Origin of the sequence: Streptomyces sp. WAC04114 (assembly GCF_019733245.1) — a bacterium.
Taxonomy (GTDB): domain Bacteria; phylum Actinomycetota; class Actinomycetes; order Streptomycetales; family Streptomycetaceae; genus Streptomyces; species Streptomyces massasporeus_A.
This window is the reverse complement of sequence record NZ_JAIGQA010000033.1, coordinates 1-54,819: the sequence shown is the minus strand read 5'-3', so window position 1 is coordinate 54,819 and position 54,819 is coordinate 1. Positions and strand designations below refer to the sequence as shown.

At 70.7% G+C, this 54,819-nt stretch carries 47 protein-coding genes, 1 tRNA gene and 1 pseudogene; 9 read left to right on the top strand and 40 right to left on the bottom strand.

All coding sequences use genetic code 11. The features are described 5' to 3' along the window. The 13 genes from K4G64_RS12270 to K4G64_RS12210 form a co-directional block, all read right to left on the bottom strand. On the bottom strand, positions 1-445 hold a 445-nt coding region (locus K4G64_RS12270), incomplete at its 3' end, for a chorismate synthase (RefSeq protein WP_221756055.1). Between the two features lie 141 nt (positions 446-586). Then, the gene (locus K4G64_RS12265) at positions 587-1,003 is read right to left on the bottom strand and encodes a hypothetical protein (protein WP_221756054.1); all 417 of its coding nucleotides are present in this window, start codon (positions 1,001-1,003) and stop codon (positions 587-589) included. Between the two features lie 51 nt (positions 1,004-1,054). Next, positions 1,055-1,882: a shikimate dehydrogenase gene (locus K4G64_RS12260; protein WP_221756053.1), complete on the bottom strand. Its 828-nt coding sequence runs from the start codon at positions 1,880-1,882 to the stop codon at positions 1,055-1,057. Positions 1,883-1,892: 10 nt separating this feature from the next. After that, on the bottom strand, positions 1,893-3,620 hold the full coding sequence (gene mltG / locus K4G64_RS12255; protein WP_221756052.1) for an endolytic transglycosylase MltG: 1,728 nt from the start codon (positions 3,618-3,620) through the stop codon (positions 1,893-1,895). Between the two features lie 121 nt (positions 3,621-3,741). Further along, entirely contained in the window at positions 3,742-4,206 is a 465-nt protein-coding gene (ruvX, locus tag K4G64_RS12250) for a Holliday junction resolvase RuvX (RefSeq protein ID WP_031104244.1), read from the bottom strand. 17 nt (positions 4,207-4,223) lie between these two features. Beyond that, positions 4,224-6,896, bottom strand: a complete 2,673-nt coding sequence (gene alaS / locus K4G64_RS12245; RefSeq protein ID WP_221756051.1) for an alanine--tRNA ligase — start codon at positions 6,894-6,896, stop codon at positions 4,224-4,226. Continuing rightward, entirely contained in the window at positions 6,896-7,249 is a 354-nt protein-coding gene (locus K4G64_RS12240) for a hypothetical protein (RefSeq protein ID WP_031104242.1), read from the bottom strand. The genes alaS and K4G64_RS12240 overlap by 1 nt, the downstream gene beginning before the upstream one ends. Before the next feature lie 9 nt (positions 7,250-7,258). After that, a complete protein-coding gene (locus K4G64_RS12235) occupies positions 7,259-7,690 on the bottom strand; it encodes a DUF948 domain-containing protein (protein ID WP_062925768.1) in 432 nt (143 codons plus the stop codon). A 184-nt stretch (positions 7,691-7,874) separates the two neighbouring features. Continuing rightward, on the bottom strand, positions 7,875-8,489 hold the full coding sequence (rpsD, locus tag K4G64_RS12230; protein WP_031104240.1) for a 30S ribosomal protein S4: 615 nt from the start codon (positions 8,487-8,489) through the stop codon (positions 7,875-7,877). Between the two features lie 302 nt (positions 8,490-8,791). Further along, a complete protein-coding gene (locus K4G64_RS12225) occupies positions 8,792-10,144 on the bottom strand; it encodes a replication-associated recombination protein A (RefSeq protein ID WP_221756050.1) in 1,353 nt (450 codons plus the stop codon). Between the two features lie 56 nt (positions 10,145-10,200). Continuing rightward, positions 10,201-10,857 (bottom strand): vitamin K epoxide reductase family protein, encoded by a 657-nt coding sequence (locus K4G64_RS12220; protein WP_221756049.1) that lies wholly within the window; start codon positions 10,855-10,857, stop codon positions 10,201-10,203. 411 nt (positions 10,858-11,268) lie between these two features. Beyond that, entirely contained in the window at positions 11,269-12,531 is a 1,263-nt protein-coding gene (hisS, locus tag K4G64_RS12215; protein WP_221756048.1) for a histidine--tRNA ligase, read from the bottom strand. A gap of 11 nt (positions 12,532-12,542) precedes the next feature. Further along, a complete protein-coding gene (locus K4G64_RS12210; RefSeq protein WP_221756047.1) occupies positions 12,543-13,250 on the bottom strand; it encodes an MBL fold metallo-hydrolase in 708 nt (235 codons plus the stop codon). A gap of 169 nt (positions 13,251-13,419) precedes the next feature. Here K4G64_RS12210 and K4G64_RS12205 point away from each other — a divergent pair, with 169 nt between their 5' ends. Then, complete coding sequence (locus K4G64_RS12205; protein WP_221756046.1) at positions 13,420-14,265, top strand: peptidylprolyl isomerase; 846 nt, start codon at positions 13,420-13,422, stop codon at positions 14,263-14,265. Positions 14,266-14,401: 136 nt separating this feature from the next. Next, the gene (locus K4G64_RS12200; RefSeq protein WP_221756045.1) at positions 14,402-15,631 is read left to right on the top strand and encodes a DUF349 domain-containing protein; all 1,230 of its coding nucleotides are present in this window, start codon (positions 14,402-14,404) and stop codon (positions 15,629-15,631) included. A 73-nt stretch (positions 15,632-15,704) separates the two neighbouring features. Here the strand turns inward: K4G64_RS12200 and relA are convergent, their stop codons facing one another. The 16 genes and pseudogenes from relA to pgsA form a co-directional block, all read right to left on the bottom strand. Then, on the bottom strand, positions 15,705-18,221 hold the full coding sequence (gene relA, locus K4G64_RS12195) for a GTP pyrophosphokinase (RefSeq protein WP_221756044.1): 2,517 nt from the start codon (positions 18,219-18,221) through the stop codon (positions 15,705-15,707). 192 nt (positions 18,222-18,413) lie between these two features. Continuing rightward, complete coding sequence (locus K4G64_RS12190) at positions 18,414-18,953, bottom strand: adenine phosphoribosyltransferase (RefSeq protein WP_221756043.1); 540 nt, start codon at positions 18,951-18,953, stop codon at positions 18,414-18,416. Further along, a complete protein-coding gene (gene secF / locus K4G64_RS12185; protein ID WP_221756042.1) occupies positions 18,950-20,065 on the bottom strand; it encodes a protein translocase subunit SecF in 1,116 nt (371 codons plus the stop codon). Before secF ends, K4G64_RS12190 begins: the two co-directional genes overlap by 4 nt. A 1-nt stretch (position 20,066) precedes the next feature. Beyond that, positions 20,067-21,833, bottom strand: coding sequence for a protein translocase subunit SecD (gene secD / locus K4G64_RS12180; protein ID WP_221756041.1), 1,767 nt, complete (start codon positions 21,831-21,833; stop codon positions 20,067-20,069). A 132-nt stretch (positions 21,834-21,965) separates the two neighbouring features. Next, entirely contained in the window at positions 21,966-22,457 is a 492-nt protein-coding gene (gene yajC / locus K4G64_RS12175) for a preprotein translocase subunit YajC (RefSeq protein WP_221756040.1), read from the bottom strand. A gap of 185 nt (positions 22,458-22,642) precedes the next feature. Next, positions 22,643-23,713, bottom strand: coding sequence for a Holliday junction branch migration DNA helicase RuvB (ruvB, locus tag K4G64_RS12170; protein ID WP_189589395.1), 1,071 nt, complete (start codon positions 23,711-23,713; stop codon positions 22,643-22,645). 43 nt (positions 23,714-23,756) lie between these two features. After that, positions 23,757-24,365, bottom strand: a complete 609-nt coding sequence (ruvA, locus tag K4G64_RS12165) for a Holliday junction branch migration protein RuvA (RefSeq protein ID WP_221756039.1) — start codon at positions 24,363-24,365, stop codon at positions 23,757-23,759. Next, a complete protein-coding gene (gene ruvC / locus K4G64_RS12160) occupies positions 24,362-24,901 on the bottom strand; it encodes a crossover junction endodeoxyribonuclease RuvC (RefSeq protein WP_175431467.1) in 540 nt (179 codons plus the stop codon). The genes ruvA and ruvC overlap by 4 nt, the downstream gene beginning before the upstream one ends. Positions 24,902-25,026: 125 nt before the next feature. Then, positions 25,027-25,779, bottom strand: a complete 753-nt coding sequence (locus K4G64_RS12155; RefSeq protein ID WP_097215555.1) for a YebC/PmpR family DNA-binding transcriptional regulator — start codon at positions 25,777-25,779, stop codon at positions 25,027-25,029. 48 nt (positions 25,780-25,827) lie between these two features. Next, complete coding sequence (pdxT, locus tag K4G64_RS12150; RefSeq protein WP_221756038.1) at positions 25,828-26,436, bottom strand: pyridoxal 5'-phosphate synthase glutaminase subunit PdxT; 609 nt, start codon at positions 26,434-26,436, stop codon at positions 25,828-25,830. Between the two features lie 13 nt (positions 26,437-26,449). Next, the gene (pdxS, locus tag K4G64_RS12145; RefSeq protein ID WP_221756037.1) at positions 26,450-27,355 is read right to left on the bottom strand and encodes a pyridoxal 5'-phosphate synthase lyase subunit PdxS; all 906 of its coding nucleotides are present in this window, start codon (positions 27,353-27,355) and stop codon (positions 26,450-26,452) included. 136 nt (positions 27,356-27,491) lie between these two features. Next, positions 27,492-28,034, bottom strand: coding sequence for a hypothetical protein (locus K4G64_RS12140; protein WP_190897405.1), 543 nt, complete (start codon positions 28,032-28,034; stop codon positions 27,492-27,494). 56 nt (positions 28,035-28,090) lie between these two features. Then, positions 28,091-28,378: pseudogene (locus K4G64_RS12135) on the bottom strand (lasso peptide biosynthesis B2 protein); the annotation flags it as partial. Positions 28,379-28,534: 156 nt separating this feature from the next. Next, positions 28,535-29,698: a glycosyltransferase family 4 protein gene (locus K4G64_RS12130; protein ID WP_221756036.1), complete on the bottom strand. Its 1,164-nt coding sequence runs from the start codon at positions 29,696-29,698 to the stop codon at positions 28,535-28,537. Continuing rightward, a complete protein-coding gene (locus tag K4G64_RS12125; RefSeq protein WP_221756035.1) occupies positions 29,695-30,603 on the bottom strand; it encodes a phosphatidylinositol mannoside acyltransferase in 909 nt (302 codons plus the stop codon). The genes K4G64_RS12130 and K4G64_RS12125 overlap by 4 nt, the downstream gene beginning before the upstream one ends. Then, positions 30,600-31,364 carry a phosphatidylinositol phosphate synthase gene (gene pgsA / locus K4G64_RS12120; RefSeq protein ID WP_260460364.1) on the bottom strand — a complete coding sequence of 255 codons (765 nt, stop codon included), beginning with the start codon at positions 31,362-31,364 and terminating at the stop codon, positions 30,600-30,602. The genes K4G64_RS12125 and pgsA overlap by 4 nt, the downstream gene beginning before the upstream one ends. Positions 31,365-31,582: 218 nt before the next feature. Between pgsA and K4G64_RS12115 the strand changes: the two genes are divergently transcribed. Further along, the gene (locus K4G64_RS12115; RefSeq protein ID WP_221756034.1) at positions 31,583-33,781 is read left to right on the top strand and encodes an elongation factor G-like protein EF-G2; all 2,199 of its coding nucleotides are present in this window, start codon (positions 31,583-31,585) and stop codon (positions 33,779-33,781) included. A 171-nt stretch (positions 33,782-33,952) separates the two neighbouring features. Beyond that, the gene (locus K4G64_RS12110) at positions 33,953-35,620 is read left to right on the top strand and encodes a hypothetical protein (RefSeq protein ID WP_221756033.1); all 1,668 of its coding nucleotides are present in this window, start codon (positions 33,953-33,955) and stop codon (positions 35,618-35,620) included. 108 nt (positions 35,621-35,728) lie between these two features. Here the strand turns inward: K4G64_RS12110 and K4G64_RS12105 are convergent, their stop codons facing one another. From K4G64_RS12105 to K4G64_RS12090, 4 genes are all read right to left on the bottom strand, one after another. Then, the gene (locus K4G64_RS12105; RefSeq protein ID WP_161364015.1) at positions 35,729-36,286 is read right to left on the bottom strand and encodes an HIT domain-containing protein; all 558 of its coding nucleotides are present in this window, start codon (positions 36,284-36,286) and stop codon (positions 35,729-35,731) included. A 65-nt stretch (positions 36,287-36,351) separates the two neighbouring features. Next, a complete protein-coding gene (gene thrS / locus K4G64_RS12100; RefSeq protein ID WP_221756032.1) occupies positions 36,352-38,328 on the bottom strand; it encodes a threonine--tRNA ligase in 1,977 nt (658 codons plus the stop codon). 168 nt (positions 38,329-38,496) lie between these two features. Then, complete coding sequence (locus K4G64_RS12095) at positions 38,497-39,714, bottom strand: hypothetical protein (RefSeq protein WP_221756031.1); 1,218 nt, start codon at positions 39,712-39,714, stop codon at positions 38,497-38,499. Further along, positions 39,711-40,277, bottom strand: coding sequence for a DUF4365 domain-containing protein (locus tag K4G64_RS12090; RefSeq protein WP_221756030.1), 567 nt, complete (start codon positions 40,275-40,277; stop codon positions 39,711-39,713). The genes K4G64_RS12095 and K4G64_RS12090 overlap by 4 nt, the downstream gene beginning before the upstream one ends. A 169-nt stretch (positions 40,278-40,446) precedes the next feature. Between K4G64_RS12090 and K4G64_RS12085 the strand changes: the two genes are divergently transcribed. After that, positions 40,447-41,178 carry a 3'-5' exonuclease gene (locus K4G64_RS12085; protein WP_221756056.1) on the top strand — a complete coding sequence of 244 codons (732 nt, stop codon included), beginning with the start codon at positions 40,447-40,449 and terminating at the stop codon, positions 41,176-41,178. Between the two features lie 68 nt (positions 41,179-41,246). Here K4G64_RS12085 and K4G64_RS12080 read toward each other — a convergent pair. Together K4G64_RS12080 and K4G64_RS12075 are read right to left on the bottom strand one after the other, a co-directional pair. Beyond that, a tRNA-Val gene (locus K4G64_RS12080) sits at positions 41,247-41,318 on the bottom strand. Positions 41,319-41,357: 39 nt separating this feature from the next. Next, on the bottom strand, positions 41,358-41,804 hold the full coding sequence (locus K4G64_RS12075) for an SRPBCC family protein (protein ID WP_221756029.1): 447 nt from the start codon (positions 41,802-41,804) through the stop codon (positions 41,358-41,360). Between the two features lie 97 nt (positions 41,805-41,901). On the opposite strand from K4G64_RS12075, the gene K4G64_RS12070 reads away from it, so the two are divergent. The 4 genes from K4G64_RS12070 to K4G64_RS12055 all read left to right on the top strand — a co-directional run bounded on the left by K4G64_RS12070 (position 41,902) and on the right by K4G64_RS12055 (position 47,841). After that, positions 41,902-44,286, top strand: a complete 2,385-nt coding sequence (locus tag K4G64_RS12070) for an SCO7613 C-terminal domain-containing membrane protein (protein ID WP_260460360.1) — start codon at positions 41,902-41,904, stop codon at positions 44,284-44,286. A gap of 106 nt (positions 44,287-44,392) precedes the next feature. Then, positions 44,393-46,054 (top strand): PucR family transcriptional regulator, encoded by a 1,662-nt coding sequence (locus tag K4G64_RS12065; RefSeq protein WP_221756027.1) that lies wholly within the window; start codon positions 44,393-44,395, stop codon positions 46,052-46,054. 249 nt (positions 46,055-46,303) lie between these two features. Continuing rightward, entirely contained in the window at positions 46,304-47,623 is a 1,320-nt protein-coding gene (locus tag K4G64_RS12060; RefSeq protein ID WP_221756026.1) for a diaminopimelate decarboxylase, read from the top strand. Between the two features lie 11 nt (positions 47,624-47,634). Beyond that, entirely contained in the window at positions 47,635-47,841 is a 207-nt protein-coding gene (locus K4G64_RS12055) for a hypothetical protein (RefSeq protein WP_053668272.1), read from the top strand. A gap of 49 nt (positions 47,842-47,890) precedes the next feature. Here the strand turns inward: K4G64_RS12055 and K4G64_RS12050 are convergent, their stop codons facing one another. The 5 genes from K4G64_RS12050 to K4G64_RS12030 all read right to left on the bottom strand — a co-directional run bounded on the left by K4G64_RS12050 (position 47,891) and on the right by K4G64_RS12030 (position 54,544). Further along, entirely contained in the window at positions 47,891-50,626 is a 2,736-nt protein-coding gene (locus tag K4G64_RS12050) for a Tat pathway signal sequence domain protein (protein WP_221756025.1), read from the bottom strand. Between the two features lie 115 nt (positions 50,627-50,741). Continuing rightward, positions 50,742-51,371 carry a hypothetical protein gene (locus tag K4G64_RS12045; RefSeq protein WP_221756024.1) on the bottom strand — a complete coding sequence of 210 codons (630 nt, stop codon included), beginning with the start codon at positions 51,369-51,371 and terminating at the stop codon, positions 50,742-50,744. 7 nt (positions 51,372-51,378) lie between these two features. Then, positions 51,379-52,257, bottom strand: coding sequence for a carbohydrate ABC transporter permease (locus K4G64_RS12040; protein WP_221756023.1), 879 nt, complete (start codon positions 52,255-52,257; stop codon positions 51,379-51,381). Then, positions 52,254-53,255, bottom strand: a complete 1,002-nt coding sequence (locus tag K4G64_RS12035) for a carbohydrate ABC transporter permease (protein ID WP_221756022.1) — start codon at positions 53,253-53,255, stop codon at positions 52,254-52,256. Before K4G64_RS12035 ends, K4G64_RS12040 begins: the two co-directional genes overlap by 4 nt. Further along, entirely contained in the window at positions 53,255-54,544 is a 1,290-nt protein-coding gene (locus tag K4G64_RS12030; protein ID WP_221756021.1) for an ABC transporter substrate-binding protein, read from the bottom strand. The genes K4G64_RS12035 and K4G64_RS12030 overlap by 1 nt, the downstream gene beginning before the upstream one ends. Positions 54,545-54,819: the final 275 nt, after the last annotated feature.

Sequence of the window (54,819 nt, the reverse complement as noted above, 5' to 3'; positions counted from 1 at the left end):
GGGCGACGCGCGCGGCCGTCTCACGCGCCGAGGCACGCTCCAGGATCGGCCGGGCCTCGTCGAAGCCGTACTTCTGCATGCCCGCCAGGTCGGCGTGGCCGGGCCGGGGCCGGGTCAGCGGGGCGTTACGGGCGAGTCCGTCGAGGATCTCCGGGTCGACCGGGTCGGCGGCCATGACCTGTTCCCACTTCGGCCACTCCGTGTTGCCCACCATGATCGCGACCGGGGAGCCGAGGGTCAGGCCGTGCCGGACCCCACCCAGGAAGGTGACCTCGTCCCGTTCGAACTTCATCCGGGCACCGCGCCCATAGCCCAGGCGCCGCCTCGCGAGATGGTCCGCCACCATGTCCGTGGTGATCGGCACACCGGCGGGAAGACCCTCCAGCGTCGCCACGAGTGCGGGACCGTGGGACTCCCCCGCGGTCAGCCAGCGCAACCTGCTCAACGGTGCTCCTCAGTGCTCGCGCTCTGGTACTGCCCTGCGTACGCGCCTCGTCGCGTACGGCGACGGCGTCCCCGGGTGCGCGGCCCGGTCCGCCATCTCCGATCCTCCCACGCCGGAGCCGCTTGCCCGGCGGCCGGTCCATCAAGCGGACGCGTTCGCGGACGGGCCGTCGCCCTGACGCTGCCGCGGCGCGTACGCCCCGAGGAAGTCGGCACCGCTCGGCTGCTGCGCGGGCTCGGCCTGCCGCTGCGGGGCGTACGCCCCCAGGTGGTCGGCCCCGCTGCCCTGCTGCCCGTCCGGCTGCGCCTGCTGCGGCGCGTACTGACCGAGGTGGTCCGCACCGCGGCCCTGCCCGTACTGGGCGGCGGCGTGGACCGGCTGCCCGGTGCGCACGGCACGCCGATAGGCGATCTTGCGCTTGATCTTGACGCCCCAGGACGCCACGACGGCGAGCACGATCAGGGCGAGCACCGTGATCTGCACCCAGTCGGGCAGGAATCCCAGCAGGGACTCGAATATCTGGGACTTGACGGACGCCTGAGGCAGGCCTGCGGACATGACGGACGTTCCCCTCCCCTGTTCCGCCCCCTGCGGAACCGAGAGCGGATCTTAGCGGGCCGCGAGAGCCCGCTCGCCCGCTTTTCGCATGGCGTCCAGGGGTGCCGGTGCCAGGCCCGTCATCTGCTCGACCTGGAGCACGGCTTGGTGCACCAGCAGGTCGAGACCGCTTACGACGGCACCGCCGTACGCCGACCAGCGGGCGGCGAGGTCGGTCGGCCAGGGGGCGTAGAGGACGTCGAAGAGCGCCGCAGGGCGCTCCGGCACGGACCGGGCGAGGGCGTCGGTGACACCGGCCGGCGTCGTGCTGATCACCAGAGGAGCGCGCAGGGCCTGCTCGGCGTCGGCCCAGTCGGCGATCCGGACGGCGACGTCGAGCCGCTCGGCCCACTGCCGCATCTCGGTGGCCCGGGCCTCGCTGCGCACGTACACGGCGATCTCGCCCGGGCAGATCCGGGACAGCGCGGCCAGCGCGGAGGAGGCGGTGGCACCCGCGCCGAGGACGGCGGCGGCGTCGACCTTGTCGATGCCGTGCTCACGCAGCGCGGCCACCATGCCGGGGATGTCGGTGTTGTCGCCGATCCGGCGGCCGTCCTCGGTGCGGACGACGGTGTTGACCGCGTCGACCGAGGCGGCGGTCTCGCTGACCTCGTCGAGCAGCGGGATCACGGCCCGCTTCAACGGCATGGTCAGCGAGAGCCCGGCCCACTCCGGGCCGAGCGTCTCGAAGAACGCGGGCAGCCCGGCCTCGTCGACCTCGAACCTGTCGTACGTCCAGCCGGTCAGGGCCAACTCCCGGTAGGCGGTGCGGTGCAGGACCGGGGAGAGCGAGTGGGCGATCGGGGAGCCGAGTACGGCGGCCCGGCGTGGTGCGGCCATCAGGGTGTCCTCAGTTGTTCCGCGAGGCGTTGAACTGGTCGACCAGCTTCTGGTGTTCGGCGTTCGTCTTCGTGAACTTGCTGGTCTTGCCGTCGAGCGAGATGAAGTAGTACCAGCCGTCGTCCGTCGGCTTGAGAGCGCCCTTGATCGCGTCCTCGCCCGGGTTGTCGATCGGACCGGGCGGCAGGCCCTTGTGGAAGTACGTGTTGTACGGGTTGTCGTAGTTGCGCAGTTCGCTCAGGCTCAGGTCGATCTTGCTCTGGTTCTTGATGTAGTTGTAGGTGGAGTCGAACTCCAGCATGCCGTTGGTCTGCGGGTTGCCGGGCTTCATCCGGTTGTAGACGACCTCGGCCATCTTGCGGAAGTCGCTGTGGCTGGTGCCCTCGGCCTGGACCAGGCTGGCGATGGTGACCAGTTGCCACGGGTCCTCGAGCCCGAGGCTCGCGGCCTTCTTCTCGACGCCGAGCTTCTCGTACGTCACGGTGGCCCGCTTGACCATCTGCTTCAGTACGTCCTCGGGCTTCTGCCCCTCGCTGACGCCGTAGCTGGAGGGGTAGAGGAAGCCTTCCAGCGGGTCCTTGACGTCGGCGTGGTTCTGCGCCCAGGAGGGCAGCCCGAGCTGCTTGTAGTCCTTCTTGGCCACGGCGGCAGTGGTGCCTTCCTTGACCTTGAGGCGCTTGTCGATGAGCCGGTAGATGTCGGCGTTGCGCCGGCCCTCGGCGATGATCAGGTTGTCGCGGCTCTTCGGACTGAGCATCAGTTCGACCGCACTCGCGGCCGACATTTGCTTCTGCAGCGTGTAGACGCCGTCCTGGATGCCCTTGCCGTTCGGGTTGTCCTCCTGGGCGGCGACGAACGCGTCGACGCTTTTGACGACCCCCGCGCTCTTCAGCACCTGGCCGATCTTGTAGCCGAGCGCACCCTCGGGGATCTCGACGGAGACCTGCTGCCCGTTGCCGTCGCCCGCGAAGTCCGGGGCGTCGCCGAAACGATCCTGGTAGAACTGGTAGCCGAAGTAGCTGACGCCTGCCAGGCCGCCGCCGAGGAGCACGACGACCAGCAGGCAGGCCATGCCGCTGCGGCGCTTCTTCGGTTTGCCGCCGCCGCGCCCGCGCTTGTCCTCGCGCCCGCGGCGCTCCCCCGGCTCGTCGTCGTCATCGTCGTCGCCCGCGAAGAAGGCGTGTTCGCCCTGATCGGGGCCGGGATCCCAGTCGGTCACCGGCTCCTGGTCGGGCTCCTGTGCGGGCGCGACCCCGCGCCGGCCGGGCGGCTCGGGGGGCGGATACGCTTCGGGCGTGCCGTAGTAGTCCTGCTGTCCCCCGCCGTACGCACCGGCCTGCTGCCCGTAGGGATCCGCCGGGTCACCGGGGTAGGAGACCTGCTGATGGGGGTCGTTGACCCAGCCGCCGGTGTCGTACTGCTGCTGGTGCTGGTACCCCTGGGCCTGCTGGTGACCGGGATCCTGCCGACCGGGGTACTGCTGGTGACCATGGGCCTGTGCCGCGTAGTGCTGGTCGTACGGGTACTGCTGCTGCGCCTGACCGTATCCGGCCTGGTCACCTGTGCCCCAGTCGCCGTACTGCGGCTCCTGCGGCTGCTGCGGATAGTGCTGCGGCTGGCCGCCGTAGGGGGGCTGCTGACCCTGATGGGCCTGCTGCCCGTCCCATCCGCCGTCCCCGTACAACGGGTCCTCCGGATGCCACGGTTCGGAGCCTTGGCCCCGGCCATACTCAGTCATCGATCCCCTAGAGCCGCGAGGCGGCGGTCGCGCGGCTTCCGGCCCGGCTCCCGCCCCGCCTCTTGCTGTGCGGTGGCTGTTCGAATGCCGCCGCATCGCGCGGAACGTTACCGTACCGCGATCAGATGACCACTTCGACGCCTTCGCCGGGTGCTTTACCTGACACCCGTTCGGATTCGAGGGCTTGTTGCAGGATGACCACGGCTGCCGCCTGGTCGATGACGGACCGGCCCTTCTTGGACTTCACGCCCGAGGCGCGCAGTCCCTGGCTGGCCGTCACCGTCGTCATGCGTTCGTCGACGAGTCTCACCGGAACCGGTGAGATCATGCGGGCCAGTTCCTGGGTGAAGCCCCGGACCTTGACCGCGGCCGGGCCCTCGCCCCCCTTGAGGGAGCGCGGGAGACCGACCACGACCTCCAGCGGCTCGTACTCCTCGACGAGTTGCTTCAACCGTCTCTGAGCTGCGGGAATGTCACGCCCCGGGACCGTTTCCACCGGGGTGGCGAGGATCCCGTCGGGGTCGCACGAGGCGACCCCGATGCGGGCGTCCCCGACGTCGATCGCGAGTCGACGTCCTCTGCGCATACTGTCCGACCCGTCTCTTACTTGGCCGTCTCGGTGACCAGACGCTCCACGGCGTCCACGGCGTCACCGATGGCGGCCGGGTTCTGGCCGCCGCCCTGGGCGACGTCCGGCTTGCCGCCACCGCCGCCGCCGAGGGTCTTGGCGGCCGTACGGACCAGTTCGCCGGCCTTCAGGCCGCGCTCGCGGGCGGCCTCGTTGGTGGCGATGACCGTGAGCGGCTTGCCGTTCGCCACCGTGAACAGGGCGACGACGGCGGCCCGCCCGCCCTGGATGCGTCCGCGCACGTCGAGGACCAGCTTGCGCAGGTCGTCGGCGGACGTACCGTCGGGGACCTGACCGGTCACGACAGCAACGCCACGGATGTCCTTGGCCGACTCGGCGAGACCGGCGGCGGCCTGGAGGACCTTCTCGGCGCGGAACTTCTCGATCTCCTTCTCGGCATCCTTCAGCTTGCCGAGCATGGCGGAGACCTTCTCCGGGAGCTCCTCCGGGCGGCCCTTGATCAGCTCCTGGAGCTGGGCGACGACCGTGTGCTCCCGGGCGAGGAAGTTGTAGGCGTCCACGCCGACGAGGGCCTCGATCCGGCGGACACCGGAACCGATGGACGATTCGCCGAGCAGCTTGACCAGGCCGAGCTGGGCGGTGTTGTGCACGTGGGTGCCGCCGCACAGCTCCTTGGAGAAGTCGCCGATGGTGACCACGCGGACGCGCTCGCCGTACTTCTCGCCGAACTCGGCGATGGCGCCCTGCTTCTTGGCCTCGTCGATGCCCATGACGTCCGCGCGGACGTCGAGATCGCGGGCGAGCACCTCGTTGATCTTCTGCTCGACGTCGGTCATCACGGCCGTCGGGACGGCGGACGGGGAGCCGAAGTCGAAGCGGAAGCGGCCGGGCTGGTTCTCGGAACCGGCCTGGGCGGCCGTCGGGCCGAGGGCGTCGCGCAGGGCCTGGTGGGTCAGGTGCGTGGCCGAGTGGGCGCGGGCGATGGCCTTGCGGCGACGGGAGTCGATCGAGGCGTGGGCCTTGGCGCCGACGGTCACCTCGCCGACCTGGACGACGCCCTTGTGGACGTAGACCCCGGGGACCGGCTTCTGGCAGTCGCGGACCTCGATGACGGCACCGGTGTCCACCTTGATGCGGCCGGTGTCGCCGATCTGGCCGCCGCCCTCGGCGTAGAAGGGGGTGCGGTCGAGGACGATCTCGACCTCGTCACCCTCGGTGGCGGCCGGGGAGGAGGCGCCGTCGACGAGGATGCCGACGATCGTGGACTCGGACTCGGTGTCGGTGTAGCCGATGAAGTCGGTGGCACCGGCCTGGTCGGCGATCTCACGGTAGGCACCGGCTCCGGCGTGCCCGGTCTTCTTGGCCTGGGCGTCGGCCTTGGCGCGCTCCCGCTGCTCCTTCATCAGGCGGCGGAAGCCGTCCTCGTCCACGGAGAGGCCCTGCTCGGCGGCCATCTCCAGGGTGAGGTCGATCGGGAAGCCCCAGGTGTCGTGGAGCAGGAAGGCCTTGTCGCCGGGCAGCACGGTGCCGCCGGCGGCCTTGGTGTCGGTGACGGCCGTGTCGAGGATGTTGGTGCCGGCCTTCAGCGTCTTGAGGAAGGCGTTCTCCTCGGCGAGGGCGACCTTCTCGATGCGCTCGCGGTCGGTGATGAGCTCGGGGTACTGCTGGCCCATCATCTCGATCACGGTATCGACCAGGTCCTTCACGACCGGACCGGTGGCACCGAGCAGGCGCATGTTGCGGATGGCGCGGCGCATGATGCGGCGCAGCACATAGCCGCGGCCCTCGTTGCCGGGGGTGACACCGTCACCGATCAGCATCACCGAGGTGCGCATGTGGTCGGTGACCACGCGCAGGGAGACGTCCGAGTCGTGGGCGTCGCCGTAGCGGACGCCGGTCAGCTCGGTGGCCTTGTTGATGACGGCCATCGAGGTGTCGATCTCGTACATGTTCTGCACGCCCTGCAGAATCATGGCGAGGCGCTCGAGGCCGAGGCCGGTGTCGATGTTCTTGCTGGGCAGTTCGCCGAGGATCTCGAAGTTGTCCTTGCCGATGCCCTCGCCCCGCACGTACTGCATGAAGACGAGGTTCCAGATCTCCACGTACCGCTCGTCGTTGACGGCGGGGCCACCCTCGACGCCGAACTCGGGGCCGCGGTCGTAGTTGATCTCGGAACACGGGCCGCAGGGGCCGGGGACGCCCATGGACCAGAAGTTGTCCTTCATGCCGAGGCGCTGGATGCGCTCCTTCGGCACGCCGACGACCTCGTGCCAGATGCGCTCGGCCTCGTCGTCGTCCTTGTAGACGGTGATCCACAGGCGCTCGGGGTCGAGGCCGTAACCGCCCTTGTCCTGGGCGCTGGTGAGCAGCTCCCAGGCGTACTTGATGGCGCCTTCCTTGAAGTAGTCGCCGAAGGAGAAGTTGCCGCACATCTGGAAGAAGGTGCCGTGCCGGGTGGTCTTGCCGACCTCTTCGATGTCGGGCGTGCGCACGCACTTCTGCACGCTGGTGGCGCGCGTGAAGGGCGGCTTGACCTCACCCAGGAAGTAGGGCTTGAAGGGCACCATGCCGGCCGGGACGAGGAGCAGAGTCGGGTCGTCCGCGATGAGCGACGCCGAAGGGACGACGGTGTGACCGCGCTCCTCGAAGAAGCTCAACCAGCGGCGGCGAATCTCAGCCGACTCCATCAGTGGTCCTCATTCCGGTTGTACGGGTACGTCTGGTACGTCGAACCCTCGACGTACTTCGGGTTGTTGCGGTTCTCGATGGCGATGTGACGCCGGGGTGCGGGGAGCTCGGGATTCTCGTTGATCCCGAGGGCGTCGCCCAGTTCGGCCTCCCGCACGGCCATGTTGTCCCGGACGTCGAGCGCGAAGCCCACGGCACGGTCCTTGATGCGGTGACCGGCCTCGATCGCCTTGTTCCCGGCGGTTCTGGCGAGGCTCTCGGGGGTCAGCTGCTTCAGCTTGCGATTGACCTTGGTGGTGGCCCACACACCGGCGGCGACGCCCGTGGTGAACCAGAAGGTGCGGCGGAACATCGCTGGCTCTCAGTCCCTCTTCCCTCGGGCGCTGCGCCGGGTGACCGTGCGGCCCACGATCACGGTACGCCTGGACGCCTTGGCGGGCACGTCCTCCTTGCGGCCGCCCAGGGCCCGGCGCACGCCGTAGCCGAAGGCCGCGACCTTGACCAGGGGGCCGCCGAAGGTGGAGGCGACGGTCGTCGACAGCGCCGAGGCGTTCGACGTGACCTCCTGGACGTCGGAGGCGATCGAGTCGACCCGGTCGATCTGGGTCTGCGCGGAGCGCACCGCCGCGGAGGCATCGGCCAGCAGTGGGACGGCCTGGTCGGTCACGTCCGCCACGAGCTTGGTGGTCGCCTTGAGCGTCTGGGCCACCCTCGCCAGCGCAACGGCGAGGAAGGAGACCAGGATCGCCCAGAAGACGGCCACCAGGATCCCGGCAACCTCTCCACCGGACACTTGTGTGCACCCGCTCCCTGAAACGTGCTGAACATCAAAAAGTCGTGCGCCGAGCCTATCGCGCCGGAGGTTGCGCTCCGTACCGGTTTCCCGCGCGGGAGCAGGGGAACCGCGAAGCCCGCCGCCTCGCCCACCCGGAGGGGTGGGGAGACGACGGGCTGAGGTACCGCGTGCCTGCCGAGGATCAGCGGGCGTAGTACTCGACGACGAGCTGCTCGTCGCAGATCACCGGGATCTCCTTGCGGTTCGGCTCGCGGTCCAGGCGGAACGCCAGGCCCTTGAGGTTCACCTGGAGGTAGCGCGGGGTCTCACCGTCGGGGGCGAAGCCACCCTCACGAGCGATCGTGAAGAGGGTCTTCTCCTTGGAGCGCTCGCGGACCTGCACCACGTCGTCCGGACGGACACGGAAGGAGGGCTTGTCGACCTTCTTGCCGTTGACCGCGATGTGGCCGTGCACGACCATCTGGCGGGCCTGGTAGATCGTGCGGGCGATGCCCGAACGCAGAACCAGGGCGTCGAGACGGCGCTCCAGCTCGATGATCAGGGCCTCACCGGTCTTGCCCTGGACCTTGGAGGCACGCTCGTAGGCGCGGACGAGCTGGCGCTCGGACACGTCGTACTGCGCGCGCAGACGCTGCTTCTCGAGCAGACGGACCTTGTAGTCCGAGTTCTGCTTGCGGCCGCGGCCGTGCTCACCCGGCGGGTAGGGGCGGGCCTCGAAGTACTTGACGGCCTTCGGGGTCAGCGCGATGCCGAGGGCACGCGACTTCTTGACCTTGGGGCGGGACTGGTTCGCCACTGTTTTTCGCTTTCCTTGTATCGGCTTGTCAGGGTTGAGGGAGGTCGCATCCGCAGCCGGGGAAACCCTCCTCGGTCCTGGTGGACCCCGGTGGGCAGCCGCTCCCCTGGTCTGGGCACATACGTGCAGCACGCGAGTGGCCCACCGACCGGTTCCGTCGTGTGACGGTGGTGGTGGGCTGCCCGCGACACCGTTCGACGGTGCGCGACGCTCCTGGAGCCGATCCCCGGGGATCGGGCTCCGGCCGACTGCCCCGTTCTGACTGCACGGGACGCGGCACTCCGCACGAGTTTACAGGGTGCTCAGGACCGCTTTCGACCGAGGTTCTTCCGGGTCCACTCCACCGCGTCCGCGTAGCGCACCTCCGCGCCGTGCCTTGTCGGCTCGTAGTACTCGCGGCCCTTCAGTTCGTCGGGGGCGTACTGCTGGGCCGCGATGCCCTCGGGGAGGTCGTGCGGGTAGACGTAGCCCTGGCCGTGGCCGAGCTTGGTCGCGCCCTTGTAGTGGCTGTCGCGCAGATGGGCGGGGACGGGGCCGGCCAGGCCCTTGCGGACGTCCTCCAGGGCGGCGCCGATCGCGGTGGTCGCGGCGTTGGACTTGGGAGCCAGGGCGAGGGCGATCGTGGCGTGGCTGAGGGTGAGGGCGGCTTCCGGGAAGCCGATCATGGCCACGGCCTGGGCGGCGGCGACCGCCGTCTGCAGGGCGGTCGGGTCGGCCAGGCCGATGTCCTCGCTGGCGGAGATCATCAGGCGGCGGGCGATGAAGCGGGGGTCCTCGCCGGCCTCGATCATCCGGGCCAGGTAGTGCAGCGCCGCGTCGACGTCGGAGCCGCGGATGGACTTGATCAGGGCGCTGGCCACGTCGTAGTGCTGGTCGCCGTCGCGGTCGTACTTCACGGCGGCCCGGTCGACCGTCTCCTCCAGGGTGGTCAGACCGATCTCCGCCTCGCCCTTGTCGAGGGCGGCTCCGGCGGCCGCCTCCAGGGCGGTCAGGGCGCGGCGGGCGTCACCGCCGGCGATCCGCAGGAGGTGGTTCTCGGTCTCCTCGGGGAGGGTGACGGCCTCCTTGAGGCCGCGCTCGTCGGTGAGGGCGCGGCGGACGAGGCTCCTGATGTCCTCGTCCGTGAGCGGTTCGAGGGTGAGCAGCAGGGAGCGGGACAGCAGGGGGGAGATCACCGAGAAGTACGGGTTCTCCGTCGTCGCCGCGATGAGCGTCACCCAGCGGTTCTCGACGGCCGGGAGCAGGGAGTCCTGCTGGGCCTTGCTGAAGCGGTGGATCTCGTCGAGGAAGAGGACGGTCTCCTTGCCGTAGCCGCCGGCGGCGCGGCGGGCGCCGTCGATGACCGCGCGGACCTCCTTGACGCCCGCGGTGATCGCGGACAGCTCCACGAAGCGGGCGTCGGTCGCCTTGGAGACGACGTAGGCCAGGGTGGTCTTGCCGGTGCCGGGAGGGCCCCAGAGGAGCACCGAGGAGGGACCGGCCGGGCCGGACGCCTCCCCGACCAGTCTGCGCAGCGGTGAGCCCGGCTTCAGCAGATGCTGCTGCCCCACGACCTCGTCGAGGGTGCGCGGGCGCATCCGCACGGCCAGGGGGCTGCTGGACGGCTCCTTCTCCTGGCGTTCTTCGGCTGCGGCGGTGAACAGGTCGGGCTCCACGTCAGAAACCCTAAATCACGGCACTGACAATTCGGCCGGGCCCCACAACCGGGGGCTCAGCTGAGCCAGAAGTCCCACCAGCGGGTCAGGATCAGCATGCCGATGATGCCGATGTGCAGCACGGGCATGACCCAGGTGAACTCGCCGAAGAAGCTCTTGAGCCAGGTCGGGGCGGGCAGGAAGCCCTTGCGGATGTTGAACGACGTCACGTACCAGAACATCAGGATCGTGGCGACCCAGGCGAGGCTGCACCACAGGCAGAGCGCGTTGATCCGGTACAGGGACTGGAACATCAGCCAGGCGCAGAAGACCACGCCGAAGAGGCAGCCGGCGTTGAAGGTGAGCCAGTACCAGCGCGGGAAGCGGGCGCGGGCGAGCAGGGCCATGCCGACGCCGATGACGATGCCGTAGCAGACGAGCCCGAGCATGGGGTTCGGGAAGCCGAAGACGGCGGCCTGCTTGCTCTCCATGACGCTGCCGCAGGAGACGACCGGGTTGAAGCTGCAGCCGGGCGTGAACGTCTTGCCCTCGACCTTGGCCTCGAGGATCTTGAACTTGTCGATCGTGATGACCCACGCGGCGAGCAGTCCGGCCGCGCCGGTGATCACCAGCAGCAGGGCGAGGGCCCGGCTGCCGCCCTCCGCGCGCGACGCGATCTCGGTGCGCTCCGGCTCGGATTCCATGGAGACGTCCCTGACTGTCGTCTTGCTCATCACGCCGATTCCGTCACTTGAGACCTGAACATCTTCGGGCAGGGCCATTGTGCCGCACTGGTGCCTCCCTCCACCGTTCAGTGGACATAAGGACGGCCGCCCGGTCGCCCCTGAGGGGTGCGTTCCGGCCGACGCTCGTCGCACGACAGCAGAGGGGTACGAACCGGCCGTGGACGTGCAGGGGCTACGCAAAGGTGTCCCTGCTCGGGTCGGACCCGGCGACCGGCACGCGCGCGTGGCGCTCCCGTCTCGGAATCGTCCGGCAGGACGAATCGGCGCTCGCCGCGTTGACGTTCCGGGAGACCGTGCGGCTCTTCGCGCGAGATCTGGCTGGTTCTGTTCATCAACGGCCTCGGCCTCCACAGCCGCGTGGGTTGTGGAGGCCGAGGCCGTTCTCGTCCGGGCTGCTGATCAGCCCAAGCGCGCTTCCAGCTCCGCCACGATCTCGTTCACGCCCACCGCCGTCTGCTCGCCGGACTCCATGTCCTTGAGCTGGACGACGCCCTCGGCGAGGTCGCGTTCACCAGCGACGACCGTGTAGCGGGCGCCGCTGCGGTTGGCGTTCTTCATCGCGCCCTTGAGGCCCTTGCCGCCGTAGGAGAAGTCGGCCGCGATGCCGTTCTTGCGCAGCTCGGTGACCTTGGCGAACAGGACGCGGCGGGCCTCCTCGCCGAGCGGGACGGCGAACACGCTGGTGGTGGCGGGCAGTTCCAGCTCGACGCCCTCCGCCTGCAGGGCGAGGACCGTGCGGTCGACGCCGAGGGCCCAGCCGACGGACGGCAGCGCGGGGCCGCCGATCATCTCGGAGAGGCCGTCGTAGCGGCCGCCGCCGCCCACCGCGGACTGCGAGCCGAGACCGTCGTGGACGAACTCGAAGGTGGTGCGGGTGTAGTAGTCCAGGCCGCGGACCAGCTTCGGGTCGTCCTCGAAGGAGACGCCCGCCGCCGTGATCAGCTCGCGGACCTCCTCGTGGTACGCCTTGCACGCGTCGCACAGGTAGTCACGCAGCAGCGGCGCGTCCCCCAGCTGCTTCTGGACCGACTCGCGCTTGTCGTCCAGGACGCGCAGCGGGTTGATCTCCGCGCGGCGCAGGGTGTCCTCGTCCAGGTCCAGGCCGCGCAGGAACTCCTGCAGCGCCGACCGGTAGACGGGGCGGCACTCCTGGTCGCCGAGGCTGTTGAGGAGGATCCGGAAGTTGCTCAGGCCCAGCGAGCGGTACGCCAGGTCGGCCAGGATGATCAGCTCGGCGTCCAGCGCCGGGTCCTCGGCACCGATCGCCTCGGCGCCCACCTGGGAGAAGTGGCGGTAACGGCCCTTCTGGGGACGCTCGTAGCGGTAGTACGAGCCGGAGTACCAGAGCTTGACCGGGAGGTTGCCGGCCTTGTGCAGGTTGGCCTCCAGCGCCGCGCGCAGGACGGAGGCCGTGCCTTCGGGGCGCAGGGCGAGCCGGTCGCCGCCCTTGGTCTCGAAGGCGTACATCTCCTTGGTCACGATGTCGGTGGACTCACCGACCCCGCGCGCGAAGAGTTCGACGTTCTCAAAGCCCGGCGTCTCGATGTAGCCGTAGCCGGAATTGCGCAGCGGGGCGGCGATCGCCTCGCGGACGGCGAGGTATGTGGCGCTGTCCGGCGGGATCAGGTCGTACGTGCCCTTGGGGGCCTTGAAGGTGCTCACGGAAGGTCTCGTCACATTCCTCGTCGGGGAGCCCGGGCGGGTCCCTGGCCGGCGGCCACCTGCCGCAGATACGGGTTGGTGGAGCGCTCCTGGCCGATGGTCGTCTGGGGGCCGTGGCCGGACAGCACCACGGTCGAGTCGTCGAGCGGCAGGCACACGCGGGCCAGCGAGTCGAGCATCTCGGCCATGTCACCGCCGGGCAGGTCGGTGCGTCCGATGGAGCCGGCGAACAGCAGGTCGCCCGAGAAGAGGAGGGGCGGGATGTCTGCCGCCTCGGGCATGCCGAAGGTCACCGACCCCTTGGTATGGCCGGGCGCGTGCGCGACGGACAGCTCCAGACCCGCCAGCTCCAGCTTCGCCCCGTCGGCGAGCTCCTTGACGTCGTCGGGCTCCCCCACGGTCAGCTCGCCCATCAGCGGCATCCCGATGGACCGGCCGAGCGCCTTCTCGGGGTCGCTCATCATGTAGCGGTCGTCCGGGTGGATCCAGGCCGGCACGTCGTGCGCGCCGCACACCGGGACGACCGACGCCACGTGGTCGATGTGGCCGTGGGTGAGGACGACGGCGACGGGCTTGAGCCGATGCTTGTCGATCGCCTCCGCGACGCCGTCGGCGGCCTGATGGCCGGGGTCGATGATCACGCACTCCTCACCGGCGGCGGGGGCGACGAGGTAGCAGTTCGTCCCCCAGGCCCCGGCGGGGAACCCGGCAATGAGCACGATCGTCCTTCGTTGTGTTGATATACGGGCGGCTACGGCTGCTCACAGAGCCTACCGGCGCTGCCGATTCCTCAGCGAACCCATATACGGTACGGGGCACACGCACGCGCTCGGCACACAGGACGCACGCGTATCGGTCGACGTATCAGACCCTTGAGGAGAGAACCCGGTGGTCAGCCAGGAACAGCGGCGGCGTCAGCTCGCCCGGGAGAAGTTCTTGCGGCAGCAGCAGCGACGCACTGACGCGCGACGCAAGGCCCGTATCCGCAACTCCGTGATCGCCTCGGTTCTCGGCGTGATCGTGGTGCTGTCGGTGACGGTCTTCCTGACCAAGCCGTTCGAGGACGACGGCAAGAAGGAGAACGCGAACGCCGAGGTCACGCCGAGCGCCACGCCGAGCAAGGCCCCGGACCCGTGCGAGAAGCCGGCCCCGGGCAAGGTCGAGTCGCAGACCTGGAAGAAGGAACCTGCGATGTCGATCGACGAGTCGGCGAAGTACACGATGAAGCTGGACACGACCTGCGGCGAGATAGACGTCGCGCTGAAGGCGTCGGCGGCTCCGCACACCGTCAACTCGTTCAACTTCCTTCTCAACAAGGGCTACCTGGACCACAGCAAGTGCCACCGGCTCACGGACCAGGGCATCTACGTCCTGCAGTGCGGCGACCCGCAGGGCACCGGCATGGGCGGGCCGGGCTACACCATCCCGGACGAGAACCTCAAGGACAAGAGCCTCAAGGGCGGGACGTACCCGGCGGGCACGGTCGCGATGGCGAACCAGTACAACGCGCAGACGAAGCAGGGCCGCAACAGCGGCGGCAGCCAGTTCTTCCTCGTCTACCAGGACAGTCAGCTGCCGCCCGACTACACACCGTTCGGCACGGTGTCCGACGCGGGCATGAAGGTCCTGAAGAAAATCGCGGACGCCGGGGCGCAGGCTCCCGACCCTCAGACGGGCAATACCGCGCCCAACGCGACGGTCGTGATCAACAAGGCCACGATCACCAAATCCTGACCCCCAACTGCGAAATTTCGGTCGCGCGGGATGCGGACAGGCCCCCCGCCGGTCGCCTATGTTGGCCGTGACGAAACTGTGGACGATGCCCGGGGGAGCTTCAGGCCCCTCGCAGGCATCATGTGGAGGAGGCGCTGTGAGCAGCGACCCGTGGGGCCGCGTCGACGAGACGGGGACCGTGTACGTGCGTACGGCCGACGGCGAGCAGGTCGTCGGTTCCTGGCAGGCAGGCTCCCCCGAGGAGGCGCTGGCCTATTTCGAGCGCAAGTACGAGGGCCTGGTTGTCGAGATCGGCCTCCTCGAGAAGCGAGTGAAGACCACCGACCTGTCGGCCAAGGACGCCCAGGCCGCCATCGACCACATCCGCGCGCAGGTCGACGCGCACCACGTGGTGGGCGACCTGGACGCCCTGCGGGTCCGGCTGGACAAGCTCGTGGAGCTGGTGGAAGCGCGCCGCGAGGAGCGCAAGGCGCAGCGGGCCAAGCAGTCCGACGAGGCCCGGCACGCCAAGGAGGCACTGGTCACCGAGGCGGAGGAGCTGTCGCAGTCCGACCAGTGGCGGGCGGCCGGTGAGCGGCTGCGGGCCCTGGTGGACACCTGGAAGGGTCTGCCGCGCCTGGACCGCAAGTCCGACGACGAGCTGTGGCACCGGTTCTCGCATGCGCGCTCGGCGTTCTCCAAGCGGCGCAAGCAGCACTTCGCGCAGCTGGACGCGCAGCGCGAGGAGGCCCGCAAGACCAAGGAGCGGCTGGTCTCCGAGGCCGAGGCACTGTCGAACTCGACGGACTGGGGCGTGACGGCGGCGCGCTACCGCGAGCTGATGTCCGAGTGGAAGGCCGCGGGCCGCGCTCAGCGCGAGCACGAGGACGACCTGTGGAACCGCTTCCGCGGCGCCCAGGACGTCTTCTTCGCGGCCCGCAGCTCGGTCTTCGCCGAGCGGGACGCCGAGCAGTCGGAGAACCTCAAGCTCAAGGAGGAGCTGGCCGAGGAGGCCGAGAAGCTCCTGCCGATCACGGACCTGAAGGCGGCCCGCGCCGCGTTCCGGAACGTGAACGAGCGCTGGGAGGCCATCGGGCATGTGCCGCGCGACGCCCGGCCGAAGGTCGAGGGCCGGATGCACGCGGTCGAGCGGGCCATCCAGGAGGCAGAGGAGGCCGAGTGGCGCCGGACGAACCCGGAGGCACGCGCGCGTGCCGAGGGTCTGACCGGCCAGCTCCAGGCAGCGGTGGACAAGCTGCGGGGCCAGGTCGAGCAGGCCCGCGCGCAGGGCAACAACGCCAAGGCCGACAAGCTCCAGCGTGAGCTCGACGGCCGCCAGGCGCTGCTGGACCAGGCGCTGAAGGGCCTGCAGGAGTTCGGAGGCTGAGCAGTCCGTCGAAAGGGGCTCCCGTACGAGGTGTACGGGAGCCCCTTTCGTGTGGTCGTGCGCGACGACCGGGTTACGACCTGCTGCGCGCCGACGTCACCCGGTACACGTCGTAGACGCCCTCCACGCCCCGGACCGCCTTCAGCACATGGCCGAGGTGCTTCGGGTCGCCCATCTCGAAGGTGAAGCGGGAGGTGGCGACGCGGTCGCGGGAGGTCTGGACGGCCGCGGAGAGGATGTTGACGTGCTGGTCGGACAGCACACGGGTGACGTCCGAGAGGAGCCGGGAGCGGTCCAGGGCCTCGACCTGGATGGCGACCAGGAAGACCGAGGACTGGGTGGGCGCCCACTCGACGTCGAGGATGCGCTCGGGCTCGCGGGACAGCGAGTCGACGTTCACACAGTCGCTGCGGTGCACCGATACGCCGCTACCGCGGGTGACGAAGCCGATGATGGGGTCGCCCGGGACGGGGGTGCAGCAGCGGGCCAGCTTGACCCACACGTCCTCGACGCCCTTGACGACGACGCCCGGGTCGGCGCTGGAGCGGCGCTTGCGGCTGCGGGCCGGCGGGACCGACTCGTCGATCTCCTCGGTGGCGGCCTCCTCGCCGCCGAGGGCCTGGACCAGCTTCTGCACGATGTTCTGTGCGGAGACATGGCCCTCGCCGATCGCCGCGTACAGCGCGGAGATGTCGGCGTAGCGCATCTCGTGCGCGAGGGTCACCAGGGAGTCGCCGGTCAGGATGCGCTGGATCGGCAGGTTCTGCTTGCGCATCGCGCGGACGATGGCGTCCTTGCCCTGCTCGATCGCCTCGTCGCGGCGTTCCTTGGAGAACCAGGCCCGGATCTTGTTGCGGGCGCGCGGTGACTTGACGAAGCCGAGCCAGTCGCGGGAGGGGCCGGCGCCGGCCGCCTTGGAGGTGAAGACCTCCACCAGGTCGCCGTTGTCGAGGGTGGACTCCAGCGGGACCAGCCGGCCGTTGACGCGGGCGCCTATCGTGCGGTGCCCGACCTCGGTGTGCACGGCGTACGCGAAGTCGACCGGGGTCGCCCCGGCCGGGAGCGCTATGACGTCGCCCTTGGGGGTGAAGACGAAGACCTCGTTGCGGGACAGGTCGAAGCGCAGGGACTCCAGGAACTCGCCCGGGTCCTCGGTCTCCTTCTGCCAGTCCAGGAGCTGGCGCAGCCACGCCATGTCGTTGAGATGGTCGTCCTTGCTCTTGCCGGACGACTTGGGGGCGTCGGTGCGCACCTTGGAGGCGCCGGCGACGGCCTCCTGCTTGTACTTCCAGTGCGCGGCGATGCCGTACTCGGCGCGGCGGTGCATGTCGAAGGTGCGGATCTGCAGCTCGACCGGCTTGCCGCCGGGGCCGATGACCGTCGTGTGCAGCGACTGGTACATGTTGAACTTGGGCATCGCGATGTAGTCCTTGAACCGGCCGGGGACCGGGTTCCATCGCGCGTGCACCGTGCCGAGGGCCGCGTAGCAGTCGCGGACGGTGTCCACGAGGACACGGATGCCCACCAGGTCGTAGATCTCCGCGAAGTCCCGGCCGCGGACGATCATCTTCTGGTAGACGCTGTAGTAGTGCTTCGGGCGGCCGGTGACGGTCGCTTTTATGCGGGCCGCGCGCAGGTCCTGCTGGACCTCGTCGGTGACGATGGCCAGGTACTCGTCACGCTTCGGTGCCCGCTCGGCCACCAGCCGTACGATCTCGTCGTACATCTTGGGGTAGAGGATCGCGAAGGCGAGGTCCTCCAGCTCCCACTTGATGGTGTTCATGCCCAGGCGGTGGGCGAGCGGCGCGTAGATCTCGAGGGTCTCGCGCGCCTTCTTCTCCTGCTTCTCGCGCTTGAGGTAGCGCATGGTGCGCATGTTGTGCAGGCGGTCGGCGAGCTTGATGACCAGGACGCGCGGGTCCTTGGCCATGGCGACGACCATCTTGCGCACGGTCTCGGCCTGCGCGGCCTCGCCGAACTTGACCTTGTCCAGCTTGGTGACGCCGTCGACGAGCAGCGTGACGACGTCGCCGAAGTCGCGGCGCAGGTCGTCCAGGCCGTACTCGGTGTCCTCGACCGTGTCGTGCAGCAGGCCGGCCATCAGCGTGGCCGGATCCATGCCCAGCTCGGCGAGGATGGTGGTGACGGCGAGGGGGTGCGTGATGTAGGGGTCGCCGCTCTTGCGCTTCTGGCCGCGGTGCCAGCGCTCGGCGACCTGGTAGGCGCGCTCGATCTGGCGGAGCGTGGCCGTCTCGATCTTCGGGTCGTTGCTGCGCACTATCCGCAGCAGCGGCTCCAGCACCGGGTTGTACGGGTTCGCGCGCTGCACACCGAGCCGGGCCAGACGGGCGCGGACGCGGTTGGAGGAGCCGGAGCGGGCCGGTTGTCCGGCTGCCTGACGTAGCGCGGGCGGCGGGGTGGGCTTGGGCCGCGACTGCTCGGCGGGCTTGTCGACCGGTGCCGCCTGGGCATGCTCGACCGCCCCGCGGGTGTCGTTCTTCGCGTGGGGCGTGTTCGGCGCGGGCTTCGCCGCGGCGTCCGAGGCGGACTCGGGCTTGGCGGCGGTCAGGTGCTGGGCCTCGTCTGGCAAGAGGGCTCCTCGTGCGCGATCCGGGTCCCCCGGTCAGGTTCCGGAGACCCCATGGTAGCGATCCTGAGCTCCAGGATCGCCTTCAGGCCAATGTGAGGCCGTCCACCCGGCACAACGCGGGAGGCGGGCTCCGGATTCCTCGGGGCCCGCCTCCGCGGTCTCGTGCCGGTGTCCGCCGGGACACCGTGGTCGCTAGACGGTGAGCAGCGCCTCCAGCGGGGCGCCGTTCAGCACCGGCTCCAGGCGGGCGCGGCCGCTCAGGAAGCCGAGCTCCATGAGGACGGCGAGACCCGCGACCTCGGCGCCGGCCCGGCGGATGAGCTGGACCGAGGCCTCGGCGGTGCCGCCGGTGGCGAGGACGTCGTCGACGATCAGCACGCGGTCCTCGGCGGTGAGGTCCTCGGCGTGCACCTCGATCTCCGCCGAGCCGTACTCCAGGTCGTAGGCCTGGGCGAGGGTCGCTCCGGGGAGCTTGCCCGCCTTGCGTACGGGGATGAAGCCGAGCCCCGCGCGGACGGCGACCGGGGCGCCGAGGATGAAGCCGCGGGCCTCCAGGCCGATGACCTTGGTGGCGCCGCTGCGCTCGGCGATCTCGGCGAGGGCGTCGGTCAGGGCCGTGAACGCCGCCGGGTCCGCCAGGAGCGGGGTGATGTCCTTGAACATCACGCCCGGCTCCGGGTAGTCGGCCACGTCGCGGATACGGCTGAGCAGCAGCTCCTTGATGTCGGTCATCGGCGCTTCCCCGAGGGGCGGCCGCGGCCGCGCGTGCGCGAGGCGGGCTGGTTGCGCGGCCCGACCACCGCGGGTGCGGCGTCCTCGGGCTCGTCCGCGTACGCCTCGTCGGCGCCCTGGTCCTGGGTCTCGCCCTTGGCGGCGGCCTGGGCACGCTTGGCCAGGACACGCTTCTTCAGGGCCTTCATCGCCGGCTCGCGCTCCTTGAGGTCGGCGACGAGCGGCGTGGCGATGAAGATCGAGGAGTAGGCACCCGCGGCGAGGCCGACGAACAGCGACAGCGAGATGTCGTTCAGCATGCCGGCGCCGAGGACACCGCCACCGATGAACAGCAGGCCCGCGACCGGCAGCAGCGCGACCACCGTGGTGTTGATGGAGCGGACCAGGGTGCTGTTGATCGAGCGGTTGGCGACGTCGCTGTAGGTCCAGCGGGTCTGCTTGGTGAGGTCCTTCGTCTGTTCCTTGAGGCTGTCGAACACCACGACCGTGTCGTAGAGCGAGTAACCGAGGATGGTCAGCAGACCGATCACCGTGCCCGGTGTGACCTCGAAGCCGACCAGGGCGTAGATGCCGACGGTGATGGTGATGTCGTGGATCAGCGCGACGAACGCGGCGAGCGCCATGCGCCACTCGAACGCGATCGCCAGGTAGATCACCACGAGGATCAGGAAGATGCCGAGGCCCTGCCAGGCCTTGTTGGCGATCTGCTCACCCCAGCTCGGACCGACCAGTTCGGCGTTGATCTGCTCCGCGTCGACCTTGAGGTCCTCCGAGAGCTGGTTCTTGATCTGGTTGGCCTTGTCGGTCTCGATGCCCGCGACCTGGATGCGCATGCTTCCGTCGCCGAGCTCCTGGACGATCGCGTCGTGACCGGAGGCCGTTTCCGCGTACTCCTCGGCCTGGGAGACCGAGACGCTGACGTTCTTCGGGGTGGTGAAGACGGCACCGCCCTGGAACTCGATGCCCATGTTCAGGCCGCGCACCGCCAGGCCGACGATGGCCGTGATGGTGATCAGGATCGACAGGCCGTACCAGATCTTGCGGTTCTTGATGAAGTCGTAGCCGATCTCGCCACGGTGCAGCCGGGCGCCGAGGTTGCCGAGTTTCGACATCTCACGCCTCCTTCGTCTCGACGGGGGCGGAGGGACGGCGGGTGCGGCGCAGCGGCGGTTGGGCACCCAGGCTCTTCGGGTCGAGGCCGGACCACTTGTGGCCGTTCGCGAAGAAGGGTCGACGCGCCAGCAGGGTCAGCAGCGGCTTGGTGAAGAGGAAGACCACGACGACGTCGAGCAGCGTGGTCAGGCCGAGCGTGAAGGCGAAGCCGCGCACCTTGCCCACGGTGACGATGAAGAGCACCGCGGCGGCGAGGAACGACACGAAGTCGGAGACCAGGATGGTGCGCCGGGCGCGAGGCCAGGCCCGCTCGACGGCGGGGCGCAGCGTGCGGCCCTCGCGGATCTCGTCGCGGACGCGTTCGAAGTACACGATGAACGAGTCCGCCGTGATGCCGATGGCGACGATGGCACCGCAGACGGCCGGCAGGTTCAGCGCGAAGCCGATGGCCGGGCCGAGCAGGGACATGAGCGTGTAGGTGAGGGCGGCGGAGACCAGCAGCGAGAGGATCGCGACGAACGACAGACCGCGGTAGTAGGCCAGCAGGTAGATGACGACCAGCGCGAGACCGATCGCGCCGGCGATCAGACCGGCCTGCAGCTGGTCACCGCCCAGCGCTGCGGTCACGGTCGTCATGCTGTCCACCTTGAAGGTCAGCGGAAGCGCGCCGTAGCTCAGCATGTTGGACAGTTCCTGGGCGGACTGCTGGTTGAAGTTGCCGGAGATCTCGGCGTTGCCGCCGGTCAGGGCCTGCCGGACGGACGGGTCGGAGACCACCTCGCCGTCCAGGACGATCGCGAACTGGTTCTGCGGCGGCTGGTTCTGGGCCAGCTTGCCGGTGATGGTGCCGAACTTCTTGGTGCCTGCGTCCGTGAAGTCCATCGTGACGGTCCAGCCGGCACCGGTCTGGGTGTTCAGGACGGCCTGGGCCTTGTCGACGTCCGTGCCGTCGACCTCGGCGGGGCCGAGGATGTACTTCTGCCACTGGCCCCCCGAGTTCTTGCCGCAGGCCAGGGTGGGCTGGGAGGCCTTGACGCCATCGCCCACGGTGGAGCGGGTCTTGGCGTCCGTGCAGTCGAGCTTGGCGTACTTCGCCTGCAGCGCGTTCGCGTCGGCCTCGGCGGAGCCGCCGCTCGCCGACGGGGAGGGGCTGGTCCCGGGCTTGTCCGAGGCGCTCGCGGACGGCGTGGCGTCGGCCTTCAGCCCGTCGGTGACCGCGCGGCCCTGGGTGGTGGGCGTGGCGGACGGCGAGGCGGAGTTCTTGTCGGTGGCCGTGGGCTTGTCGCTGGCAGCGCCGGACGGCTTGCCCGAGGGGCTGCCGGTGGGGCTCGGGGAGGGGCTGGCCGCGCCCTTGCCGCCGGAGACCTCGGTGGCGATGACCGGCCGGAAGTAGAGCTTGGCGGTGGTGCCGACCTGCTTGCGGGCCTGCTCGGAGTTGGTCCCCTTGGGGATGTTCACGACGATGTTGTCGCGGCCCTGCGTCTGGACCTCGGCCTCCGAGACGCCCAGACCATTGACACGGCGCTCCATGATGGAGACGGCCGTGTCCATGTTGGTCTTGTTGATCGCCGACTCGTTGCCGGCCTCGGGGACCGCGCGGAGCGTGATGCTCGTACCGCCTGCAAGGTCGATGCCGAGTCGCGGCTTCGTGTGCCCCGAGGCGAACATCCCACCGGTGAGCGCCACGATGGCGATCAGGATCAGGGCCAGCGAGCGCCCCGGCTTGCTCCGGGCGCTCGCGCTCCTGCCCTTTTTAGGTGTGGCCACCTTCTCGTACTCCCTCTCGGGCCACCTCGCTCCGGATCGGCGGACGGGCGGCCATGACATGGTGTCGGGATTCCGTGCGAGCTGGGCGTGTCCCGGGGTGCGCGGGCCGGGCCCGCGCACCCCGGGACACGACTACTTCGCCTCGGAGTCGCCGTCGGTCTTCTTCGGCTCTGCGTCCGTCTTCGCCTCGGCGGCCTCGTCGGCCGGCTCGCCGGCCGCGTCCTTCTTGCCGAGGTCGACGGCCTTGTCGTCACCGGGGGCGTCGGCGGCGGGCTCGTCGGTCGCGGTGAGGGAGGAGGCGTCGTCAGGGACGATGTCGGCGTCGGACTTCAGGTCGTGCTCGATGCCGTGAACGATGCGGTTGTACTCGTCGTCGGTGAGGACGGCGCCGATGGCGTTCTTGGCGAAGAGGAGATCGACGCCGGGGCCGGCGTCGACGAGGACGGTGTCCTCGTTCACTTCCTTGACCGTGGCGTACATGCCCCCGATGGTGCGGATACCGCTGCCGGGCTGCATCTGGTTCCGCATGTCGGCGGCCTGCTGCTGCTTCTTCTTGGCCGACCGGGTCATCAGGAACATGGCCCCGATGAGCACGATGAACGGGAGGAGGGTCAGGAGACTCACGGGTCGGTACTTCCTTCACACGACCGCGCTGTGAGCGGCCAGCTGGTTGGGGGTATGTACGCCGCCGACAAAGGCGGCATCGGCGGAGTCTAAGCGAGTCCGCGCGCATGGAACAACGCTCAGCATGGCACCGGGGTTCCCCTTGCGGCCACTGACCTCGCCGCCCCGCGGGCGTGACGGAGGTGTCACGCCCCGAACAGGTCCCCTTGTCCGTTTCCGGCGCTCTGGGAGCGTGGCGGGGTGAGGCCGAGATGTGCCCATGCGGCGGGCGTGGCGACCCGGCCGCGGGGGGTCCGGGCCAGCAGGCCCTCCCTGACGAGGAAGGGCTCGGCGACCTCCTCCACGGTCTCACGTTCCTCACCCACCGCGACAGCGAGCGTGGAAAGGCCGACCGGACCGCCGCCGAACAGCTTGAGCAGGGCTTCCAGCACGCCCCGGTCGAGGCGGTCGAGGCCCCGCGCGTCCACCTCGTACACGGCGAGGGCCGCCGCGGCGATGTCCCTGGTGATCAGGCCGTCGGCCTTGACCTGCGCGTAGTCGCGGACGCGGCGCAGCAGGCGGTTGGCGATGCGGGGCGTGCCGCGGGAGCGTCCGGCGATCTCGGCGGCGCCCTCCGGCTCGATCTCGACCTCGAGGAGGTTCGCCGAGCGGTGGATGACCCGCTCCAGTTCGGCCGGTTCGTAGAACTCCATGTGCGCGGTGAAGCCGAAGCGGTCGCGCAGCGGGGGCGGCAGCAGGCCGGCCCGGGTGGTGGCGCCGACCAGGGTGAAGGGGGGCAGCTCCAGCGGGATGGCGGTGGCGCCGGGGCCCTTGCCGACGATGACGTCGACGCGGAAGTCCTCCATCGCCATGTACAGCATCTCCTCGGCGGGCCGGGACATGCGGTGGATCTCGTCGAGGAAGAGGACCTCGCCCTCCTGGAGGGAGGAGAGGATCGCGGCGAGGTCGCCGGCGTGCTGGATGGCGGGGCCCGAGGTGATGCGGATGGGAGCACCCATCTCGGCCGCGATGATCATCGACAGGGTGGTCTTGCCGAGGCCGGGGGCGCCGGAGAGCAGCACGTGGTCGGCGGTGGCGCCACGCGCGCGTGCGGCGCGCAGTACGAGGTCGAGCTGCTCGCGGACCTTCTCCTGGCCGATGAACTCGTCCAGGTCCTTGGGGCGCAGGGCGGCCTCGACGGCCTGGTCCTCACGGTCGGCGACGGAGTCCACCAGCCGCTCGGCGGCGTCGGCGTCGGTGGTGTCGTCCCAGTTCATGGAATGTGCCTCGGAATCTCGGTACGGGTGCGGACGGCTCGGACTAGCGGGCGCGGTTCAGCGTCTGCAGGGCCGCCTTCAGCAGCCGGCCCACCTGGGGCGTGCCCTCGGCGGCCTCGGCCTGCGGGGCCACCGCGGTCACGGCCTCGTCGGCCTCCCGGGTCGCGTACCCGAGGCCGATCAGGGCCGCGTGCAGCTGGTCGCGCCAACCGCTGCTGCTGACCGGTGCGCCGACGGCGGGCGCACCGACCGGCGCACCGAGCCGGTCCTTCAGCTCCAGGAGCAGTTTCTGCGCGCCCTTCTTGCCGATGCCGGGGACGGCGGTGAGGGCCTTCTCGTCAGCGGTGGCGACGGCCCGGCGCAGGGCGTCCGGGCTGTGCACGGCGAGCATGGCCTGGGCGAGGCGGGGGCCGACGCCGCTGGCGGTCTGGAGCAGTTCGAAGACCTGCCGCTCGTCGTCGTCCGCGAAGCCGTACAGGGTGAGGGAGTCCTCGCGGACGACCAGGGAGGTGTGCAGCTTGGCCGGCTGGCCCATGCGAAGCGTGGAGAGCGTGTTCGGCGTGCACTGGACGGCCATGCCGACGCCGCCGACCTCGACGACGGCGGCGTCCGGTGCGAGTGCGGCCACTGTGCCGCTGACGAAGGCGATCATGCCGTCCGGCCTTTCGGTGCTTTGGCGGTGTGCAGGGCGACGGCCTGCTGGAGTCGGTTCTGCGCGGGGGCGCGCCAGATGTGGCAGATGGCGAGGGCCAGGGCGTCGGCCGCGTCGGCGGGCTTGGGCGGGGCGCTGAGCCGGAGCAGGCGGGTGACCATGGCGCCCACCTGTGCCTTGTCGGCGCGGCCGCTGCCGGTGACGGCGGCCTTGACCTCGCTCGGGGTGTGCAGCGCGACGGGGATGCCGCGGCGGGCGGCGCAGAGCATGGCGACGGCGCTGGCCTGGGCCGTGCCCATGACGGTACGGACGTTGTGCTGGCTGAAGACGCGCTCGACGGCGACGAACTCGGGGCGGTGCTCGTCGAGCCACTGCTCGATGCCCTGCTCGACGGCGACGAGGCGGTGGCCGAGGTCGGCGTCCGCCGGCGTGCGGACGACGCCGACGCCGATCATCGTGAGCGGCCGTCCGGCGACGCCCTCGACGACGCCGACACCACACCGGGTCAGTCCCGGGTCCACCCCCAGTACGCGCACGCGGCGCCCTCCCTCTCGCTCACCTGTTTGTGCAGGCTATCGGGTGCCACCGACAACGCGACGGGCCGACGGGGTGTGTCCCGTCGGCCCGTTGACCGGTGGAGTCCGGAATGCGGAGTCCGGAGTTACGCGTCGACCTTCTCCATGACCTCGTCGCTCACATCGAAGTTGGCGAAGACGTTCTGCACGTCGTCGCTGTCCTCCAGCGCGTCGATCAGCTTGAAGATCTTCTTGGCGCCCTCCTCGTCCAGCTCGACCTGCATGGTCGGGACGAAGTTGGCGTCGGCGGAGTCGTAGTCGATGCCGGCGTCCTGCAGGGCGGTGCGGACCGCGACCAGGTCGGTGGCCTCGCTGAGGACCTCGAAGCTCTCACCGAGGTCGTTGACCTCTTCGGCGCCCGCGTCGAGCACGGCGGCCAGCACGTCGTCCTCGGACAGCTCGCCCTTGGGGACGATCACGACGCCCTTGCGGTTGAACAGGTACGACACCGAGCCCGGGTCGGCCATGGAGCCGCCGTTGCGGGTCATGGCGACGCGGACCTCGGAGGCGGCGCGGTTGCGGTTGTCGGTGAGGCACTCGATGAGCACCGCGACACCGTTGGGACCGTAGCCCTCGTACATGATCGTCTCGTAGTCGGCGCCGCCGGCCTCGAGGCCGCCGCCGCGCTTGACCGCGGAGTCGATGTTCTTGTTCGGGACCGACTGCTTCTTCGCCTTCTGGATGGCGTCGTAGAGGGTGGGGTTGCCCTCGATGTCGACGCCGCCCATCCGGGCAGCCACCTCGATGTTCTTGATCAGCTTCGCGAAGAGCTTGCCGCGCTTGGCGTCGATCACGGCCTTCTTGTGCTTCGTCGTAGCCCATTTAGAGTGGCCGGACATCTGCCTGTCTCCTTCGCGTAAACCGTCTCAGCAACGAACGCAGGAATCCTACAAGGATCCGGCTGTCCGGTTCGCCCGCACCATGTCGACGAACAGGGCGTGGACGCGGTGGTCGCCGGTCAGTTCCGGGTGGAACGACGTGGCCAGCGCGTTGCCTTGGCGGACCGCGACGATGTGGCCGTCGTGCTCGGCGAGCACCTCGGCCCGGGCTCCGACGGACTCCACCCAGGGGGCGCGGATGAAGACGCCCTCCACCGGATCGCCGTCGATGCCCTGGATGCCGACGGCGGCTTCGAAGGACTCGTTCTGCCGGCCGAAGGCGTTGCGGCGCACGATCATGTCGATGCCGCCGAGGGTCTCCTGGCCCGAGCGGGGGTCGAGGATCTTGTCGGCGAGCATGATCATGCCGGCGCAGGTGCCGTAGACGGGCATGCCGTCCCGCACGCGCGCGCGAAGGGGTTCCATCAGGCCGAACAGGACGGCCAGCTTGGAGATGGTGGTGGACTCGCCGCCGGGGATGACGAGGCCGTCGACCTCGGCGAGCTCTTCGGGGCGCCGCACCGCCCTGGCCACGGCATCGGCCGCGGCCAGGGCGACGAGGTGCTCCCGTACGTCGCCCTGGAGGGCCAGGACGCCTATGACGGGGGTGTCGCTCATGGGTTCCTGTGCCTTACCAGCCGCGGTTGGCGTAGCGCTCGGTCTCGGGGAGGGTGTCGCAGTTGATGCCGACCATGGCCTCGCCGAGGTTGCGGGACGCGTCGGCGATGATCTTCGGGTCGTCGTAGAAGGTGGTGGCCTTCACGATGGCGGCGGCGCGCTTGGCCGGGTCGCCGGACTTGAAGATGCCGGAGCCGACGAAGACGCCCTCGGCGCCGAGCTGGCGCATCAGGGCCGCGTCGGCCGGGGTGGCCACGCCGCCGGCGGAGAACAGCACGACGGGGAGCTTGCCGAGCTCGGAGGCTTCCTTGACCAGCTCGTACGGGGCGCGCAGCTCCTTGGCGGCGGCGTACAGCTCGTTGTTGTCGTAGCCGCGCAGGCGGGCGATCTCGTTCTTGATCTGGCGCAGGTGGCGGACGGCCTCGACGACGTTGCCGGTGCCGGCCTCGCCCTTGGAGCGGATCATGGCCGCGCCCTCGGCGATGCGGCGCAGGGCCTCGCCCAGGTTGGTGGCGCCGCAGACGAAGGGGGTGGTGAAGGCGAACTTGTCGCTGTGGTTGACCTCGTCGGCCGGGGTGAGGACCTCGGACTCGTCGATGTAGTCGACGCCGAGGGACTGCAGGACCTGGGCCTCGACGAAGTGGCCGATGCGGGACTTGGCCATGACCGGGATCGAGACGGCGTCGATGATGCCCTCGATCATGTCCGGGTCGGACATGCGGGCCACGCCGCCGTCCTTGCGGATGTCGGCGGGGACCCGCTCCAGGGCCATGACGGCGACGGCGCCCGCGTCCTCGGCGATCTTGGCCTGCTCCGGTGTGACGACGTCCATGATCACGCCGCCCTTGAGCTGCTCGGCCATGCCGCGCTTCACTCGGGCGGTGCCGGTCTCGGGAGCCTGGTTTTCGGAGATGGACACGGGTGACCTCGCTGATGGGAAAAGGGGTTTCTGCAGCACTGAGGAAACGTGAGAGAACCAGGCCACAGCAAGGGCCAATGGGAACGCTGTGGATCCTTTTGCGACGGACGGCCGGAAAACGACAGGTGAAGAGGGTCTAGGCGGCCCGGTCCACCAGGGCCACCGGCGGCTCGTCGTCCATTTCGAAGGCCATCGGGAAGGGCGCGTGACCGGCCAGGCGGAACCAGCGCACCTTGCGGTGCCGGCGCAGGGCCCGGGCCGCTCGTACGGCGTCGTTGTGGAAGCGCCGGGCCATGGGCACCCTGCGGACCGCCTCGGTCAGTTCCCGGGCCGCCTCCTCTCCCCCGGGCGCCTCCCGCACCGCCTCCACCTGCGGGGCCTCGCCGAAGACGGCCCGCAGCGCCTGGCTCAGTTCGCTCTCGGCCACTTCCCGCTGCTCCTCCTCGGCCTGCCGGGCGGCGTGCGCGGCCTCGTACAACACGATCGAGGCGGCCGGGTCGAGGACCCCGGACGTCGCCAGTTCCTGCGCCACCGAGGCGCGCCGCAGCAGCTGGGCGTCCAGGGCCGCGCGGGCGGCGTCGATCCGGGCGTGCAGACGGTCGAGCCGGCCGGCGGTCCAGCTCAGGTAGAGCCCGATCGCGACCAGGGCTACGGCGATCCAGATGAGAGTGGTGGTCACGGGCGGCAAGGCTAGCGGCACGAGGGTCCCCGCCGTTCGCCCCGCCCCACCCGTGATCAGCGGTTGCGCTCCAGGGGCGGGATGGACATCAGGGTCTTGAAGTGCCCCATGGGGTGGCCCTCGCCGACGAGTTGCCGCTCCGCCTCGACCCAGGTGTGGGCGGCGAAGGGTTGGGTGCGCACCCCGGTGCACCAGGTGGGCCGGGGTGCGCGCATGCGGCACAGCGTGGCGGTGGCGCCGGAGCACTCCAGGCAGCCCTGCCCGGCGCAGCGCAGGCTGACGGACACGACCTCCTCGCGGTCGCGGAGGGCCTGCGCGGCGGTCGCGGGGGCTGCGCGGCGGTCGCGGGGGCTGCGCGGCGGTCGCGGGGGCCGCGCCCCGGCGGGTGAACTCGATCACGGTGATCTGCGCAATCGATCATCCGGCACAGGGGCGCACACGGGCCGGACCTGCCGGACCTGCCCTTTTGGCATGGTCTGAAAGGACCGGGCGCCCGCCCGTCAGTCCCGGGCGAACCCCAGCCGCCCCCACAGCCCGGTCGTCCGTTCGTCCTCGGCCACCGCTGCCGCTCCGGCCGTGACCGTCTCGTAGACGGACAGGATGTCGGCGCCGACGGTCGACCAGTCGAAACGCCGTACATGGGCGCTCCCCCGCTCGCGCAGCTCCGCCAGCCGCTCCGGGTCCGCCAGGAGCCGTACGGCCGCGTCGGCGAGGGCGTCGGCGTCCTCGTTGGGGAACAGTTCGCCGGCCGCCCCCCGGTCCAGGACCTGGGCGAAGGCGTCCAGGTCGGAGGCGAGCACGGGGGCTCCCGCCGACATGGCCTCGACGAGGATGATGCCGAAGCTCTCGCCGCCGGTGTTGGGCGCGACGTACAGGTCGACGCTGCGCAGGAAGCGGGCCTTGTCCTGATCGCTGACCATGCCGAGGAACTCGACGCGGGCGCGCAGCTCGGCCGGCAGGGACTCGACGGCCTCCTTCTCGTCGCCGCGCCCCGCCACCAGCAGCCGGGTCTGCGGACGCGCGGCGAGGATCTTCGGCAGGGCCTTCATCAGCACCGGGAGTCCCTTGCGGGGCTCGTCGATACGCCCTATGAAGCCGATCGTGTCGCCCTGCCACTCGGCCTTGGGCTCGGCCTCGGCGAAGAAGTCGACGTCGACGCCGTTGGGGATCACGACCGCGTCGCCGCCGAGGTGCTCCACCAGGGTGCGGCGGGCGTACTCGCTCACCGCGATCCGGGCGCTGATCTTCTCCAGGGCGGCCTGGAGGATCGAGTACGCGGCGATCATGGCGCGCGAGCGCGGGTTGGACGTGTGGAACGTCGCCACGATCGGCCCCTGGGCGGCCCAGCAGGTCAGCAGGCCCAGCGACGGCGAGGTCGGCTCATGGATGTGGATCACGTCGAACGCGCCGTCGTGCAGCCAGCGGCGCACCCGGGCGGCGCTCAGGAAGCCGAAGTTCAGCCGGGCCACCGACCCGTTGTACGGCACCGGCACCGCGCGCCCGGCCGAGACGACGTACGGCGGCAGCGGGGTGTCGTCGTCGGCGGGGGCCAGCACGGACACCTCGTGGCCGAGGCGGAGGAAGTACTCGGCCAGGTCACGGATGTGGAACTGGACGCCACCCGGTACGTCCCAGGAGTACGGGCAGACGATGCCGATCCTCACGCGGATCCCTTCGCTGGATCGAGGTCGGCGAGCCACAGGCGCTGCAGCATGTGCCAGTCCTCCGGATGGTCGGCGATCCCGGTGGCGAAGGCGTCGGCCAGCGCCTGTGTCATGACGGACGTCTTCTCGGCGCGCGTGCCCGACTCGGGGACCTCGACGGGCGGGTGGACGCGGCCCCGCATCACGGGCGAGTCGTCGTACCACAGGGTCACCGGCAGCAGCAGCGCGCCGGTCTGCTGGGCGAGCAGGGCCGGTCCGGCCGGCATCCGGGCCGTGTCGCCGAAGAAGTCCACTTCGACGCCCGACGCGGACAGGTCGCGGTCGGCGACCAGGCAGACCAGGCCGCCCTCGCGCAGCCGCCGGGCCAGGGTGCCGAAGGCGGTGCCACCGCTGTGCGGCAGGACCTCCATGCCGAGGCCCTCGCGGTAGGCGACGAACCGGTCGTAGAGCGTCTCGGGCTTCAGGCGCTCGGCGACCGTGGTGAAGGGGATGCCGAGCTTCCTGGTGACCCAGGCGCCGGCGAGGTCCCAGTTGGCGAGGTGCGGCAGGGCGAGCACGACGCCCTTGCCCGCGGCCAGGCCCTCGGTGAGGTGGTGCAGGTCCTTGGCCTCGAAGCCGCCCCTGATCCGGTCATCGCTCCAGGCCGGGAGGCGGAAGGACTCCATCCAGTAGCGCAGGTAGGAGCGCATGCCCGCGCGCGACAGCTCGGCCAGACGCTCGGGGCTCGCTCGGGGCACCACGCGCGCGTAGTTGCTCTCCAGGCGCTGGACGCCCTTGCCGCGCTGCTTCCAGGCCAGGTCGGCGATGGTCCGGCCGAGCCGTGCGGCGACCGGCTCGGGGAGCTTCTTGACCGTGCCCCAGCCGAGGCCGTACAGCGCGTCCGTCAGCCGGTCCTGTGCGCTCACGTGGCCGCCTCGCTCCCGTGAGAGGCGTTCTGCTGCTCGTCCTCATTGTCCGGCCCGTCCGGCGTGGCCGCTGCTGCCTCGGCCTCCGCGGACTCCCTGCGGACGGTGACGACCCGCTGGATCAGCGTGACGAGGCTGCCGACGGCGACGATCCACAGGGCGACGGGCAGCAGGTACTGGATGCCGGGCACACCGAACGTGTGCAGGCCCGCGAGCCCCGCCGCGACCAGGGAGATCACCAGGCGCTCGGCGCGCTCGACGAGCCCGTTGACCGCGACCGGCAGGCCGATCGACTCGCCCCGGGCCTTGGTGTACGACACCACCTGGCCGCTGGCCAGGCAGAAGATCGAGACGGCGCACAGGACGAGGTCGTCGCCCCCGCCGGCGTACCAGAGGATGAAGCCGCCGAAGATCGCGCCATCGGCGACCCGGTCGAGCGTGGAGTCCAGGAAGGCGCCCCAGCGGCTGGAGCGGCCGAGCTGACGGGCCATGTTGCCGTCGACGAGGTCGGAGAACACGAACAGCGTGATCACGACCGTGCCCCAGAAGAACTCGCCCATGGGGTAGAAGACCAGCGCGCCCGCTACCACACCGGCGGTGCCGATGAGCGTGACCGTGTCGGGGCTGACGCCCCGGCGGATGAGAAACGCGGCGAACGGTGTGAGGACACGCGTGAAGAATGCACGCGCGTACTTGTTCAGCATGGCCTTCCCGAGGGTCGGTGTCGCCGTCTGGCCCCTGCTGGCCACCGGCTGGCCCATCGTAGTCACGCGCGCGCGTGGGCGAGGTGCGGGCACCCGGACCCCTTTCGTGGGAACCCGCGGGCCGCTGGTGGGCGGCGGGATCACGTCCTTCGTATGGACGCACCGTGACGGGAGTGGGAAGGTCGAATGACCGCGGGCGTCGCCGGAGCCGCACCGCACGCGGATTCCGCGTGTCCGCGCCCACAGTGACCTCACCGTGCACGGGAGGCAGGATCATGGGCGACAAGGCACAGACACACCCTGGGGCCGCCGGCAGGGCACAAGCGGCCGACCACCCTCAGTCCGTACGGAATGTGGTGCTGGTCGGCCACTCCGGATCGGGAAAGACCACGCTGGTCGAAGCCCTCGCACTGACGGCGGGGGCGGTGAACCGGGCGGGCCGTGTGGAGGACGGCGGCACCGTCTCCGACTACGACGACATCGAGCACCGGCAGCAGCGCTCGGTACAGCTCTCCCTGGTGCCCGTCGAGTGGGACGGCATCAAGGTCAATCTCCTCGACACCCCCGGATACGCCGACTTCGTCGGTGAACTCAGGGCCGGTCTGCGCGCGGCGGACGCGGCCCTCTTCGTCGTCTCGGCCTCCGACGGGGTGGACGGCTCGACCCGCTCGGTGTGGGAGGAGTGCGCGGCCGTGGGCATGCCCCGGGCCATCGTGGTCACGCACCTGGAGTCGGCACGCGCCGACTTCGAGGAGATGACCCGCACCTGCGCCGAGGCCTTCGGCGCGGACGACCCCGACGCGGTCCTACCGCTCTACCTGCCGCTGCACGGCCCGCAGGCGCCCGACGGGCACGCGCCCGTGACCGGGCTGATCGGGCTGCTGTCGCAGAAGCTGTTCGACTACTCGACCGGCGAGCGCAAGGAGTCCGAGCCCGGCGAGGAGCAACTGCCGCTGATCGAGGAGGCCCGCAACCGGCTCATCGAGGGGATCATCGCCGAGAGCGAGGACGAGACCCTCATGGACCGCTACCTCGGCGGGGAGCCCGTCGACGTCAAGACGCTCATCGAGGACCTGGAGCGGGCCGTCGCGCGCGGGGTCTTCTTCCCCGTCCTGGCCGCCGCCCCCGCGGCCGAGGGCGCCCGGCAGGGCATCGGCACCCTGGAGCTGCTGGAGCTGATCACGCGGGGCTTCCCGACGCCCCTGGAGCACGAGACGGTGCGGGTCACGACCATCGACGGCAAGCCGCGCGAGCTCGAGCCGTGCGATCCGGACGCCCCGCTGGTCGCGGAGGTCGTGAAGACGTCCTCGGACCCCTACGTGGGCCGGCTGTCGCTGATCCGCCTGTTCTCCGGCACCCTGCGCGCCGACCAGACGGTCCACGTCTCCGGGCACGGGCTGGCCGACCGCGGCCACGAGGACCACGACGTCGACGAGCGGATCGGCGCCCTGTCCACGCCGTTCGGCAAGCAGCAGCGCCCGGTGTCGCACGTCATCGCGGGCGACCTGGCCTGCGTGGCGAAGCTGGGCCGCGCCGAGACCGGCGACACCCTGTCCGCCAAGGACGACCCGCTGCTCATGGAGCCGTGGCAGATGCCCGACCCGCTGCTCCCGCTGGCCATCCAGGCGCACAGCAAACCGGACGAGGACAAGCTGTCCCAGGGCCTGGCCCGGCTGGTGGCCGAGGACCCGACGATGCGGCTGGAGCAGAACCAGGACACCCACCAGGTGGTCCTGTGGTGCCTGGGCGAGGCGCACGCCGACGTGGCCCTGGAGCGGCTGCGCAGCCGATACGGCGTCCAGGTCGACGTCATCCCCCACCGGGTGTCCCTGCGCGAGACGTTCGCCACCAGGTCGGCAGGCCGCGGCCGGCACGTCAAGCAGTCCGGCGGGCACGGGCAGTTCGCGATCTGCGAGATCGAGGTCGAGCCGCTGCCCGGCGGGTCCGGCATCGAGTTCGTCGACAAGGTCGTGGGCGGGGCCGTGCCCCGGCAGTTCATCCCATCGGTGGAGAAGGGCGTACGGGCCCAGGCGGCCAAGGGGGTCGCGGCCGGGTACCCGCTCATCGACGTACGGGTGACCCTCCTGGACGGCAAGGCGCACTCGGTCGACTCCTCCGACGCCGCCTTTCAGACGGCCGGCGCGCTCGCGCTGCGGGAGGCCGCAGCCGACGCGCGGATCCATCTGCTGGAGCCGGTCGCCGAGGTGTCGGTGCTGGTCGGCGACGAGTTCGTGGGCGCCGTGATGAGCGACCTGTCGGGGCGGCGCGGGCGTCTGCTCGGTACCGAGCAGACGCCCGGCGGGCGCACGCTGATCCGGGCCGAGGTGCCCGAGATCGAGATCGGCCGGTACGCGATCGACCTGCGGTCGATGGCGCACGGCACGGCGGGGTTCAGCCGGCGGTACGCGCGGCACGAACCGATGCCGCAGCAGGTCGCGGACCGGGTGCGTGAAGAGGAGCGCGTGGCCTCGTAGTTGGCGCCGGGCGCCACCAAGTGCCCTTGTGGGCGCTCCCCTCCGCGGGGGCGGGCGGCTTGACGGGCGGCCCGCCCCCGTCCGACGGTGCGGACGGATACGCTGATGACCTGATCAACAGGTGTGCGGAGCGCGGAAGTCGGGAAGGCCGCAGATGCGGATGCGGCAGCGATGGGGGCGGCAGTGACGGACGGATTCGACTTCAGCCCGGGAGCGCAGGTGCCCCTGGCGGGTGCGAGCGGCCAGACGGCGGCGACCTACGCCCTGGCCGCGGCGGCGTACCGGGACGACGAGGTCACCAAGATCCTGAAGGCCGACAACGAGTGGCACCAGTCGAAGGTGACTCCCCCGCGCTCCTGGGCGAAGATCTTCCGGCCCAGGTTCGGCGAGGCGTTCTCCCGTGCGGTGATCGACCGGATGCTGGGAGCCGGGCGCAATCCGGTCATCCAGTCCTTCGGCATCGAGCCGCAGGTCGTCGTGGAGCACTGCCTGGCGGCCCACCGCATCCGCCGCGACCGCGACAACCGGCTCTCGGCGATCACGGTGATCTGCGGACTGCTGTTCCTGCCGGGCTTCCTCGTGTGGCTGCTGGTGTTCACGCTGCGCACTACCATGGCCAAGCGCGAGGACAAGCGGACCGGCGCCCTGGCCACGACGCTGCTCGTCGCGGTGGGCGCGCTGGCCGTGCTGTTCCTGATCCGCATGCCGTTCACCGGCTTCTGGGCCCTGTACGGGCGCGCGGCGGTGATCATGCCGGTGGTCGGCTGGTTCTGGGCGAAGCAGATCTGCGAGCGGACGGCCCGTGACCTGCGGGAGCGCTGGTCGAGTCTGCTGTCGGGCGGTGGCGTCGGCGCCAAGATCCCCGAGGCCGTGCCCGGCAATCCCGGTGACGCGGCCGAGCAGGTCCGCAAGGAACTGGCCCGTCTCGCCGCCGAGCAGCGGTCCAACTCGGTCTTCTACGCGGGCCCCAAGGGCATACTCGGCATGGGCACGCGCTGGGGCAGCTGGCAGCTGGCCGAGGAACTGGTCTCCGCCGAGCCGGGCAAGGAGTTCCACCCCTTCCGCAGCTGGGACGTCATCGTGGCGATCCAGGGCGGTCTCGGCATGCTGGAGCGCACGTCGATCAACACCGGCGGCTTCCCCAAGCCGTCCATCACGCACTGGATCGTCACGCCGATCGGCGAGAAGGCGACGGAGGTGTCCCGGCCGAGCGGCACGGACGTCGACGCGTACACGGTCCGGACGCACGCAGTCCAGGACATCTGCAACAAGCAGCAGTTCGGCAGCGGCGACCGGCACTACCTGGGCGTGCAGTGGACCCTGTGGGACGGCCACCTGGTGATCACGATGCTGATCACGGTGACCGTGCTGCACGACACGCTGCGCATCGAGGTCACCGGGCACGCGCTGGGGCCGGTCAACCCCCTGTTCAACGAGAAGCCGGCGGCCAGGGAGAAGGCGGTGCAGAAGGCTCTGCGGTTCTGGGAGACCCGCACCGTGAAGCTGCCGCTGATCGACGCCGACGAGGTGGTACGGCTGGCCGCGCGCGCCCCGCTGACCTGGTACCCGCCGCTGCTGAACTGGCTCGGCGGCAGTCTGACGCTGCCCGAGCCGTTCGGTCTGCGGCACGCGTGGGCCGACCAGCCGTGGCGGCACCGCTTCATGGCCGACGACGCGCTGCGCGCGGCCACGCCGGTGCTGCGGGTGGTGCACTCGGCGGCGCTGAAGGTGCTGCGGGAGAACGGGGTGGACGTGGAGAAGTTCGGGTCCCGGTCGGCGGCGCTCAGCGGGTCGGTGCAGGAGGCTTCGCCGAAGAAGGCGGATGTGTACGACGCCTAGCCGGTGAGGTGCCCGGCGTTGTTGCTGAGGCGCGGGGTGCGCAGCCCGGCGCTCCAGGGTGCCGCCGCGCCCACCCGTGCCGCCCCGGGCGGCACGCATGCCCGCGCTTTAGGACGGCCAGGACTCCGCCAGCATCTTCCGCGTGTCCGCGAGCAGCTGCGGCAGCACCCGCGTGTGCCCGACCACCGGCATGAAGTTCGTGTCCCCGCCCCAGCGCGGCACGATGTGCTGGTGCAGGTGCGCGGCGATGCCCGCGCCCGCGACCGTGCCCTGGTTCATGCCGATGTTGAAGCCGTGGGCGCCGGAGGCCGTGCGCAGGGCGGTCATGGCCTGCTTGGTGAGTTCGCCCAGCTCGGCGGTCTCCCCCGCCGTGAGGTCGGTGTAGTCGGCGACGTGCCGGTAGGGCACGGTCATCAGGTGCCCGCCGTTGTACGGGTAGAGGTTGAGCACCGCGTAGACCTGTTCGCCGCGCCGGACGACGAGCCCGTCCTCGTCGGACTTGGCCGGGATCGAGCAGAAGGGGCAGCCGTCGCCCGCACCCGGGCCGGTCGGCTTGTTCTCGCCCTGGATGTAGGCCATCCGATGGGGTGTCCACAGACGCTGGAACGCGTCCTGCGTCCCTACTCCCAGCTGCTGCTCCGGCTCACTCGTCATGCAGTGCAGCATATGGCGTCGAGCTGGGGGTACGGCAAAGGCCCCCGGATCTCCCCGGGGGCCTTCGCACCGTGCGATCAGACCTGAGCGCGCTCCTCGACGACCTTCAGGATCTTCGCGATGGCCTCGTCGAAGGGGATGCCGTTCTCCTGCGAGCCGTCGCGGTAGCGGAAGGAGACGGACTCGTGGGACATGTCCTCGTCGCCCGCGATGACCATGAAGGGCACCTTCTGCTTCTGGGCGTTGCGGATCTTCTTCTGCATGCGGTCGGAGGAGGAGTCGACCTCGACGCGCAGGCCCTTCTTCTTGGCCGCGGCGGCGAACTTCTCCAGGTACTCCACGTGAGCGTCGCCGATCGGGATGCCGACCGCCTGGACCGGGGCCAGCCACGCCGGGAAGGCACCCGCGTAGTGCTCCAGGAGGACCGCGAAGAAGCGTTCGATGGAGCCGAACAGCGCGCGGTGGATCATGACGGGGCGCTGCTTGGAGCCGTCCGCGGAGGTGTACTCCAGGTCGAAGCGCTCCGGCAGGTTGAAGTCGAGCTGGATCGTCGACATCTGCCAGGTCCGGCCGATGGCGTCCTTGGTCTGGACGGAGATCTTCGGGCCGTAGAAGGCGGCGCCGCCCGGGTCGGGGACGAGGGGCAGGCCCTGCTTCTCGGCGACCTGGCGCAGCGTCTCCGTGGCCTCTTCCCAGGCCTCGTCCGAGCCGACGAACTTCTCCGGGTCCTTGGTGGACAGCTCCAGGTAGAAGTCGGTCAGGCCGTAGTCGCGCAGCAGGCCGAGGACGAAGGTGAGCGTCTTGTCGAGCTCCTCCGACATCTGCTCGCGGGTGCAGTAGATGTGCGCGTCGTCCTGGGTGAAGCCGCGGGCGCGGGTCAGGCCGTGCACGACGCCGGACTTCTCGTACCGGTACACGGTCCCGAACTCGAAGAGGCGCAGCGGCAGTTCACGATAGGAGCGCCCGCGCGCGTCGAAGATCAGGTTGTGCATCGGGCAGTTCATGGGCTTGAGGTAGTAGTCCACGCCCTCGTCGAGCTGCATGGGCGGGTACATGCCGTCGGCGTACCAGTCCAGGTGGCCCGAGGTCTCGAAGAGCTTCCCCTTGGTGGCGTGCGGGGTGTAGACGAACTCGTAGCCCTCCTCCTCGTGGCGGCGCCGCGAGTAGTCCTCCATGACCCGGCGGATGATGCCGCCCTTGGGGTGGAAGACGGCGAGGCCGGAGCCGATCTGCTCCGGGACGGAGAACAGGTCGAGCTCGCTGCCGAGCTTGCGGTGGTCGCGCTTCTCGGCCTCGGCGAGGAACTCCAGGTGCGCCTTCAGCTCGTCCTTGGTGGGCCAGGCGGTGCCGTAGATGCGCTGGAGCATGGGGTTCTTCTCGCTGCCGCGCCAGTAGGCGGCCGCGTTGCGCATCAGCTTGAACGCCGGGATGTTCCGGGTGGTGGGCAGGTGGGGACCGCGGCAGAGGTCCTTCCAGCACAGGTCACCGGTCTTGGCGTCCAGGTTGTCGTAGATCGTCAGCTCGCCGGCGCCGACCTCGACGTCCGCGCCGTCGTCGTGCGAGGCGGAGCCCTTGAGGCCGATCAGCTCCAGCTTGTACGGCTCGTCGGCCAGTTCCTCGCGGGCCTCGTCGTCGGTGACGACACGGCGGGAGAAGCGCTGGCCGCGCTTCTGGATCTCCTGCATCTTCTTCTCGATGGCCTTGAGGTCATCGGGGTGGAAGGGCTTCTCGACGTCGAAGTCGTAATAGAAGCCGTCCTTGACGGGCGGGCCGATGCCGAGCTTGGCCTCGGGGAAGAGCTCCTGCACGGCCTGCGCCATGACGTGCGCGGTGGAGTGGCGCAGGATGTTCAGGCCGTCCTCGGAGGAGATCTCGACGCCCTCGACCTCGTCGCCGTCGGACAGGGCGTACGACAGGTCCCTGAGCTCGCCGGCCACACGCGCGGCGATGATCGAGCGCTCGCCGGCGAAGAGCTCGGCGGCCGTAGTGCCCGTCGTCACCACGCGTTCTTCCCGCTCGGAATCGCGCTGGATGATCACACGGACGTCTGACACCGGTCTCTCCTGACTGAAGGGGGCTGCGGCGCCATACCCGAGCGCGCGCACGAGTAAGGATCGTACCGACCCGGGACCGCCCTACGCGAAATCAATCCCCGCGGTCCCCTCCGGAGGCCGCCGACGTCCCCTCCCGGCAGGCTGCCGCGATCCGCTCCCCAGGCTCCTTCAGTCTCCTCCGCAGGCCTCCTCGAAGAAGTCGAGGTTCTCGTGGAGCTCCTTCATCAGCCGGTCCCGTTCGGCGTCGTCGACCTGGACGGGGACGACGCCGTGGGCTCCGGTGAGGCGGCGGAATCCGCCCCTGCTCTCCAGCCGCCCCTGCACCCGTACCGGGAGGCCGACGAGGTGGGCGTGCCCGGCGATCCGGTAGGCCTCCTCGTCGAGGGTGATCCGGACGTTCGGCACGTCGGCCCCGGACAGCACGCGCAGCCGCACCGTGCCGTCGCCGCGCGGCCCGGACCTGCGCAGCCGTAGCACCGCTCCCGTGATCCGCACCGGGACGGCGGGTTCTTCGCGCAGGTAGCGGGCGCCCGCCTCGCGCAGCACGGCCAGGTCGCCGGGCGAGAACTCGACGGGCTCGGCGGAGGGCGCGCAGCCCTCGGGCACCCCGGCCGCGGGGGCCCACTCGACGGCGATCCGGGCGCCCTCCGTGCCCCGGATGAGGGCGACGAGCGCCTCGGTGAGCTCGTGGCTCACCCCTGCCTCGACGGCGGCGTCGAAGGCGTCCATCCCGCCGGTGGCCCGCTGGTAGTCGATGGCCTCCCGGGCGGCGTACAGGGCCTGGTGGAGGCGGACGGCGAGGGGGCGGCCGCCGGCGACCGGGACGAAGGCCGTGAGCCTCCCGTCGGCCGCGGAGCCGACGAGGACGTTCTCCAGGGCCGCGGCGGCGGAGCGGCGGTGGCGGGCGCCGTGGTAGCCGGCCCGGGCGCGGGTGGCGAGGGCCGCGGCGAGCAGCATCCGGCGGGCGGCGCCGCGCAGGCGGTCCTCGACGGTCCAGGAGGCCGCGCCGGCGGGCCCTGCGGGGACGTCGTGCCACCAGCGGATCTCGTCGCTGGGCACGGCGAGCGAGACGAGGACCTCGCGGGCGGAGGGCGAGCCGCTGCGGGACAGGGCGAGCAGGGCCTCTCCGAGCAAGTCGTCGCTGTCGGGGAAGGCGCGGCTCTCGGGCACCAGGAGGCTGGTGCCGCCGCTGCCGGGGCCGGGCGGGGTCCAGCGGCCGTAGCGTCCGGGAGCGCCGCCGCGCCGCTGCCAGCCGTGCCGGCGCAGCAGGGCGCCGAGCACGGCCGGGTCGACGTCGCCGGGCTCGGGCGGCGGGTCGCTCCAGGTGGCGTCGGCGGGGTGCGGCCGGACCTGCCTCAGTAGCTCCTCGGTCGGACGGTGCGTCACGGTTTCCCTCCCGTCCCGACCCGCGTCATGATCTCGCAGAGGGCCCGGTCGTCGAAGATGCGCGAGGTCGGTATCCGCACGGTGGTGCGGCGGCGGCCGGTGATCGGCTGTCCGGCGAGGTTGGTCCAGTAGCAGCAGTGCCTGAGGTCGAGCCGGTCGTGGCTGGCGCGCAGCCAGTCGTCCTGCGTGCGCGGCACCAGCATCACCACCAGGATCTTGTGCACCGACACGGGGGTGCGGGCGAGCTTCGCCAGGTGGTCGTTGTCGAGCGTGAAGGAGAAGGTGCGGCCCGGTGGGTTGGGCGGCACCTGGTAGGTGGCCTTGAGCTGCACCTTGATGGTGACCTCGTCGTCGACCGTGTGCCCGGGGGCGCTGTGGCTGACGTGCCAGTCGATCCCGTTGTCGGGAAAGGGCTGGGACAGCGAGCAGCCGGCGGCCGCCGCGACGGCGTGCAGATAGCCGACCTGCAGTGTCTCCATGCAGGCGGTGGTGGCGAGAGTGCCGCGAGAGGGAGCCGTGCGCTCGGGCAGCAGCCCGCCCCGTTCGGGCTGCGCAATGGCCATGGCCAACAGCCTTCCAGAACAAGTGATTCCCCGCTGCGGGCCGCTGAACTGCACCAACCCGTACTCCTGTTGTCTCCTTCCGGCGTACGGCGCAAACAGCCCGGGTATCACCGGATCGGGCAGCGGACGGTGCGTCAACTGCCGAAGGTGAACGAGGGGTTGTGTGGCTATGACGACGTGCTGGTACGAGGGGCCGTTGGCCGCCTTCGACACGGAGACGACGGGCGTCGACGTCGAGACCGACCGGATCGTGTCGGCCGCCGTGGTCGTCCAGGATGCGCCGGGTGTCCGGCCGCGGGTGAGCCGTTGGCTGGTGAACCCCGGGGTGCCGGTGCCCGCCGAGGCGACGGCGGTGCACGGACTGACGGAGGAGCACCTGCAGCGCAACGGCCGGTGGCCGGCGCCGGTGATGCACGAGATAGCGCAGGCGCTCGCCGAGCAGGCGCACGCCGGGCGGCCGGTGGTGGTGATGAACGCGCCGTTCGATCTGACCCTGCTGGACCGGGAGTTGCGCCGTCATCGCGCCTCGGCGCTCGGGCGCTGGTTCGAGTCGGCGCCGTTGTCCGTGCTGGACCCGCGGGTCCTGGACAAGCATCTGGACCGCTACCGCAAGGGCCGTCGCACCCTGACCGACCTGTGTGCGCACTACGGCGTCGCCCTGGAGGGCGCGCACGACGCGGCGGCCGACGCCGTGGCGGCGCTGGAAGTCACGCGGGCGGTGGGCCGCCGGTTCGCATCCCGGCTGGAGCGTCTGGCCCCGGGTGAGCTGCACACCCTGCAGGCGGTGTGGCACGCGGCCCAGGCGCGGGGCCTGCAGGCGTGGTTCGCGCGCAGCGGTGTGGACGAGTCGGTCGACCCGGCGTGGCCGCTGCGTCCGGATCTGCCGGCGGCGGCTGCCTGAGGAGTCGGCGCGGGGCCCGCGCGGGCATGAAAAAACCGGTCCGTCTGTGACGGACCGGCTGTTTCCGGTGGGCGATACTGGGTTCGAACCAGTGACCTCTTCGGTGTGAACGAAGCGCTCTCCCACTGAGCTAATCGCCCGGGAACGCACTGAACCATACAGGTCCGGGCACGCTTCCTTCAAACCGCTTCGAGGCGCCTGCGGAGTCCGCGCCGCCCGGACCGCATCATCAGCGCGTGGTTGGCGCGGAAGACGGGCCGTCCCGGCACGGCGAGCCGCCGCAGCAGCGGCTTGTTCACGCTGACGACCTGGTCGTACCGCGCGAGGCTGCCCGTCCCGTGCGGCGTGACCGTCCAGCGTGCCCAGCCCTCGATGTCTCCGGACAGGGCGGTCTCGAGCACACCGGCGGCGCGGTCGCGCCGTACTTCGCGCGCCGTGAAGGTCATGTCGTACGGCAGGACGGAGCGGACGCGGATCACCCCGGTGGTGTCGTCGAGGCGGGTCACCTCCCGAACCTGGCGCCACCAGCTCGGGTAGTCCTCGGGGCGTTCCAGCACGTCGTAGACGGTGGCGACGGGTGCGGGCAGGGGCCACAGACTGCGGAAGCGGTAATGGTTCCAGTCCATCCCGGCAGTCTGCCCACTTACGGCGGGGACTGTCTGAGTACGCGCCTGAGTACCCGCACTCATGCCGTGCCGGGTGACGCGGACCACACTGCGATGCATGACCCACCTTCCGCCCCCGGCCGAGGAACTGCGGCTCCTCGACGCCGAACTCCGGCAACTGGACGCCCGGCGCTCGCAGTTGCTGACCCGCCGCGCCTGGCTGGTCGCGGCCCTGCAGCAGACGCGGCAGCAGTCGCGGCCCTGGGCCTCCGCGCAGCCCCCGATCACGGCATCGCCGCGCCCCGAGACGGCGGCACCCAGCGTGCAGAACGTGCTGCTGGTCCTCGGCGGCGTCCTGCTCACACTCGCGGCGGCGGTGTTCACGCTGGTCAGCTGGGGGCAGATGGGGATCGCCGGGCGGGCCCTGGTGCTCGGCGCGGTCACGCTGGCCACGCTCGCCGCCCCCGTGGTCCTGTTGAAGCGGGGGCTGCGGTCGACGGCGGAGTCCGTGGCGGGCCTCGGGCTCGCCCTGACCGTCCTGGACGCCTACGCGCTGCACGCGGCGGCCCTCTCCGGGACGGACGGGACCGGGTACGCGGCCGCCGCGTCGGCGGTGCTGGCGGCGACCTGGTCGGCGTACGGCCTGCTGCCGCTCACGTCCGCGCTGCGCCTGCCCCTGCCCTCCGCCCTGGCCGCGGCCCAGTTCCCGCTGCTGCTGTGGGCCCTGGCCGCCGACGTGAGTCCGTACACGATCGCTGCCGCGCTGCTGGTGACGGCCGGGCTCGACGCGATGGCGGTGGCGCGGTTGGCGGCCGGGTCGGTGCGGGTCACCGCCGTCGTCGGTGCCTACGGCATGGGCGGCTGGGGCGTTCTGGGTGCCGGCTGGCTGTCCTTGACGGCCGGCGGCCCGGGTGAGGCCTCCCGCGCCGGGGCGCTGCTCCTGCTCGCGGCGGCGATCGCCCTGGGCGCGGCCCGGCGGGGGCCGGGCGTCGGCCACGCCCTCGGTCTCGCGATCACGGCCGGTCTGCTGGTCGTGGCCGCGCTCGGTGGGGTGGCGCGCTCCGGGCTGCCGTCCGAGTGGACGGTTCCTGCTCATCTGGCCGTCGGTGTGGCCCTGTTGGCGGCGGTGCGGGCCGGACGGCTGCCGGAGGCGATGCGGGCGGGCTTCGCGTGGGCCTCCGGTGCCGTGCAGGCGCTGGCGGTGCTGTGGACGCTGCCCGTCGTCGCCGTGGTGCTGCTGGGCCCGGCCGGTTGGCTGGGCCAGGTGTGGCGTGGTGCGCCGGCGGATGCCCGTACGGCGGTGCTCGTCGAGGCGCCCTGGCCGGCGGACGCGGTGGTGGCTCCGGTCGTGCTGGTGGGCGTGGCGGCGGTGCTCGCCCTGGCGGTCCCTGTGGGGGTGTGGCGTCCGCGGGCCCGGCTCGGTGCGCTCGGGCTGCTCTGGGCCACGTCGCTGATACTCCCCGCGGTCCTGGAGATCCCGTACGCCGCCGGTCTGCTGGTCCTGGGCGTCATGACGGCGGCGGCGCTGTACGCGTGCCGGGTCACGGCGTCGGCCGCGCAGGTCACGGCCCTCGTCCTGGCCCTGGTCACGGCCGCCGGCCTCACCTTGGTCTCCCTCGCGTCCCAGTCCGCGACCCTCGTCGTGCTGTCCGGGCTGACGGTGCTGTTCGCCACGGCCTCGTGGCGGGCGGGTGTCGCGCCGTTCACGGCTCCGGCCGCTCTCGTGTACGCGGCCGCGCTGGCCTCGGCGTCCGGTGCCGCCGCGCACTGGCCCGCGGCCCGAACCGCCCTGCTGGTGCTGCTGGTTCCCGCTGCCGCCGCCCTGCTGGCGGCGCGGCTGGGCGCCTCCCGGGCGACGGTGCCCGTCGAGGGCGTGGGGGCCGCGCTCGGCCTGTTCGCCGTGGCGCTCGCCGTCACCGACCCGCCGATGCTCGCGCTGGTGCTGGCCCTGTGCGGGGTGATCGCCGCGGGCACGGCCCTGCGTGCCGAGCGGCGTCCCGTCGGCTACGCGGCCACGGCCCTGTTCGTCCTGGCCGCGTGGGTGCGCCTGGCCGCCTGGGACGTCGGCACGCCCGAGGCGTACACGCTTGCGGTGACCGTCCCGGCGCTGCTCGTCGGAGCGCTGCGCCGGCGCCGTGACCCGCAGGCCTCCTCCTGGACGGCGTACGGCCCCGGGCTCGCCGCCACGCTCCTGCCGAGCCTCGTCGCGGCCTGGGCCGATCCGCACTGGACGCGCCCGCTGCTGCTGGGCGTCGCGGCGCTGCTGGTCACCCTGCTGGGTGCCCGGTACCACCTGGGGGCGCCGCTGGTGCTCGGCGGCTCGGTGCTGGCCCTGGTCACGCTGCACGAACTCGCCCCGTACGTCGTGCAGGTGACGGGGGCGCTCCCCCGCTGGGCGCCTCCCGCCCTCGCCGGACTCCTGCTGCTCGCCCTCGGGGCGACGTACGAGCAGCGGATCCGGGACGTCCGGCGGGTGCGGGAAGTTCTGGGAAGGATGGACTAGGCGCGTCAAGGCCGTCTCGACCGCGGACAAGTCCCGTGATGTCATACGTTCTCCGATCGGCCGAGGCGAGGGCGGGCACGGTCGGGCTGGGGGCGGGAGAGGCATCATGACGGAATCGGGAGAAGCGTCGGGCCGGGGTGCGGGCGCCGCGGACGAGGGGACGTTGGAGCGTCTGCTGTCGGTGGTGGGGGTGGGAGCCGTGGAGTTGCACACGGCCCCGCGGGGACTGCGGACGCAGGTCTCCGGTGTGCATGTGCTGGACGCCCTGGAACCGGTCATCAGGCCACGGGAGTTACTGCTCGCGATCGGCGTGGACCGGGGATCGGCGCATGCGGTCGACGTGGTGCGCCGGGCCGGTGAAGCCGGTGCGGCGGGTGTGGTGTTCGGCCCGGGACGGCCGGAGCCCACGGCGCGGGCGTTGCAGACGGCAGCCGAGGAGAGCGGCACGGCGGTGCTCTTCCGCACCGCCTGGTGCACCTGGGCGCAGCTCGTGGGGGTGCTGAGGGCCGGGCTGGCCGCAGCGGGAACTCCGCCGATGCCCGCCACCAGCGGCGTGCCCCTGGGCGATCTGGATGCGCTGGCCGACGCGGTGGCCACCCTGGTGGGAGGCTCGGTGACGATCGAGGACACGGAGTCGCGGGTGCTGGCGTACTCGTCCACCGAGGAGAACGTGGACGAGATGCGCCGGCTGACCATCCTCGGCCGCCGGGTGCCGCCCTGGCGGGTGGCGGCCATGCGGGAGGCGGGGTTCTTCCAGGCGCTGTGGGGTGCGGGCGACGTGCTGCACCGGCCCGCCCACGGGCAGGATCCGGAGCGTCTGGTCGGCGCCGTGCTGGCGGGCGGAGAGGCGCTCGGGTCCATCTGGGTGGCGGCGGTGGCCGGTCGCCCGTTGTCGCCGAACGCCGCGGAGACGCTGCGCGCGGCGGCCCGGACCGCCGCCGCCCACCTGCTGCATCACCGCACCCACAGCTCGGACGGCCGGCTGGTGGAGGATGCGGCCCGGGCGCTGCTGGAGGACCGTGGATCGGTCGAGGTGCTCGCGCAGCGGGCTTCGCTGCCGCCCCGGGAGCCCTGTGCCGTCCTGGCGGTGGGCACCGGGCCCGGCCGCTCCGCGGACGACGGCCCGTCCGGACTGTACGGGTTGCTGACCCTGCACTGCGCGGCCCTCGGCCACCGCGTCGTGGTGGTACCGGCGGCCGGCGGGACCCTGGTGCTGCTGGGCGGGCTGGAACGTGCCGCCGAGCGGGCCGAGGGCCAGGTCAGGCGGCTCGGGAACGCACTGGCCGATCAGCTGTCGGGGGCGACCGGTGCGGCGGTGAAGGTGGGGCTCGGCGACGTGGTCCCCGGCCTGGCAGGGGCACCCGCGTCACGCCGGTCGGCCGAGCGGGCCCTGCGGGCGCTCATCGCGGCCGCCGGACCGCACACCGTCGCGCGGTGCGAGGACGTCGCGGACACCGTGGGCATCCTCCAGGTCGTCGATGCCCTGCGCGAGGTGACGCTGCCGCCGCGGACCTCGGTGGCCCGGCTGAGGGAGTTCGACGCGGAGCACGGCGGCAGTTGTCTGGTGGAGACCCTGCGCGCCTACCTCGACCACTTCGGAGACGTGTCCGCCGCCTCGCGCGCGCTGGGCGTGCACGCCAACAGTCTGCGCTACCGGTTGCGCCGGATCCGGCAGGTGTCGGGGCTGGACCTGGAGAGTCCCGACGCCCGGCTGCTCGCCCAGGTGCAGTTGCGGCTGGGTGGAGAGGCCGACGGCGTACGCCCCTGAGCGTCCGGCACCGGGTCGCGAGCGGGCACGTGCCCGGCGCCGTTCAGCCGGGGCCACCATCGAAGGGCCTCCCCGTTGTCGCATCGCACAACGCCTGATCCTCACAGAGGAGTTGTTGCGTCCAACCGCCGTGGGTGAGCCCCGTGTCTTTGACGACTCGACGAAGACGCCGTCCCGGTGCGGGCCGCAGCCTGGTGTTCCACCCGGGGCGGTCCCGGGCGCTGCGCGTACGACACCGGAAGGCTCACCATGACCGGACTGACCCCCGCCGCAGAACGGCGCGAACGGATCCTCCAGGAAGCGGTGCGGCAACAACTGCTGGACGCCGAGCGGTCCCGGCTGGCCGCCTTCGTCGACCTCGACGGCGTCGCCGCGACCGTCGCGTCCCTGCACCGGGCCTTCCCCTCCACGCCGTCGGTCCTGCACGCGTTCGCCGCCAAGGCGAACTGCCTGGTGCCGGTGCTGGCGGAGCTGAGGCGGCTCGGCATGGGCTGCGAGGTGGCCACCGCCGGGGAGCTGGCCCGCTCCCTGGCAGCCGGCTTCGCACCGGACCGGATCGTCTTCGACTCCCCCGCCAAGACGGAGGCCGAACTGCGGCACGCCCTCGGCCTGGGTGTGACCGTCAACGCGGACAACCACCAGGAACTGGCGAGGATCGACCGGGTACTGGACGGCCGCCTCCCGGTCTCGCGGATCGGAGTGCGGGTCAACTCCCAGCTGGGCGGAGGCAGCATCGCAGCGATGAGCACGGCGACGAGCACCTCGAAGTTCGGCGTCCCCCTGGCGGACCCGGGAAGCCGGCAGCGGCTGCTGCGCGCCTACCGGGACCACCCGTGGCTGACCTGGGTGCACACACACGCCGGATCGCAGGGCTGCCCCCTCGATCTCATGGCCGGTGGGGTCGGGCAGGCCGTGGCGTTCGCCGAGGAGGTCAACGCTTCGCTCGGGCGGCGCCAGGTCGTCGGCATCGACATCGGCGGCGGACTGCCCGTCAACTTCGCCGACGACGAGATCACGCCGACCTTCGACACGTACGTCCGGCAGCTGCGCGCCCACGCTCCCGCCCTGTTCTCCGGCGGGTACGAGATCGTCACCGAGTTCGGGCGGTCCGTCCTCGCCAAGAACGGGTTCATCGCCGCGTACGTCGAGTACACGAAGAGCATGGGCGGCCGGCCGATCGCGGTCACCCACGCCGGTGTGCAGGTGGCCACCCGGACGGTGTTCAACCCCGACGCCTGGCCGCTGCGCATCGAAGCGCACGACGCGAGCGGCAAGGTCAAGCGGGGCGGGCCGGTCCGCCAGGACATCGCGGGACCGGCCTGCTTCGCCGGGGACCTGCTGGCACGGGACCGCGCTCTGCCGCTCCTGGAACCCGGTGACCTCGTCACCGTCCCGGACACCGGCGCCTACTACTTCTCGACGCCGTTCCACTACAACAGCCTGCCCGAACCCGCCGTGTACGGGGTCCGGACGGGTGGTGACGGCGACGGTGTCCGCTTCGAACTCCTGCGTCCCGCACAGGATCCGTGGGACGTACCCGTGCACGAGCCCGCTGTCGGAGTGAGGTAGGGAGCACTCAGGTGGCACAGGCCAACCGTCGGCGCACCGGCCGGGACGGCCCGCTCCTCACCCAGCGCGCCGCCATCGTCTTCCTGCTCGCGGCCCTGGTCGGCATCGGTGCCACCGTCCTGTCGGCACTGGCCGGCAACACATGGCCCGTCGCGGTGAGTGTGGGCGGCGGGGTGACGGCGCCGGCCGTGCTGTTCTTCCACCAGATCATCGACTAGCCGGACGGGTTCCGGGGGGCGCCCCGGAACCCGCCCGTGTCCGTGCCCGTTACGGCATCCTGTCGCCGAGCAGCGCCAGGTTCTCGATGGCCGCGAGGCCGTACAGCGCGGTGTCGTTGGTGGACACCCACGTGGCCTCGCTGCCGGGCACCAGCGCGACCGGGCCGCTCAGCTTCTCCGTCTTCCAGGGCGCGGACTCCTTGTAGCCATCGGAGTTGTAGAACTTCTCCCAGGCCCGCTCGGCGAGCTTCTCGTCGCCGGTCCTGACGGCCGCGTACGCGTCGAGGCGCGAGTGGCCCTGGAACAGCAGCAGGCTGCCGAAGTCGGAGCCGTAGCGGGCCTTCTGCTCGGCCTTGGTGGCGTTGAAGTAGCGGCAGTAGTCGATGTACGCCTCGTTGAACTTCGGCATGTCGACCAGGTCGATGAGCTCGGCGCACAGCTCGCCCAGGCCGAAGACGGCCGAGAGGTGCGAGACCTCCACCTTGGCGGCCCCGGCGACGGCGAACCTGCCGGTGTCGAGGTCGTACAGGCCGCTGCCCTGGACGAAGCCGTTGGGCTGGGCGGCGATGGTCTCCATCGTGGACAGCACGCGCGCCTTGGCCTTCTCCCACTTGGGGCCCTTGCGCTCCCACTCCGTCAGCCAGGCCGACACCAGGCCGCTCCAGTCCGTGCCGAAGCCGATCGACAGGGCGTGCCGGTCGGGGGTGTACGGCTCGGTGCGGATCTTGCGGAGCGGGTCGAGGGCGAGGAACGTCTCGTCGGAGTCGACGTTGGCGTGCATGAGGTCGCCGACGCGTTCGTCCGCCGTGAGGAAGTAGTAGTAGCGCCGGTAGGTGGTGTTGGCGATGCGCTGCTGCTTGGCGCTGTCGGCGAAGTGCTGCACACCGTGCCGGGTGCCGAGGCCCGCCCACTTGCCCAGGTGGTAGACGTCGACCTCGCCGGTGTGCCTTGTCATCGCCTCGGCGAAGCGGAAGATGTCGGAGCGGCCGGAGCGCAGATAGGCGAACCAGAGCCACAGGTCCGGCGACAGCTCGGAGTTGTCCCAGGCGTAGCCGCCGATGTCGTACCGCCACTGGTGCCGGAACGTGTCGTAGGTGTGCATGATGTCGCCGTAGTCCCAGAAGCCGTACCAGCGGCGCTGCTCCACCTGGTCCTTGTAGTAGGTGAAGAGGAAGTCGAGATGGTCCTCGATCTTCGCCTTGGCGGGGGTGGAGCGGTCGGGCTCGGAGTACAGGCCCGGCCCGAAGACCTTGGCCTTGATGAGCTGCCTGGGCGGTGCGGCCAGCTGGGGCAGCACACGGACGGCCTCGATCTGCTCGGCGAACCGGTCGGGGCTCGGGGTCGTCTCGTTGGCCCAGAAGAGGAGTTCGGAGGTGCGGGCGATGCCGTACGGGGTGCCGAACTCCGGCTCGTAGTCCTCGTAGGTGATGTTGAGGCCTTCGAGCTGCTCCGGGAAGGTGTCCTGGCCCATGCCGTCGTGGTAGAAGCGCAGGTCCATGGGCTGCGCCTCGGGCGACCAGAGCCAGAGGGTCACCTCGGCCTCGTCGGTGTGGGCGTCCCGGATGTCGAGCTGGGCGGGGAACTTCTCCCAGAAGTCGCGCAGCCCGAAGGAGAACCCACCGCTCGCCCCGCCCACGTACCCGAAGCCGGACGCGCGCCGGCCACCGCCCGCGGCGACCCAGCCGTGCCCCTTCTTGGTGCGCTTGCGCAGCGTGAAGCCGTCGGCGGACAGTTGCGCGAGGGTGTAGTCGCCCCACTCGGGGATGTACTGCAGCCGGGTCGTCACCCGCTGGTCCCAGGTGGCGGGGTCGGGCAGTTTCCTGCCCTCGAACTGGGCCGCCTGCACGGCCGCTCCGGGGTCCCGGCGCAGTCCGGTGATCCCCTTGACGGCCTCGCGCAGCAGCCCCGTGCCGTCACCGCCGATGCGGATGTGACGGTCGTACGACTCGTCCCGCAGGGGCACGGTGAAGCGGACGCCGAGGCCGCGGATGAAGTCGCCACTCGCCTTGCCCGGCTCCTGTTTGCCGTCGTAGGTGATGGTGTGCACCATGCGGAAGGAGTCGGCGCCCGCGTAGAAGTAGAGCCTGATCGAGAAGGGCAGCCAACTGCGGCCGCCCTTGCGGTGCTTGCCGTCGATGCGGACGACCGCGCGGACCGGGCCCGCCTGCTCGACCTCGACCTTGGAGATCGCGCCGTCGAAGCGCTCGGTCCTGACCGCGCCCTGGTCCTCGTCCTCGATCTCGGGCTGGCGGATCAGCACCAGCCGGCCGTTCTTCGCGATCTCGGTGGAGCCCCGGGTGACGGACTTGACGAGCGTGGAGCCGGACGTGCCGATCCTCGCGGTGATGACGCCGGTCGAGATGTCGATGGCGCCGCCGCGCTTGTGCACGGTGACCTTGTTCTCGGGTGCGGCGGGCGTCCCGGCGGCGAGGGTGAGCTTGCCGTCGCCCGAGGCGACCGCGTGCGCGGTCCACTTGAGGGAGCCGTCGGGCCAGTAGGCGATCGGCCAGGACTGCACGGGCACGGCCTTGCCCCTTGCGTCCGTCAGCGCGAAGGTCTGGTCCTTCTGGTACGCGCCCATGGGCCAGGGCACGCCGACGGTGGAGCCGGGTGCGGCGCCGAGGCCGCCGTCCTCCAGCCAGTCCAGGGTCACCGGGTCGGCGTCTGCCGCTTCGGCTCCGGGCGCGGCCTGGGCGTTGTGCGCGCCCAGCGCCCAGCTGACCTGGGCGACGGCTCCGGTGACGGCGGCCGCCTTCAGGAGGGACCTGCGGGGGATGGGAGACATGGCGATGCAGCCTTTCCTTGTCCGTGCGGGAAGCGAATCCGTTCGCTGGTCAGGGGCATGACAGAAGGAGGTGCGGCACCAGGGCGCCGACCTGGGACGTGAGGGGCACCGCCGTTCAGCGGTGCCGGTACCGCTCCTCCACGGCGACGGCCGCCGCCGCCACGGCCCCGAGGACGGGGAGCGCCAGCGGCGCGGCGAACCAGGCGGACACGGCCACCACGGCCAGCCCGCCGACGATCAGGAAGGACCCGGCCGGGTCGAGCACCGTACGGCGCCCGGCGTGCGCGAGGAGCGTCCGCCACCGTGCGCCCGGCTCCCAGACCGCCGACGCCCGCAGCCCGGCCACGGCGAACCCGATGAGCGCGGCAACACCGACGGCCCCGACGAGAGGCCCGCCCGGAATCCCCGCCCGGGCCGCCTGCACGTCCACCCAGACCGCGGCCACCGCCGCCCACCCGGCGACCCCGGCGAGCCATCCGCCGCGCAGCGCGGTGCGGAAGTCGGCGACGAACTCCCGCCAACCGCCGCCCTCATGGGCGGTACTGCGCCGCAGATGCCGCGCCCCGGCGGCGAACGCGGCGGGGTAGGTGACGACTCCCAGCGAGGCCACCGCGATCCACACCCCGGTCAGCAGACACTCGGCGAACACCGCGAACCTTCCCCAAGCTCTCGACTCCGCTCGAGCAGGGGACGCCCCCTTGGCGAACACCGACTCGCCCCGTGCCTTCACCCGTGTCCCGGCCATGGTCGCCTCAGCCCTTCAGACCCGACGTGGCCATGCCGTCGATCAGATAGCGCTGGAAGGCGAGGAAGAAGGCGAGCACCGGCAGCAGCGCGACCAGTGACATGGCGATCATGCCCCCGTAGTTGGCCAGCCCCTCCTGGTCGACGAACATCTTCAGGCCGAGCGAGACCGTGTACTTGTCGGGCTCGTTGAGGTAGATCAGCGGCCCCATGAAGTCGTTCCATGAGTTGATGAACGTGAAGATCGCGCTGGTGATCAGGGCCGGCCGGCTCAGCGGCAGCACGATCGACCAGTAGATGCGGAAGTGCCCGCAGCCGTCGAGCCGGGCCGCCTCGTCCAGCTCCTTGGGCATGTTGCGCATGAACTGCACCATCAGGAAGACGAAGAACGCCTCGGTGGCCAGGTACTTCCCAAGCAGCAGCGGCGTATAGGTGTTGATCAGCTCCATGTTGCGGAACAGCACGTACTGCGGGATCAGCAGCACGTGGTACGGCAGCAGGAGCGTGCCGATCATCAGCGTGAAGAGCAGATTCCGCCCGGCGAACCTGATCCTGGCGAAGGCGTAGGCCGTCAGCGAGCAGGACACCAGGATGCCGACGACGGAACCGACCGCGAGGAAGAGCGAGTTGAAGAAGAACGTGGAGATGGAGATGTCGGCGATGCCGTCGGCGAGGCTCGTGTAGTTGGCGATGACCGGGTCGCCCGGGAAGAGGTCCAGGCTGCCGACGATGTCCTCGCTCTTCTTGAAGGACCCGCCGACCACCCAGATCACCGGGTAGAGGATCACCGCGAGGATCAGCAGGGACCCGATGTGCCAGGCGAGGGAGCCGGGCAGCTTGTGCCGGAGCCTCCCGGTGGGCTCGATCTCGGTGGCCTGCGCACTCATCGGGCGCCCTCCTCGTAGTGCACCCAGCGCTTCTGGGACCAGAACAGCACCGCCGTCACCAGGGCGACCGCGACGAGCAGCAGCCAGGCCATCGCCGAGGCCAGACCCATCCGGCTGTTCTCGAAGCCCTGGACGTAGAGGTAGCAGGTGTAGACCATCGAGCCGTCGGCCGGACCGCAGGCGTTTCCGCCCGCACCGCCGCCGACGATGTACGCCGAGCTGAAGATCTGGAAGGAGTGGATCGTCTCCAGCAGGACGTTGAAGAAGAGGACCGGGGAGATCATCGGCAGCGTGATGTTCCAGAACCGGCGCAGCGTGCCCGCCCCGTCGACCTCGGCCGCCTCGTAGAGCTCGCGCGGGACCTGCTTGAGGCCGGCCAGGAAGATGACCATGGGGGCGCCGAACTGCCAGACGGTGAGCGCCACCAGGCTGTAGATGATCATGTCCGGATCGCCGGTCCAGCCGCCGACGTCGATGCCGAAGATCTCCTGTGTACGGTCGACGATCGCGTCGTCCGAGAAGATCGCCTTCCAGACGATCGCGACGGAGACGCTCGCGCCGATGAGCGAGGGCGCGTAGAAGGCGGCCCGGTAGAAGGCCTGCCCGCGCCGGCTCTGGGCGAGCAGCAGGGCCACGCCGAGGGCGGCGATCAGCTTGAGCGGCGTGCCGACGGCGACGTACCAGAGCGTCACCTGCACCGAATGGCGCCAGCGCGGATCGTCGAACATCTCGGAGAAGTTGTCGAGGCCGATCCACCGGGGCGCGTCGAACAGGTTGTAGTCGGTGAAGGCGAAGTAGAGCGAGGCGCTCATCGGGCCCGCTGTGAGCAGCAGGAACCCGGCGATCCAGGGGGACATGAAGAGATAGCCGGCCAGGTTCTCCCGGCGCCGCCGCCGCGTGAGGGCGGCGGGGCGCTCGGGCTGCACCGGACCGTGCCGCGGCTCGGAGTCCTGGGACAGGCCCTCCATCGCAGGGGCGTGTGTCACGGTGGTTCCCATCAGGTGCCGAGAGCCGTCTTCGACTCGGTGAAGAACTGCTTGACGGCTTCCGCCACGGACCTCTTGCCCAGACCCAACTCCTCGGCGATGCGCAGGAACGCCGACTCGCAGATGTCCGCGCCGTTCGGGTGCGGGGTGATGGGCTCGAGAACGCCGGACGTGACGAGGGACTGCTCGTACGCGGCTATCGCCTGGTTGACCGGGTCGGTCGGCTTGTACGCGTCGAACTGGGCCTGCGTCGCGGGCACGCCCCGGTCGTAGCCCATGATCTTGGCGACCTCGGGGTCGTGCACCATGAAGTCGATGAACTGGGCGACTTCCTTGGGGTGCCGGGTGCGCTTGGAGGCGCTCAGCATCAGGGAGCCGAGGTACTGGCCGGTCTTCTTGCCGTCCGTCGTGGGGATGGGGGCGAGGCCGTACTCGCTCTTGCCCTCGGCGGTGTAACGGACGGTGAAGTTGTCCCAGGTGAACTCGCCGCCGGCGAGCTCCGCGGCGACCGCCGACTTGGGCTTGATCTGGGCGACCTTCTTGGGGTCGGAGTAGAGGCCCTCCTCGACGCCCTTCCTGGCCTTGGTCCACCAGTCCGTCAGATCCGCCTCGCTGAAGCCGAGTCCGTCCTCGGTGAAGAACGCCTTGCCGTTCTGGCGCAGGTAGAGGTCGTAGAGGTACATGACGCCGTACATGCCGCTGTCACCGGCACGGCCCGTCCTGTCGCGGATCTTCTTCATCGCCGCGTCGAAGTCGTCCCAGGTCCAGCCCTGCTCCGGCTTGATGCCGGCGCGGGTGTAGACGGGCTTGTCGATGACCAGGGACATGGAGTTCGAACCGACCGGAACGCCGAGGAGCTTGCCGTCGACCTCACCGAACTTCTCAAGGCCCGCGCGGAATCCCTCCATCCGGAGGTTGCCGGCCTCGGCCTGCTCGCTGAGATCGAGCAGTACGTTCTTCGCGTCGTATTTCCGGAGGAAGCCGATGGCATTCTGGAACACGTCCGGCGGATTCCCGCCGGAGGCTTGGGTGTTGAACTTCTTCCAGAAGTCGAGATAAGGCTGGAAGTCCGTTTTCACCTTGATCTTCGGGTACTTCTTGTGGAAGAGCGCGATGGTCTTGTTGATTCTCTCGGCCCGGTCTTCCGCACCCCACCACGCATAACGGATCGTCACCGTCCCGTCCGCGGAGGCCCCTCCGTCGCCACCGCACCCGGCCGTCGCGGCCAACCCCAGCGTGGCCGCCGTGGCTCCGGCCGCCTTCAGGATCGTACGTCTCTCAACATTCCTGCCGTTCACCACGGTTGGACCTCCCCGCGCGTCGTCCCGCTCGCATGAATCGTTTCAAGTAAGCGCTTGCTGGCACAAGGTACGGAGGGGTCGAGAGTGCGTCAATGATTCGGACAAGAATTTCTTGCCGAAACGGTGGGTGACGGAGCGGGCCAGGCTGGTGAGCGCCGGGGCGGGGTCCGGCGATGCCGCTGGTGACGGCCGGGTGACCGAAGCACCGACAAGGAGGGGCGAGCGGGGCCGGCTTCGGGCGCGACCGGAAGTCGACGGTAGGGGTGGCGGGAGGG

Coding starts and splice junctions, on each gene's coding strand:
- K4G64_RS12265 (WP_221756054.1), bottom strand. CDS start 1,003: ATGTCCGCAGGCCTGCCTCAGGCGTCCGTCAAGTCCCAGATATTCGAG.
- K4G64_RS12260 (WP_221756053.1), bottom strand. CDS start 1,882: ATGGCCGCACCACGCCGGGCCGCCGTACTCGGCTCCCCGATCGCCCAC.
- mltG (WP_221756052.1), bottom strand. CDS start 3,620: ATGACTGAGTATGGCCGGGGCCAAGGCTCCGAACCGTGGCATCCGGAG.
- ruvX (WP_031104244.1), bottom strand. CDS start 4,206: ATGCGCAGAGGACGTCGACTCGCGATCGACGTCGGGGACGCCCGCATC.
- alaS (WP_221756051.1), bottom strand. CDS start 6,896: ATGGAGTCGGCTGAGATTCGCCGCCGCTGGTTGAGCTTCTTCGAGGAG.
- K4G64_RS12240 (WP_031104242.1), bottom strand. CDS start 7,249: ATGTTCCGCCGCACCTTCTGGTTCACCACGGGCGTCGCCGCCGGTGTG.
- K4G64_RS12220 (WP_221756049.1), bottom strand. CDS start 10,857: ATGAGCAAGACGACAGTCAGGGACGTCTCCATGGAATCCGAGCCGGAG.
- K4G64_RS12190 (WP_221756043.1), bottom strand. CDS start 18,953: ATGACCGACATCAAGGAGCTGCTGCTCAGCCGTATCCGCGACGTGGCC.
- secF (WP_221756042.1), bottom strand. CDS start 20,065: ATGTCGAAACTCGGCAACCTCGGCGCCCGGCTGCACCGTGGCGAGATC.
- ruvB (WP_189589395.1), bottom strand. CDS start 23,713: ATGAACTGGGACGACACCACCGACGCCGACGCCGCCGAGCGGCTGGTG.
- ruvA (WP_221756039.1), bottom strand. CDS start 24,365: ATGATCGCCTTCGTCAGCGGCACAGTGGCCGCACTCGCACCGGACGCC.
- K4G64_RS12155 (WP_097215555.1), bottom strand. CDS start 25,779: ATGTCCGGCCACTCTAAATGGGCTACGACGAAGCACAAGAAGGCCGTG.
- pdxT (WP_221756038.1), bottom strand. CDS start 26,436: ATGAGCGACACCCCCGTCATAGGCGTCCTGGCCCTCCAGGGCGACGTA.
- pgsA (WP_260460364.1), bottom strand. CDS start 31,364: ATGGGCCAGCCGGTGGCCAGCAGGGGCCAGACGGCGACACCGACCCTC.
- K4G64_RS12115 (WP_221756034.1), top strand. CDS start 31,583: ATGGGCGACAAGGCACAGACACACCCTGGGGCCGCCGGCAGGGCACAA.
- K4G64_RS12110 (WP_221756033.1), top strand. CDS start 33,953: ATGGGGGCGGCAGTGACGGACGGATTCGACTTCAGCCCGGGAGCGCAG.
- K4G64_RS12105 (WP_161364015.1), bottom strand. CDS start 36,286: ATGCTGCACTGCATGACGAGTGAGCCGGAGCAGCAGCTGGGAGTAGGG.
- K4G64_RS12090 (WP_221756030.1), bottom strand. CDS start 40,277: ATGGCCATTGCGCAGCCCGAACGGGGCGGGCTGCTGCCCGAGCGCACG.
- K4G64_RS12085 (WP_221756056.1), top strand. CDS start 40,447: ATGACGACGTGCTGGTACGAGGGGCCGTTGGCCGCCTTCGACACGGAG.
- K4G64_RS12075 (WP_221756029.1), bottom strand. CDS start 41,804: ATGGACTGGAACCATTACCGCTTCCGCAGTCTGTGGCCCCTGCCCGCA.
- K4G64_RS12070 (WP_260460360.1), top strand. CDS start 41,902: ATGACCCACCTTCCGCCCCCGGCCGAGGAACTGCGGCTCCTCGACGCC.
- K4G64_RS12065 (WP_221756027.1), top strand. CDS start 44,393: ATGACGGAATCGGGAGAAGCGTCGGGCCGGGGTGCGGGCGCCGCGGAC.
- K4G64_RS12060 (WP_221756026.1), top strand. CDS start 46,304: ATGACCGGACTGACCCCCGCCGCAGAACGGCGCGAACGGATCCTCCAG.
- K4G64_RS12050 (WP_221756025.1), bottom strand. CDS start 50,626: ATGTCTCCCATCCCCCGCAGGTCCCTCCTGAAGGCGGCCGCCGTCACC.
- K4G64_RS12045 (WP_221756024.1), bottom strand. CDS start 51,371: ATGGCCGGGACACGGGTGAAGGCACGGGGCGAGTCGGTGTTCGCCAAG.
- K4G64_RS12040 (WP_221756023.1), bottom strand. CDS start 52,257: ATGAGTGCGCAGGCCACCGAGATCGAGCCCACCGGGAGGCTCCGGCAC.
- K4G64_RS12035 (WP_221756022.1), bottom strand. CDS start 53,255: ATGGGAACCACCGTGACACACGCCCCTGCGATGGAGGGCCTGTCCCAG.